Source organism: Colwellia sp. MB3u-41, assembly GCF_014076845.1.
Taxonomy (GTDB): Bacteria; Pseudomonadota; Gammaproteobacteria; order Enterobacterales; family Alteromonadaceae; genus Colwellia_A.
Genome location: NZ_JACGUT010000077.1, coordinates 1 through 57,671, shown reverse-complemented (window position 1 = coordinate 57,671; position 57,671 = coordinate 1). Strand labels below are relative to the sequence as shown.

45 protein-coding genes, 1 tRNA gene and 1 rRNA gene (1 of these 47 running past the window's edge) are annotated in these 57,671 nt (G+C 37.6%); 23 read left to right on the top strand and 24 right to left on the bottom strand.

The window, feature by feature from the left end:
* Positions 1–1,026, top strand: the 3' portion of a protein-coding gene (gene prlC / locus H4J73_RS09495) for an oligopeptidase A (RefSeq protein WP_182180371.1). The gene continues 1,020 nt to the left of window position 1, outside the view; the window shows 1,026 of its 2,046 coding nt (coding positions 1,021–2,046); its start codon lies beyond the left edge, outside the window; it ends in the stop codon at positions 1,024–1,026.
* A gap of 47 nt (positions 1,027–1,073) precedes the next feature.
* On the opposite strand, the gene H4J73_RS09490 is transcribed toward prlC, so the two are convergent.
* Together H4J73_RS09490 and H4J73_RS09485 are read right to left on the bottom strand one after the other, a co-directional pair.
* The gene (locus H4J73_RS09490) at positions 1,074–1,328 is read right to left on the bottom strand and encodes a S24/S26 family peptidase (protein WP_182180369.1); all 255 of its coding nucleotides are present in this window, start codon (positions 1,326–1,328) and stop codon (positions 1,074–1,076) included.
* A gap of 249 nt (positions 1,329–1,577) precedes the next feature.
* The gene (locus H4J73_RS09485) at positions 1,578–2,006 is read right to left on the bottom strand and encodes a hypothetical protein (RefSeq protein WP_182180367.1); all 429 of its coding nucleotides are present in this window, start codon (positions 2,004–2,006) and stop codon (positions 1,578–1,580) included.
* A gap of 257 nt (positions 2,007–2,263) precedes the next feature.
* Between H4J73_RS09485 and H4J73_RS09480 the strand changes: the two genes are divergently transcribed.
* The 6 genes from H4J73_RS09480 (at position 2,264) to ftnA (ending at position 7,396) form a co-directional block, all read left to right on the top strand.
* Positions 2,264–2,977, top strand: coding sequence for a DNA-3-methyladenine glycosylase I (locus H4J73_RS09480; RefSeq protein WP_182180365.1), 714 nt, complete (start codon positions 2,264–2,266; stop codon positions 2,975–2,977).
* Complete coding sequence (locus H4J73_RS09475; RefSeq protein ID WP_182180363.1) at positions 2,977–3,771, top strand: class I SAM-dependent methyltransferase; 795 nt, start codon at positions 2,977–2,979, stop codon at positions 3,769–3,771. Before H4J73_RS09480 ends, H4J73_RS09475 begins: the two co-directional genes overlap by 1 nt.
* A gap of 239 nt (positions 3,772–4,010) precedes the next feature.
* The gene (locus tag H4J73_RS09470) at positions 4,011–5,957 is read left to right on the top strand and encodes a methyl-accepting chemotaxis protein (RefSeq protein WP_182180361.1); all 1,947 of its coding nucleotides are present in this window, start codon (positions 4,011–4,013) and stop codon (positions 5,955–5,957) included.
* A 78-nt stretch (positions 5,958–6,035) separates the two neighbouring features.
* Positions 6,036–6,230, top strand: a complete 195-nt coding sequence (locus H4J73_RS09465; RefSeq protein ID WP_182180514.1) for a hypothetical protein — start codon at positions 6,036–6,038, stop codon at positions 6,228–6,230.
* A 21-nt stretch (positions 6,231–6,251) separates the two neighbouring features.
* Positions 6,252–6,725 (top strand): peroxiredoxin, encoded by a 474-nt coding sequence (locus tag H4J73_RS09460; protein WP_182180360.1) that lies wholly within the window; start codon positions 6,252–6,254, stop codon positions 6,723–6,725.
* A 143-nt stretch (positions 6,726–6,868) separates the two neighbouring features.
* A complete protein-coding gene (gene ftnA / locus H4J73_RS09455; protein ID WP_182180358.1) occupies positions 6,869–7,396 on the top strand; it encodes a non-heme ferritin in 528 nt (175 codons plus the stop codon).
* A gap of 76 nt (positions 7,397–7,472) precedes the next feature.
* On the opposite strand, the gene H4J73_RS20995 is transcribed toward ftnA, so the two are convergent.
* On the bottom strand, positions 7,473–7,613 hold the full coding sequence (locus tag H4J73_RS20995; RefSeq protein WP_404851852.1) for a winged helix-turn-helix domain-containing protein: 141 nt from the start codon (positions 7,611–7,613) through the stop codon (positions 7,473–7,475).
* A 535-nt stretch (positions 7,614–8,148) separates the two neighbouring features.
* On the opposite strand from H4J73_RS20995, the gene H4J73_RS09445 reads away from it, so the two are divergent.
* The 6 genes from H4J73_RS09445 to H4J73_RS09420 all read left to right on the top strand — a co-directional run bounded on the left by H4J73_RS09445 (position 8,149) and on the right by H4J73_RS09420 (position 14,382).
* Positions 8,149–9,333, top strand: a complete 1,185-nt coding sequence (locus H4J73_RS09445) for an NAD(P)/FAD-dependent oxidoreductase (protein WP_259366649.1) — start codon at positions 8,149–8,151, stop codon at positions 9,331–9,333.
* A gap of 91 nt (positions 9,334–9,424) precedes the next feature.
* Positions 9,425–9,640, top strand: a complete 216-nt coding sequence (locus tag H4J73_RS09440; protein WP_182223451.1) for a cysteine-rich CWC family protein — start codon at positions 9,425–9,427, stop codon at positions 9,638–9,640.
* 172 nt (positions 9,641–9,812) lie between these two features.
* Positions 9,813–10,604 carry a CPBP family intramembrane glutamic endopeptidase gene (locus tag H4J73_RS09435; RefSeq protein WP_182180354.1) on the top strand — a complete coding sequence of 264 codons (792 nt, stop codon included), beginning with the start codon at positions 9,813–9,815 and terminating at the stop codon, positions 10,602–10,604.
* Positions 10,605–10,771: 167 nt separating this feature from the next.
* On the top strand, positions 10,772–11,716 hold the full coding sequence (pip, locus tag H4J73_RS09430; protein ID WP_182180352.1) for a prolyl aminopeptidase: 945 nt from the start codon (positions 10,772–10,774) through the stop codon (positions 11,714–11,716).
* Between the two features lie 135 nt (positions 11,717–11,851).
* Positions 11,852–13,687, top strand: coding sequence for a M61 family metallopeptidase (locus H4J73_RS09425; RefSeq protein ID WP_182180350.1), 1,836 nt, complete (start codon positions 11,852–11,854; stop codon positions 13,685–13,687).
* A gap of 263 nt (positions 13,688–13,950) precedes the next feature.
* Positions 13,951–14,382: a hypothetical protein gene (locus tag H4J73_RS09420; protein WP_182180348.1), complete on the top strand. Its 432-nt coding sequence runs from the start codon at positions 13,951–13,953 to the stop codon at positions 14,380–14,382.
* Positions 14,383–14,434: 52 nt separating this feature from the next.
* Here the strand turns inward: H4J73_RS09420 and H4J73_RS09415 are convergent, their stop codons facing one another.
* The 11 genes from H4J73_RS09415 to H4J73_RS09365 form a co-directional block, all read right to left on the bottom strand.
* Positions 14,435–15,475 carry a tetratricopeptide repeat protein gene (locus H4J73_RS09415; RefSeq protein WP_182180346.1) on the bottom strand — a complete coding sequence of 347 codons (1,041 nt, stop codon included), beginning with the start codon at positions 15,473–15,475 and terminating at the stop codon, positions 14,435–14,437.
* Positions 15,476–15,578: 103 nt separating this feature from the next.
* Entirely contained in the window at positions 15,579–18,029 is a 2,451-nt protein-coding gene (locus H4J73_RS09410) for an ABC transporter permease (RefSeq protein WP_182180344.1), read from the bottom strand.
* Entirely contained in the window at positions 18,026–20,473 is a 2,448-nt protein-coding gene (locus H4J73_RS09405) for an ABC transporter permease (protein ID WP_182180342.1), read from the bottom strand. Before H4J73_RS09405 ends, H4J73_RS09410 begins: the two co-directional genes overlap by 4 nt.
* A complete protein-coding gene (locus tag H4J73_RS09400; RefSeq protein WP_182180340.1) occupies positions 20,473–22,911 on the bottom strand; it encodes an ABC transporter permease in 2,439 nt (812 codons plus the stop codon). Before H4J73_RS09400 ends, H4J73_RS09405 begins: the two co-directional genes overlap by 1 nt.
* Positions 22,911–25,334: an ABC transporter permease gene (locus H4J73_RS09395; RefSeq protein ID WP_182180338.1), complete on the bottom strand. Its 2,424-nt coding sequence runs from the start codon at positions 25,332–25,334 to the stop codon at positions 22,911–22,913. The genes H4J73_RS09400 and H4J73_RS09395 overlap by 1 nt, the downstream gene beginning before the upstream one ends.
* A complete protein-coding gene (locus tag H4J73_RS09390; RefSeq protein ID WP_182180336.1) occupies positions 25,334–27,805 on the bottom strand; it encodes an ABC transporter permease in 2,472 nt (823 codons plus the stop codon). The genes H4J73_RS09395 and H4J73_RS09390 overlap by 1 nt, the downstream gene beginning before the upstream one ends.
* Positions 27,805–30,264 carry an ABC transporter permease gene (locus H4J73_RS09385; protein ID WP_182180334.1) on the bottom strand — a complete coding sequence of 820 codons (2,460 nt, stop codon included), beginning with the start codon at positions 30,262–30,264 and terminating at the stop codon, positions 27,805–27,807. Before H4J73_RS09385 ends, H4J73_RS09390 begins: the two co-directional genes overlap by 1 nt.
* On the bottom strand, positions 30,264–32,717 hold the full coding sequence (locus tag H4J73_RS09380) for an ABC transporter permease (protein WP_182223450.1): 2,454 nt from the start codon (positions 32,715–32,717) through the stop codon (positions 30,264–30,266). The genes H4J73_RS09385 and H4J73_RS09380 overlap by 1 nt, the downstream gene beginning before the upstream one ends.
* Positions 32,717–35,131 carry an ABC transporter permease gene (locus H4J73_RS09375; protein ID WP_182223449.1) on the bottom strand — a complete coding sequence of 805 codons (2,415 nt, stop codon included), beginning with the start codon at positions 35,129–35,131 and terminating at the stop codon, positions 32,717–32,719. Before H4J73_RS09375 ends, H4J73_RS09380 begins: the two co-directional genes overlap by 1 nt.
* Positions 35,132–35,323: 192 nt before the next feature.
* Complete coding sequence (locus H4J73_RS09370; RefSeq protein WP_182223448.1) at positions 35,324–36,028, bottom strand: ABC transporter ATP-binding protein; 705 nt, start codon at positions 36,026–36,028, stop codon at positions 35,324–35,326.
* A gap of 31 nt (positions 36,029–36,059) precedes the next feature.
* Positions 36,060–37,307 carry an HlyD family efflux transporter periplasmic adaptor subunit gene (locus H4J73_RS09365; RefSeq protein ID WP_182180326.1) on the bottom strand — a complete coding sequence of 416 codons (1,248 nt, stop codon included), beginning with the start codon at positions 37,305–37,307 and terminating at the stop codon, positions 36,060–36,062.
* Between the two features lie 235 nt (positions 37,308–37,542).
* Between H4J73_RS09365 and H4J73_RS09360 the strand changes: the two genes are divergently transcribed.
* Positions 37,543–38,235 (top strand): cytochrome b/b6 domain-containing protein, encoded by a 693-nt coding sequence (locus H4J73_RS09360; RefSeq protein ID WP_220460666.1) that lies wholly within the window; start codon positions 37,543–37,545, stop codon positions 38,233–38,235.
* Positions 38,236–38,371: 136 nt separating this feature from the next.
* Here H4J73_RS09360 and H4J73_RS09355 read toward each other — a convergent pair whose 3' ends face one another.
* The 4 genes from H4J73_RS09355 to H4J73_RS09340 all read right to left on the bottom strand — a co-directional run bounded on the left by H4J73_RS09355 (position 38,372) and on the right by H4J73_RS09340 (position 42,666).
* Entirely contained in the window at positions 38,372–38,842 is a 471-nt protein-coding gene (locus tag H4J73_RS09355) for a cytochrome c (protein WP_182170509.1), read from the bottom strand.
* Between the two features lie 176 nt (positions 38,843–39,018).
* Complete coding sequence (locus H4J73_RS09350; protein ID WP_182180324.1) at positions 39,019–40,320, bottom strand: PAS domain-containing sensor histidine kinase; 1,302 nt, start codon at positions 40,318–40,320, stop codon at positions 39,019–39,021.
* Entirely contained in the window at positions 40,301–41,701 is a 1,401-nt protein-coding gene (locus H4J73_RS09345; RefSeq protein ID WP_182223447.1) for a sigma-54 dependent transcriptional regulator, read from the bottom strand. Before H4J73_RS09345 ends, H4J73_RS09350 begins: the two co-directional genes overlap by 20 nt.
* Before the next feature lie 38 nt (positions 41,702–41,739).
* Positions 41,740–42,666, bottom strand: a complete 927-nt coding sequence (locus tag H4J73_RS09340) for a LysR substrate-binding domain-containing protein (RefSeq protein WP_182223446.1) — start codon at positions 42,664–42,666, stop codon at positions 41,740–41,742.
* Between the two features lie 110 nt (positions 42,667–42,776).
* On the opposite strand from H4J73_RS09340, the gene H4J73_RS09335 reads away from it, so the two are divergent.
* The 7 genes from H4J73_RS09335 (at position 42,777) to H4J73_RS09305 (ending at position 51,228) form a co-directional block, all read left to right on the top strand.
* Complete coding sequence (locus tag H4J73_RS09335; RefSeq protein ID WP_182223445.1) at positions 42,777–42,941, top strand: hypothetical protein; 165 nt, start codon at positions 42,777–42,779, stop codon at positions 42,939–42,941.
* 117 nt (positions 42,942–43,058) lie between these two features.
* On the top strand, positions 43,059–43,709 hold the full coding sequence (locus tag H4J73_RS09330) for a thiol:disulfide interchange protein DsbA/DsbL (RefSeq protein WP_182180316.1): 651 nt from the start codon (positions 43,059–43,061) through the stop codon (positions 43,707–43,709).
* A gap of 211 nt (positions 43,710–43,920) precedes the next feature.
* On the top strand, positions 43,921–45,159 hold the full coding sequence (locus H4J73_RS09325; RefSeq protein ID WP_182223444.1) for an efflux RND transporter periplasmic adaptor subunit: 1,239 nt from the start codon (positions 43,921–43,923) through the stop codon (positions 45,157–45,159).
* Between the two features lie 66 nt (positions 45,160–45,225).
* Positions 45,226–45,957 (top strand): ABC transporter ATP-binding protein, encoded by a 732-nt coding sequence (locus H4J73_RS09320; RefSeq protein WP_182180312.1) that lies wholly within the window; start codon positions 45,226–45,228, stop codon positions 45,955–45,957.
* Positions 45,954–48,410: an FtsX-like permease family protein gene (locus H4J73_RS09315; protein ID WP_182180310.1), complete on the top strand. Its 2,457-nt coding sequence runs from the start codon at positions 45,954–45,956 to the stop codon at positions 48,408–48,410. The genes H4J73_RS09320 and H4J73_RS09315 overlap by 4 nt, the downstream gene beginning before the upstream one ends.
* 136 nt (positions 48,411–48,546) lie before the next feature.
* A complete protein-coding gene (locus H4J73_RS09310; protein WP_220460056.1) occupies positions 48,547–49,929 on the top strand; it encodes a sigma-54 dependent transcriptional regulator in 1,383 nt (460 codons plus the stop codon).
* Between the two features lie 24 nt (positions 49,930–49,953).
* Entirely contained in the window at positions 49,954–51,228 is a 1,275-nt protein-coding gene (locus H4J73_RS09305) for a PAS domain-containing sensor histidine kinase (protein ID WP_182223443.1), read from the top strand.
* Positions 51,229–51,255: 27 nt separating this feature from the next.
* Here H4J73_RS09305 and H4J73_RS09300 read toward each other — a convergent pair whose 3' ends face one another.
* Genes H4J73_RS09300 through H4J73_RS09290 form a run of 3 tightly spaced genes read right to left on the bottom strand, consistent with a single transcriptional unit; the run spans position 51,256 to position 53,435 of the window.
* Positions 51,256–52,509: a DEAD/DEAH box helicase gene (locus H4J73_RS09300; RefSeq protein WP_182223442.1), complete on the bottom strand. Its 1,254-nt coding sequence runs from the start codon at positions 52,507–52,509 to the stop codon at positions 51,256–51,258.
* A gap of 4 nt (positions 52,510–52,513) precedes the next feature.
* A complete protein-coding gene (locus tag H4J73_RS09295) occupies positions 52,514–52,921 on the bottom strand; it encodes a DUF2750 domain-containing protein (RefSeq protein ID WP_182223481.1) in 408 nt (135 codons plus the stop codon).
* A 37-nt stretch (positions 52,922–52,958) separates the two neighbouring features.
* Entirely contained in the window at positions 52,959–53,435 is a 477-nt protein-coding gene (locus tag H4J73_RS09290; protein ID WP_182180304.1) for an acyl-CoA thioesterase, read from the bottom strand.
* 166 nt (positions 53,436–53,601) lie between these two features.
* Between H4J73_RS09290 and H4J73_RS09285 the strand changes: the two genes are divergently transcribed.
* Positions 53,602–54,048, top strand: coding sequence for a YaiI/YqxD family protein (locus H4J73_RS09285; RefSeq protein ID WP_182223441.1), 447 nt, complete (start codon positions 53,602–53,604; stop codon positions 54,046–54,048).
* A 27-nt stretch (positions 54,049–54,075) separates the two neighbouring features.
* Here the strand turns inward: H4J73_RS09285 and H4J73_RS09280 are convergent, their stop codons facing one another.
* Positions 54,076–55,452, bottom strand: coding sequence for a DEAD/DEAH box helicase (locus H4J73_RS09280; protein WP_182223440.1), 1,377 nt, complete (start codon positions 55,450–55,452; stop codon positions 54,076–54,078).
* A 213-nt stretch (positions 55,453–55,665) separates the two neighbouring features.
* Here H4J73_RS09280 and H4J73_RS09275 point away from each other — a divergent pair, with 213 nt between their 5' ends.
* Positions 55,666–57,309 (top strand): response regulator, encoded by a 1,644-nt coding sequence (locus tag H4J73_RS09275; protein WP_182223439.1) that lies wholly within the window; start codon positions 55,666–55,668, stop codon positions 57,307–57,309.
* 72 nt (positions 57,310–57,381) lie between these two features.
* Here H4J73_RS09275 and H4J73_RS09270 read toward each other — a convergent pair.
* Together H4J73_RS09270 and rrf are read right to left on the bottom strand one after the other, a co-directional pair.
* Positions 57,382–57,466: transfer RNA gene (locus H4J73_RS09270), tRNA-Tyr, on the bottom strand.
* A gap of 90 nt (positions 57,467–57,556) precedes the next feature.
* Positions 57,557–57,671, bottom strand: a 5S ribosomal RNA gene (gene rrf, locus H4J73_RS09265).

The window sequence follows — 57,671 nt, the reverse complement described above, 5'->3', positions numbered from 1 at the left end:
AAGCAAAGCCGTTACGCTATTTCAGACGAAGAATGTCGTCCTTACTTTCCAGAAAAAAAAGTAGTGTCTGGCTTATTTGAAGTTGTTAAACGTTTATTTGGACTACAGATCAATGAAATAGCTAACATTGATACTTGGCACAAAGATGTGAAGTTTTTTGAAGTATTCGACAGTAATAATAATTTACGTGGTCGCTTTTATTTAGATCTATACGCTCGTGCCCATAAGCGTGGTGGCGCATGGATGGACGATTGTAAAAGTCGTCGAGAATTAACCAACGGTAACATTCAATACCCTGTTGCTTACCTTACGTGTAACTTCAATAAGCCTATTGGTAATAAACCTGCCCTCTTTACCCATGACGAAGTGGTGACTTTATTCCACGAATTTGGTCATGGTATTCACCATATGCTGACACAAGTTAATACGAGCGGTGTTTCAGGTATCGATGGTGTTCCTTGGGATGCAGTAGAATTACCGAGCCAATTTTTAGAAAACTGGTGCTGGCAACCAGAGGCATTAGCCTTTATTTCAGGTCACTATGAAACAGGTGAACCACTGCCACAAGAAATGCTTGATAAAATGCTAGCGGCAAAAAATTATCAATCGGCGATGCAAATGTTACGTCAGTTAGAATTCAGTATTTTTGATTTCAAAATGCATAGAGATTATCAACCTGAACAAGAAAATACCGCCTATATTCAGCAGACTTTAAATAAAGTTCGTGAAGAATACTCGGTAGTGAAAGCGGCTGACTTTAATCGCTTTCAACACAGTTTTGGCCATATTTTTGGGGGGGGGTACTCTGCAGGTTACTACAGCTACAAATGGGCAGAAGTATTATCCGCTGACGCCTTTAGCCGTTTTGAAGAAGAAGGGATTTTTAATGCACAAGTAGGTAAAGACTTTCTCACTAATATATTAGAAAAAGGTGGGTCACAAGAACCGAGTGTATTATTTAAAGCTTTCCGTGGTCGTGAGCCTAAGATCGATGCTTTACTTCGCCACTGTGGTATTAAAGGATAAATAACGCAGTCAGTTAACGTAAAACACTGAGTGTATTTAAAGAGAACTCACTTTTTGAATACACTCAGTACCCGTCCTATAATTTGGCTTCGGCTCACCGGACCAAACTGCTCAACAGCAATACTCGATAAGTTTTCACCTTTACACCAAATAAAGCCATTGCCATCAATTAATGCCACCGTTTTTATGATCACCCAGTATTGACGATGATGAACCAATATCGTTTGTTCTGGTTTTATCTGTAGGTACATCCACCAGTGACACACCAACACATAGCTATATTCAGGGGTACGCGGAAACATACTATGTCCAGTGACTTTCCAAATTTTAAAGCCTAAAAACGTCATGTATTTAGTGTAGAGCGCGCTAAATTTGGCGAATAAGCACATTGAGCCACAAAGGTTGGTTCTACTAATAGTGGCTCATAACTTTTAGAAGAAATACCACAATGCGCCACCACAGTGGGGAAATGAACTTTATTATCGAGCTTTTTAATTAAGTGATATAGCATAGTCCCCCCCTCCTTTACTTATTTTATAGCAGACATCCCGTTAATGGACAGTCCCTTGGTTTTCATCAAGTTGCGCTTTAAATTCTTTTAATCCTTTTTGGCACTCTTTACAAATTGAATATTTTCGTGAAAACAACAGTACGGGCATAAAAGTCAATTGTAGTGCTTTTAATGCGATAAGTTGCATGTCATCACATTGTTGACCATTTTGACTCAGTGCTAACATACGATGATGTGGAATTAGCAGATATTCTAACGAAACTTGGGGATTACCTTTTGTTTCATAGAGTACCGCTAGATTATGATAAGTCCCTATCCATGCCATGAGTAATTCAATATTCATGGTATCCACTGACCATAAATCATCAAGATATGAAGCTGCTTCTTTATAGCAACATTCCGCTTGTACCCATTTTTCATTATCAAAAAATTCATTACCGTTACTCAATAAACGTTGCCATTCCCGCATAGTTTTTCCTTCCCCGTATAAATAAGTGTAAACTGCATTAACCGGTATTTCTGGTGGTTAACCACCAATCAAGCTTAATGATAATCATTCTCAATTAGATCTTCAAGGAGTATTTTATGCTGTCCCCCATTATTTTCTCATCTGAAAAATAAAGTAGCCTCCATAAGGTAATTAACGGTAACTTGCTTTCCACCTTTTACTTTCACTGTGTTAATATTTTCCCCCATAAAAGTAATCGCAACTTAAATAGAATATTTATGTCTTTAGAAAAATTCGACTCTCTATACCAACGTGCCGCAGAACGTAAAGGCGGTGCTGCTGTGCTAAACCTATTACTAGGTGATACTCAACAAGATAATTTAGTCGCCAAACTAGGTGATGATAGAATTTTGTCAGCCTTCACTAAAAAAATTTTTCAGAGTGGTTTTGTTTGGCGGGTGGTCGAAAATAAATGGCCAAACTTTGAAGAAATGTTTTTTAATTTTGATCTGACAAAAATACTGATGATGCCCGAAGAAATGCAAGAACGTAAAGCGGCTGATGCTCGAATTATTCGTAATTTCAACAAAGTAAAAACTATTCAAGCGAACGCACACATGATGTTTGATGAAATACATAGCGATGATAGCCCACACCATAGTTTTGCTGAGTTTATTGCGTCATGGCCAAGTAATAACATGATTGGTTTATGGGATTACTTGAAAAAAAATGGTCAACGTTTAGGCGGTAATACAGGACCTTATGCTTTACGGGCGATTGGTAAAGATACCTTTTTACTAACCCGTGACATTGAAGCTTATTTTCGTGCGAAAAAAATAATTGATGGCGGACTGCAAAGTAAAAAAAGCTTAGCCGCTATTCAAACCGCTTTCAATCAATGGCAAAGTGAATGCGACTTATCACTGAGTCAACTCAGCCGCTTAGTTGCCTATGCAACCGGCGATAACAATGTTCAAGTAGAGTTTGATTAATGGATATATCTACAATAGCCGTAGGTTACGTTGATAAAACCGATGTTGATTTAGCTAAAAAAATTGCTAAAAAATGGCAGCTAGCCTATATAGGCCACAGCGCTTCAGCCACTACACACCCTCAATTACTGTTTTTACTACAGGTAAATTTTCAGCAGTTGGAACTGATCAAACTTGATGAACCCAAACTCGGTGGTATTAAAGTTGATTTTGTTGATGGCGCCGTTGCCCATCGACGAAAATTTGGTGGTGGACGCGGCCAAGACATTGCTAAAGCGATTGGACTAAAACATGGTTTTACCCCACATGTACTAGACGCTACCGCAGGCTTAGGACGAGATTCTTTTGTATTGGCTACCTTAGGCTGCACAGTCACCATGAAAGAGCGCATGCCCATTGTTGCTGCATTATTGGAAAATGGTCTTGAACGCGCTAAATTAAATAGTGAGGTTAGTGATATTGCCAATCGGATGTCACTTGTTCATGCGGCCACGATTGAAGAATTAGCATTCACCCAACAGCCCGATGTCATTTATCTTGACCCGATGTACCCTCATCGAGAAAAGTCAGCCGCAGTAAAAAAAGAAATGCGCGTATTTCAATCACTCGTTGGTGAAGACTTAGATGCAGATGATTTGCTTGAACCGGCATTGAAATTAGCGAAATATCGTGTTGTAGTTAAGCGTCCAAGTTATGCGCCACCCTTAAATAACAAAACGCCTTCAACCAGTATAAAAATGAAAAAAAATCGTTTTGATGTTTATGTAAATCAGGCCATACCTAAAAACAATTAACCTTATATCCTGCGTTTAAACAGTCGTTAATATGAACTAACGGACTATGCCATGTTTGCGCAAGCCCACGAAACGACTTTCTCTTGGCTTGCCGTTTATTTAGCCTATTAAGTTAAAATCAATCAGATTTAACCACAACACACTGCATACTTGCTCAATAAACTCTTGTCATAAAACCGCAACAAAGATCAGTAAGAATCGGCATTAATTTATCTGTGAATACCCTTCAAGGATTGACTATGCGAGTTTCAAGTTTTTCACGACTGTCTGTTATTGCCATCAGTATTTTTGCCATTATATTCGTTGCAACGATGTATCATGTTGGCACTTCTCTTACATCAAGTAGAAACCAGTACGCCGAATATCATGCATTGAAAACGTTAACCACTGTGAAGTTTTATCGCACCATTGCAACCTATCTACAAACCGGTGATGCCAGCCTGCTCAATACCGCACAAGAGCAACTTAACAAAATAATTACACGCTCAACAAGCTTAGATATTGGTAACTTAAGCCATAACATTACCGAAGAAGCGGGCAAACTTAATAAAAATATTGAAACAAAGTATCGTGCCATGGGTAAGTTAAGTGGCAACCCACTCGCTTTGCTTCGTAACAGTGAACAGAACATGGTCGCTATTACTCACTCGCTGATAAAATATGCCGCTGAAAGTGAGGCGTTAGACGAACAGCAACGTATAAATTATTTAGTAACGATGAGCAATATTGCTCGCGCATTAAACCATTTAATCAACACACGTGAAAAGTTGTTTCTTAGTCAAAATATTAGCGACACCGGCTTTAAAAATGCGTTACAAGAATTAGCACAACGGCATCAACAATTAACAAATTATCCTTTATTGGCTATTTTTCTTGAAAGCGACAGTAATACCGATGAAGACGACTTTTTTTCCAATGATGATGACAAAGAAGACATCAGTGAAGAAGCGATTGATGAACTCAATTCACTCATTAATCGTTATCAAAGTGAGTTTGAAAACACCCTAAATTCACAGAATCAGCGCACCGCTGGCTTAGCACTGCTCAAACAAAATGTTACCGCATTAGAAGATATTATTCTTATCGCTGAAACAGAAATATTGAAGAAACAACAGGTGTTGAATCAGCAACTTTATCGAATAGTTATTGGTTTGCTGTCCTTTTTAATCTGTTTTTTAGTCGCCAATTACTGGTTGCAACGCAGCGTAATTTTGAATCCATTACGTAAATTAAGAAACGGTTTTGTGCAACTCGTTGAACAAGGAAAGGTTGATAACATTACGGATATTCCAGAAAAAACTGAATTGGGCGAAATATCTTCAAGCTTCAATAAAATGGTGAATAAACTTGCACAAGATGACAAAGCAAAAGCACAACAACTTGATTTAGTGGCTAAAGCATTAACAACGATGGAGAGCCAAGTTAAAAATATTTATCAATCATCAAAGAGTACCAGCACGCATGTGCAAGGTGCTCGCGAAATTATGAATGCATTAGGCCAAGCGACTGAAACGGTAAATGCATTGTCTGAGCAGGTAGTGAACAACGCACAAGCGACGCAACAGGCAATGGAAACAAGTCAAAGCCGAGTTGCACAAGTGCTCGCCGCAAGCGATTCAACCAGTATGGCTGCACAGCAAAGTAAAACCGCGATAACCTCACTTTTTCAATCTGTTGACAGTGTAACCTCGATAGTTGACGTTATTGGCGCAATTGCGGATCAAACGAATTTATTGGCGTTAAACGCCGCTATTGAGGCAGCAAGAGCAGGTGAACACGGCAGAGGCTTCTCGGTTGTTGCTGATGAAGTGAGGCAACTTGCCGGTAAAACTCAAGATTCGCTTAAACAAATATCTCAACGTTTAGATCAGCTACAAAGTGCAAGTAACTCGATTGAAAAAACAATTATCGATATTGAAAAAGCGTCGTACAACCAAAAAACAATTGCCGACCAATTACAAGAAACGGCTTTAGAAGTTACTGGCCAAGCAAAAATATCAGCCACCGTCGCCCAAGACTCTCTCACGCAAATAACATTGCAACGCCAGCACTTTATTGCGTTTGAACAAGCAATGAGTAATGTTGATGAAGAAGTGAGTAACTCTCAACAACTGGCTAATATCATCTCTATTGATGTGAATAACCATGTCAGTGATATTGGTTTAACCCTCGATAAAAGAGCCTAACGTTAAATAGTTATTTTAGTTATATTTACCGATAAATAGATGCATCTCTGCGTTCTATCTTCTAAAATAAGTGTAGTAATGAGATTTTTTGAGACATTTATGGCAAAAGCACTTTGTAAATGGAAAAAAAAAGACATAGAAAAAAGTCTTCATGAGCTTGCGCACATTGTTGATAAGCCGCGTTTTATCTGCAAAGATTGTGCACGTTCTGCACACGATAAAGGTTTTTTATGTAAAGCGATAACGCTTCCTCTAAACCATCCACCGAGTTAACCCTTAAAATAAGAGAATTTTATGATTCAAGAAAATAAATCCATGCCATCAGGTGAGTTATCAGAGCTAAAAAATGGGAATATGATCACCCACAAGACCAATGAACTTTTTGCCAACAAAAAAGTGGTGTTATTTGCGGTACCTGGCGCTTTCACACCAACATGTTCAGCCGCTCACTTACCCGGTTATGTTGTATCAGCTGACGAATTAAAAACCAAAGGTGTTGACGCCATTATTTGTTTATCGGTAAACGATGCCTTTGTGATGAATGCTTGGGGTGAAGCACAAAATGCCGAAAATATTATGATGCTTGCCGATGGTGACGGTAGCTACACGAAAGCACTAGGTTTAAGTATGGAAACAGCTGGCTTTGGTGGCTTACGTTCTCAACGTTATGCCATGGTCATTGAAAATGGCATCGTTATTAATTTACATGTTGAAAAACCTAAAGAATTTGAAGTCAGTAAAGCTGAAGCTATTTTGAAAACGCTATAAGTTAATGATAATGATTTGTGTTAGTTATCATATTGTTTTTTATATGTTTTAAATTTATTTATTATGAAAAATCATACTTTTTAGCTTGTAACACACGCACAGAACAGGCAAAATTCACTCATATTTCTTAATGAGGCACCATCATGTTAAAACCTGAAATGGTCAAACAACTAAATAATCAAATAAACTTAGAGTTTTACTCGTCAAACTTGTACTTACAAATGAGTGCTTGGTGTGAAGAAAAAGGCTTTGAGGGTGCCGCAACATTTATGCGTAAACATGCGGCAGAAGAAATGGACCACATGACACGTTTATTCACTTACGTAAGTGAAACTGGCGCGTTACCTATCATCGGTACGATTGAGTCACCACCACATGAATTTGAGTCATTAGCTGACATATTTGAAAAAACATACAAGCATGAATGCCACATTACTGAACGTATCAATACATTAGCGCATCAGGCATTTACAAACCAAGATTATTCAACGTTTAACTTCTTGCAGTGGTATGTCGCAGAGCAACACGAAGAAGAAACTTTATTTAAAAGTGTTTTAGATAAAATTAACTTGGTTGGCCACGACGGTCATGCGTTATTCTTTGTTGATAAAGATTTAGCAGAAATGGCTAAAACGGGTACAACAAGCATCATGACTGGCGCTCCTGTTTAATAACAATCAATAAAAACATCAAAAAAGGCTTCAGTTTGAAGCCTTTTTTATAAGTTATCTTTATAGTTTTTTAAGTTCAGTGAGGTAAAAACACGTATCCTTCGCTACGAAAAGACTTTATATGTGAATGCTCAGAGTTAATCTGTAGTTTTTTCCTAATCGTTAAAATGTGCATATTGATACTTCGGTTAGATTCATCAAGGCTGCGATTAAAAATGTGCTTGGCAATACTTTAGCGAGACACAATATTAGGAAAATCATTCATTAATAACCAAAGTAAATTAAATTCTAATCCTGTAAGCACTACTGCCTGATTGCTGCAATAAACTTCTCGCCTACCGAACAATATTTCAACGCCATCAATCACTATTCTCTGCGAGGAAGGCATTATAGTGTTTGATCAAAGAAGCTAACTTTATAGCCAGTAGGAGCAGTATTATCAACTTCAGTCATTACTATTAAAAATTTCATACTATTTATACGATGTATATACTTTTGAATATTCATTAACTCACCTAACTCTTTATTGTTATCACTGCTTCATGGGCAGTTCAAATATCACCAGTGAAAATGTTGGCAGTATCGAGAGCAATAGAGTCACTTGTTACAAATTAGTTCTTACCTTTAGACAATCTTTGCACTTCTTTATCTTGGTCATTTTTGTTTAAGTAACATCTCGTGTAATACCTCAGCTATTCAATATATAATGAGCATGACAAATAAAGTTCAACTTAAAATTATAGGAAAATACTTTGCAAATTGACGTATTAGTTATTGGTGCCGGTGCAGCAGGTTTAATGTGCGCGGCAACTGCCGGTTATCGCGGTAAAAAAGTGGTAGTGGTTGATATGGGCAAAAAGCCTGGCCGTAAAATACTCATTAGCGGTGGCGGACGTTGTAATTTCACTAATGAAAATGCCCGTGCTGAAAACTATATTTGTCAAAACCCGCATTTTATAAAATCAGCGTTAAGTCGTTATTCAGCACAAGACTTTATTGAGCTCGTTGAGCGTCACGGCGTAAATTATCACCATAAAACGTTAGGGCAATTATTTTGTGACGACAGTGCAAAAGATATTGTTGATGTTTTGATGACCGAATGCGACTGGGCAGGTGTAGAAGTAAAAATGCGTAATGAGGTGCTTTCAGTTACAAAAACTGAAAGTGGTTACCAAGTAAATACAACCGAAACGAGTTATACCTGTACTTCTTTAGTGGTTGCTTCGGGTGGCTTAACCATGCCAAAACTTGGCGCGAGCCCAATTGGCTATAAAATAGCAGAACAATTTGGCTTAAAGGTTTTACCTACAACCGCAGCATTAGTGCCTTTTACCCTGCATGACCACGATAAAGCGCGTTTTGACGGATTGTCTGGCATAAGCATTCTTACTGAAGTGTCTAGTGATAGTGGCGACAGCTTTAAAGAAAATATTTTATTTACGCATCGAGGTTTATCTGGACCTGCTATTTTACAAATATCGTCTTTTTGGCAAGCAGGCCAAGCAGTCACCATTAACCTATTACCTGATCACAACCTAAGTGAGATAATCGCTGATTGGCGCCAGCATCAAGCACAAAAATCGATAAAAAACTTACTCGCAACCATACTACCCAAGCGATTTATTGAGTGCTTAATTGAGAGTAAAGATATCCCCGACAAAGCAGTTAATCAACTCAGTCATGCAGAAATTCAAGCACTTCATCCCTTTATGCACCAATGGCAAATAAAACCTAACGGTACAGAAGGTTATCGAACGGCAGAAGTTACCCTTGGCGGCGTCGACACTGACGAGCTATCTTCCAAAACCTTTGCAGCAAAGAAGAGTGAAGGGTTATATTTTATCGGTGAAGTAATTGACGTAACCGGTTGGTTGGGTGGCTATAATTTTCAAGCGTGCTGGGCTCAAGGTGTAGCGACAGGTTTGGTGGTCACTTAATCAAACGCAATAAAGCCGCTAATATAAATAATATCTTGCTGAGTCTGCGGCTCAGCGCACAATCACTCGTCCTATAATGAGTAAATGAATAATGCAAGCAAGCAATCAACCCTACTGTCCACTTTGTAATAATCAGAATTTATGTGGTGTAAGTAATACCACAAAGCCTTGTTGGTGTACTCTCGAAAAAGTGCCTAGCGCATTAATTCAAGGAGTACCCGATGCAGAAAAAGGTAAAAGCTGCATTTGCCAAGCGTGCATTAAAAAATTCAACTTAGCTCAAAAAGATAGCTTTATATTACTTTAAATAACACCTTAATCACTGATCATTTTGTATAAGCGCTTGTTACTTTTAACCTGATTAGGTATTTTAAACGCTCATTTAGGCGCCTAAATTTTGGGGTGTTTTTATTGCTAATCATACTGTTTACTATACTTGTATCACTTCCCTAATAACAATCAAAAACAAGGAAAGATTAATGTCTATCGTTACCGATGCAACTCAAATAAAGACAACCTTCATTGCACCAACCCAGCCATGGAGTGCTAAAGCAACGTTAGGGTTAACCGCACTGCTTTTCATCTTATACTTTATTATATCAATGATGTCTCTTGCCGTAGGCACATGGATAGAGGCCACCACATCAGGTGTTAGTTTAGAAAGCGTTCAAGTATTTGGAGCAGGCATAGGCCAAAAGTTAGCGCTTGATGGCGACTTTAATGCCATTAATTATCTTGTCACGGCCTTATGTTTATCGCCTATTATCTTTCATTTTGCCAATCGAAAAAAAGTAACCACGGCGCCGGCTTACTTAGGTTTTGATAAACTGCCCAGTAAAACTCAATTCATTAAGTTTAATCTCGCCATATTGGGCTATTTTATATTTTCATACTTTGCATCAAACGCCCTCGATATAAAAACACCACAAAGTATGATCAATATTTATAACAGCACTGATTATCTGTTTTTATTATTTATTGCCGTAGTGATTGCTGCACCTATTTTTGAAGAACTTGTTTTTCGTGGTTTTCTCTTTAAAGGATTAGCAAACTCACCGTTAGGCGTTATTGCGACCATTATTATTACGAGTATCTTATTTACGCTGATTCATGCGGGTCAGTATGATTTAACAATATTGATGGTGTTATTTCCTTTAGCGATTATTTTTGGGGTATCTCGCTACCTTAGTGGCGGTATTTATTTACCGATTTACTTACACTTTATCAATAATTTATATTCCAGTGTAGATATGTACTTGTTTATGGAATAATTAAGCTATTGATAATAATAAGAAAATAATAATCCAATAGCCTAACTTAAAAAAAGCCAGGTGTGAAAAGATCATACCGTAAGACAATAGTTCACAAGGCTCAATTAGGCATGCCAAATGAAGCCTTGTGAGATGAATTCATCACATAATTAAATAAGAGCGTAGCAATGAACGAACTTTATCCAGAAATCACGCCGTTTGATCACTTTTTATTACCCGTTGGTAACACGCACCAGTTGTATGTAGAGCAATGCGGTAATCCCGATGGCCAACCCGTTGTTTTTATCCATGGTGGGCCAGGAGCTGGATGTTCAGCCAATGATCGACGTTTTTTTGACCCAGAAAAATACCATATTATTTTATTTGACCAACGTGGCTGTGGGCGTTCATTACCTTTTGGCAGTTTAGACAATAATGAAACTGATTTATTAGTCGCCGATATCGAGAAAATACGCCAGCATTTAACCATTAAAAAATGGCATGTTTTTGGTGGTTCTTGGGGCTCAACACTCGCTTTAGTTTATGCGCAAACGCACCCGGATTCGGTAATAAGCCTGGTGTTGCGCGGTATATTTTTAGGTCGTACCGAGGATACCCGATGGGCATTTGAAGGCGGTGGCGCTACACGAATATTTCCTGACTACTGGCAAGAGTACCTTAGTGCACTACCTGATGGTGAAAGCCAAACCAGTGCTAAAACAGCGTACGACATTATGATAGGAAGCGATAAGGTTGCCGCAGAGAAAGTAGCGCAGGCCTGGGCTAAATGGGAAATTCGTTGTTGTACCCTAAAGCCTAACGAAGAATTTGTTGCAGCACTTACTGGCGATGATTCATGTTGGACCTTATCTCGTCATGAAGCCCATTATATGGTGCATGGCTGTTTTCTAACTGAAAACCAAATACTGGAAAACTGTGATAAAATTCAAGATATTCCTATGGCTATTATCCATGGTCGTTACGATATTATTTGTCCTTTTGATAATGCTTGGCTCTTACATCAACAACTCCCTCGTTCAGTCTTATTTAGTACAACGTCGGGCCATGCTTCAATTGAGCCTGAAACCAAACATCAATTAATTAACGCAACCCAAAAAATGTTAAGCCTATAATATGATTTTACGGTAGCTTTTTGAATATTGACCATTACTGACCTTAACGTTATAAAAAGTACTGCTATAAAAAATAGTAATAATTCTCTACACTAAGCCAATAATTATACAATATAAAACGCTTAGGATTAAAAAATGAGAATTGCCCCCACAGTTCTTTTAGCATTAATAGTGGCTTTTTCAAGTCACTCATTACCTGTTAAAGACAACGTTACACATTATAAAGTGACTTTCGAAAACGCGGTTCATCATGAAGCGCGAATTTCGGTAACCTTTCCAGAAATTGAAAGCCAAGTTTTGACCGTTCAAATGAGCCGCACCTCTCCAGGGCGCTATGCTTTACATGAATTTGCTAAAAACGTTTATAACGTGACTGCTGTAAACAGTATGGGCGAGCCCTTAGAGATTACGCGACCTAACCCTTATCAGTGGGCAATCGACAATCACGATGGTGAGGTAACTGTAACGTACACCTTATTTGGTGACCGCGCTGATGGTACTTATGCTCAAATAGACAGAACACATGCTCACTTGAATATTCCTGCTACGTTTATGTGGGCATCAAACCATGAGAAGCGTCCTATAAAAGTCACCTTTGAACCTTTTAGTTCAACATGGAAAGTGGCCACTCAGCTACAAAAAACTCAAGATAAATATACCTTCACGGCCCCCAACTTAGCCTATTTTATGGACAGCCCAACAGAACTTAGTGACCATCAAGTAAAAAGTTGGACTGTTCACTCAAGTGGTAAAGATTACCAAATTAACTTAGCTGTGCATCACAATGGTCTAGAGGAAGATTTAGTTGAATTTACCCGTCAAGCTAAAGCTGTAGTCGCCGAACAAATTAAAGTTTATGGTGAATTACCTGCTTTTGATTACGGAGAATACACTTTTATTGCCTGTTATTTACCCCACGTAAATGGCGATGGAATGGAGCATAGAAACTCAACAATTCTCACTAATAGCAAATCATTAGATGAAGGTGATTTCTCGCAAATAGGTACCTTATCGCACGAGTTTTTTCATGCATGGAATGTTGAGCGCATGAGACCTAAAGCACTCGAACCTTTTAATTTTAGTGCGCCTAATATGACCACTAACTTATGGTTTGCTGAAGGCTTTACCTCTTATTACGACAAGTTAATGATCCGCAGAGCGCAAGAATCAACGATTGATGAATACTTAACCATTGTTTCTGATATTGTTAATCAGGTTGACCAAGTACCAGGACGTAAGTTCTTTACACCTGAAGGTGCAAGCATGCTGGCAACGTTTACTGATGCTGGCACCTCTATTGATAAAACCAATTTTAGTAATATCTTTTTCAGTTATTACCGTTATGGGCGCGCTATGGCCTTGGCACTAGATTTGTCTATTCGCGAACAATTTCCAGAAAAATCTCTCGACGATTTTATGAGAAAAATGTGGGTGGATTTTGGAAAGCCTGAAATTCCTTACACACGTGAAGATTTACAAAGCACATTAGCCGCTTTATTAAATAACCAAGCATTTGCTCAGCAATTCTTTGAACAACATATTCAAGGGCAAGTTAAACCAGATTACGCGGCGCTGTTAAGCAACGCTGGATTAACAATAACCCATGCCAACCCAGATAAAGCTTTTTTAGGTCAGGTTAAATTTAACTTTAACGGTGAAGCTGCGATGATTTCTAAACCGGTAAAAATAGGTTCTCCACTTTATAAAGCTGGCCTTGAACGAAGTGACCAAATTGTTAAGCTGGGCCGCAGAGCTATTCGTAACACAAATGAGTGGACAAGCGCATTAGCGCAATTTAAACCGGGTGAAGACACCACCATTGAATATATTCAACGGGGTGAAAAACTGTCAACCACCATCACTTTTATTGAAGACCCAAAGCTGAATGTAGAAACGTTAACTGATGATGAATTAACTGCGTCACAAAAAGCATTTTTATTCGCATGGATTGGCGCAGACAAGGCTGAATAAAACACCAACAAGAGTAAATAAATTTATACACTATTTGCCGGTCGCTATTAAAGAAGTAACGTTAACCTATTTATTAACGTTACTTCTTTCAATTACTTATTGTGATTTTATTATTTAACATCTTTATATCTTATCTGCTACAAATGATAATCATTAGCAATAAAGACTTTGTTTTTGTAGCGAATCAGTTGTAACATATCAGCCATAATTTGTTGTTATGCTGAAAGCTATTTTATTTTAAAGCATCTTTTATAGGAATTTTTGTGTCATATTCCCAAGAAAAAATCAAAGAGTTTACCCACCCAATCATTCCTCTGTTAGGCGACCAATTAACATGGCGCTGGGAAGATAGATTCTCCGCTATGCTATCTGAATTTTCTCGTGATAAAAAAGACAAAACCCTTGTTGCGGTTCGCCAGCAATTTGAACACGAATGGAGTAAAAAAACGGTAAAAAAAGCGCCACAAGAAATTAAAGAACACTTAGGTCCATTAATTAAACTCAATAAAGATCAACTTGTTTTAGCGCGTCCTGCTACCGATTCAACACCAGCAATTATAGCGTTGTGGTGGCCTTGGGGACATGGCGGCACATATTCACTACGCTTGGCTGTGTTAGATTCACCTTACGAATATAGTGAACCTTCTGCTAATGAAGGAACGCTGCTTAGCCGCTTAAAAAACATATTTACATAGCGCGAAGTTTCTCATAAAAATAACCTCTGTAGGCTAGCTCCTTAACGAGGTGTTACCTGCCTACATGAAAATTCACACCTTGCTCTGACAATAGGTTGATAAAGTCTCTTTTACTGCACTGTGCCACTTGCTGGCAAACAATCAGATATTTATCTATAGCAGGCTGATAGTCTTGCACTGCAGCCTCTTGTAACCAAAATAAAGCTTGGTTTAAATCTTTTTCTCCATGCTTACCGGTGATGTAAAGTTCAGCTAAGTTAACTTGTCCAAGCTTATAGCCTCTTTCAGCTGAGATACTAAATTTCTCGAAGGCTAATTCAATATGGTTATCTATATAACTTGCTTCTAAAAAAGCTAAGCCTGAATTGTTCTGTCTTGCGCCGGGGAAGTAAGTACTGCTTAAAAAACGCTTTGTAGTGGTTACCAAAAGCATGCCGCGTAATCTGTTATTAACGGGTCTTTCAACACGATAAATAGCGCCTTGTGCACGCATTTTTGTTAGTTCAGCGAAGCTGTAGTGATATTTTTTTCTTGAGAAAAAACTGAAATGGGTAACATGACCCACTCTAATACTTTCATCTGCACCATGCTGCATGCGATAAAACAATCGGCTATAGACCACGGTTGCTATATCACCGGTAATATCAGTAATCTTCCCAATACGGTATTTTTCATTGGGTCGTAATTCACTAGAAAGATAACGAAAATCAACATGATAAAAATCATTAACCGCGGGGTTTTCAATAAACTGATTAGACAATTGATGTTTCTCAACTTCTCCCTGTATTAAATAACCTAAGAGCATTATTGTTAAGAGCGAACCTAAGAATTTGCTGATCAGTCGCCAAGCAGGAAATAGATTTTTCGATAACTCTTTTATCCGCTGTTTTGGCAAAACATTCACATCAGCTTTGCTCCAACATTGCTGGCATTGAATAACCGTGGTTTTTTTAACAGGATAAAAAGGAATACTTTCAATAAAAAAGAAGGCATATTTAATCACCCCTTTCACCTGATGATGCTTACAACCACAATCAGGACAAGTTAACTCATTGATTATATGGCCTTCAATTATTGATTCACTGTATTCCATTTTATACTCTTTTTTTATTCCATTATTTCTTATACCATTGGTATAAAAATCATACAAGCATTAATTACGAAGGAATTAGTAGATAATACTTGTAAGATCTTTATCACTCGCTATTCTTCAGTGAATCAATAACGGGCTTGTTAATGTACTGCCGCAAAGGAAAGTAACAGGCAAAAAATGCCGTCAATGAAATCAACGCTAAGGTCAGAATAAGTGGTGGTATTGAAGCCATTGAAAGGTAGTTTATGAGCAACTCACTAAAGTTTAAATATAACGTAACCAGTAACAAACCACTCACCAAAATACCAAAAAACAATGCCTTGATGTTATCGAAGAATATCAATTTAACAATATCATGCTTTTTAGCCCCAATGGCCAGTCGTGTGGCGATTTCAAAACGTCTAATTTGCGTGCTGTAACTTAAAATTCCATATAAGCCAATGGCGGCTAATAAAAAGGTAAATATCGCTAACACGCCACTGGTAATGGCGGTGGTGTACTGGGTAAACAGCATATTGGCTTGAACGTCAGATAATCGTTCAAGGCTCGATAAGGTAAACTTATGGGTTACCAATTTTACGGTATTAACAACTTGCTCGCGACTCAGGTTTTGTTGTGGTTTTACTTTAATTAAAAAGTTATCAGACCCTTTCCATATTGGCCAGTAAGCTTGTGCCGGTGCAACGGCTTTATTAGGCAGATTAACGCCAGCAACTACCCCAACAATCGTTCGCATAACGGCGTTATTTTCTCGGTCAATTTCGTTTTCCATCGATATTTTCATGCCAACTGCATTGCCGTTAGCCGCTAATTGTTTAGCAAAAACATCGTTAACAACAAAAACTTTACGACCCATTATAATATCTTCTTCACTAAACCAATCGCCAGCTAATAAAGGCTGTTCGAGAAGATGAAAAGAATTATAACCCGATTCATCTTGAAGCTCCGCGCTGAAGATTGTCTCCTGACCTAATAAAGTAAAATTGGCGGTATTTGAGTTCATCGGGGAATTAGATTGACTCACTTCGCTGACTTCAGGTAATTGTAATAAGGCGTTTTCGATTTCCTTAAGCAGTGACAAAACTTCATCACTGTTCCATTTTAATAAGCTAGATCGAGAGAGATCTAACGTATAAACCTGCTCCACATTGTATTTCATTGGAGTGTTAATGATTGACGTTGACTGATTGAACAAACTTAAGTTTGCAAAAACTAATAAGGTGGTAACCGCTACTTGGCTAATGATCAGTGCTTGACGTACTTTTTTAGATACTTGCACCCCTGAGCCTTTACCACTACTTTGCAAACTACTATTTAACGCTCGATAATTAATAACATTACTGCTGAGCTTAGAAAAAATTAACACTAAAATAACCAAACAACACAAGGCGGAACTTAAGGTAAAAGCATTAATGGCTAATTCATTAACGCGTGGTAGAAATTCTGCGAGATAATACTGTAATAAAGCAAAACCCAAAGACGTAATCACTAAAGCTAGCGCTAAAGAAGCCAACATCAATACAATAGATTCAGCATAAAAACTTTTGAAAATGTGTTGTTTAGACGCACCAACCGCGGCATTTATTGCCAATGATCTTTTTTGTTCAATGGCACGAGCAATAAATAAATTACTGATATTAGCAAAGGCGATCACTAATAACCCTAATACGGCAGCGAGTAATAGGTACATTCGTTGTTCGTTGTCTCCAATGATAATCGATTTCAGAGATTTTAATTTTAAGCTTACGGTCCAATCTTTATAAAAAGCCATAGAGATAACATTTTCTTGCCACAAGTCATTTAAAAAAGGACTGATTTTTTGCTCTGCTTGAGTCTGAGAATAGCCCTCTTTTAACTTACCGACATACGCCAATTCATAAAGCACATTTCCCCAAGCGCCTTGGTAGTCTTTGGCTTTAAAATTATAATCCCATGGCAGCCAATATTGTGTTTTTCTACCGGGAGTAAAGATTTCAGGCTCAATAAAGTGTTCGGCAACCACACCAATAATATTAAAACTAACGTCATTAATGGTTATTTTTTTGTTTAAAACGTCACGATTTCCGTTGTATGCTAACTGCCACATATCGTAACTGATTAAAGCAACAGGACTGTTACTGTCTTTACCTTCACTTTTATCGAATGCTCGACCCAGCGCAATAGGCGTTGCCGTTAAAGAAAAGAATTCAGGCGTTACAAAAGTGGTATTAACAAGTGGTTGTGCTGGATCAGAGGCTAATAAACTTTCACCAAAACAAAGCAATGCTGATTCACTAAAAACGTTTTGCTTTTCATAAAAGTGAATCATACCAGGGTAACTAAAACTACTGTTACGTAGCTCACCAAAATTGTCAGCTAAACCATGTTCCACCCAATAAAGTTTATCTTGTTCAGGGTACGGTAATGGTTTTAACAACATGACATACGCCAGCGTTAACACACACAACAATGCACCTAACGTAATGCCCATGGTGGAAACAACGCTAAGCACAAAGCCTGGTTTTTTCTTAAGGCTTAAAAATGCTTGTTTTAATTGATAGAGAAATAAATTCATTCTTGACTGCCCTTTAAAGCATGGATCACAGGTTTGTTGATGTATTGTCGCAAAGGTAAATAACAGGCAATAAATGAAATAAGAGAAATAAGCGCTAACGTCAATATAAACAAGGGTAATATTTGCAAGTTGAGATACTGTTGAAAACTTTCGCCAAAGCCTCCCCATACGCTAAGCAATATCATCATACTAAGCCCTACACCAATAAAAATCCCCTTGGAATTATCTTTCAAAATTAGCTGTATAATATCTTGTCCTTTCGCGCCAATCGCCAACCGTGTACCTATTTCAAAGCGGCGAATTCGAGTATTGAAATCAAGCACACCGAACACCCCTAATGCCGCCAGAATAATGACCACTAAAGTAATAATACCCGTGGTAAACAAAGTTATTTTTTTATTCAGCAGTAGTTGTTGATAGTTTTCAGTGAGGCTTTGATATTCATAAATAGAGTACCTTGCGTCAGCCCTTGTAATTATTGTTACTAATTGCTCCCGCGGTAATATTTGATCCGCTTTAAGTTTCACCATAAAGCCTGTCCCTCGGCCTAGTTTACTTGGGCGATAAAGTAGAAAATTATTGTTCATTTCAGGCCGTTCACTATTGGGTAAATGAATATCAGCAACAATACCTTTGACTATCAATAGTTCGTCACGAGATCCTTTTATTTGTTGCCCGATAACTTCACCAAACTGTTTCAACTGCTTTGCTAAGCTCTCATTAATAATAACCACATTGTCATTGTTATTAAGTTCACTGCTAGTGAAGTAATCACCCGAGATCAAAGATTGCTTTATCATCGAAAAATAGTGTTGATCAATCTCTTTCTGCTCAATAGAAAACTCTAGCGCGTCTTTTCCTAAACCGAACTTTCTAACGCTGTAAGAAGACAAAGGCGAATTTCCCAGACTAACTGAACTCACCTGCGGCATTTGCAATAACTGCGCTTTTATTTGTTTATATGTCGCTTGTTGCTCTGCAACATTGGGGCGACCCGAGCCATTAAAAGCTAAAACTAAATGTTCTATTTGCTCAATATCAAAACCTGTTTCATGATTAACACTTTCATATGCTTGTTTAAACAAAACCATATTGGCAAAAATGATCAATACGGTCACCAATATTTGGCTCATGATTACGCCTTGCTGAAAAAAAGTCGATACTTTAACTCCTTGACCTTTATTGCTATTTTGTAGCGTGGTATTTAACGATGTGAACTTGAAATATTTAAGGGTTAACTTCGTTAGAATTAGTGTAATTAACAACATTGTGATCACTAAAATAAAGAGTGGCGTCAGCGAGATTGACAACTCGTCAATTCGATTAAATAACTCTGCTAGATAAGTTTTCAATAGAAAAAAACCAATGTTAGCAGTAGCCAATGCAACAAAGAATGCCAATATCATCAAGCAGGACGTTTCGACAAAAACTTGCATAGCACCTTGTTTACGATTCATACCCAATGACGCTTTTATTGCCATTTGATGTTGTTGTTCTGCACTACGTGCGACAAATAAATGACTAACATTGGTAACCGTGATCACGAGTAATCCCACAACAGCTAAAAATAGCAAAATAAGATTGGTGTGATTGTTTCCTGAAATCACATTGATTAGTGGTTTCATCTCAACTTTTAATGTCATCTCTTTAAAGCGAGCATTACCTACTAACTCTTGTTGCCAGCGCTCCGTTAATTGTGGTGTTAATATCATTTCAGCTTGTTTAGCCGTTAAGGTATTATCGAGCTTGCCTAATAAAAACATATTCGGCGCGAAATTCCCCCATACTTTACGTTTAATTTCAGAGACAGGATTAAAATCCCACGGCAACCATACTTGAGTTTTTTCACCTGTTTGATACAAGCTAGGTTCTATAAATGTCTCAGCACTTACGCCTACAATACGAAAGCTCACTCCATTAACGGTTAAGTTTTTTTCCAACACATCTACTTTCTGGTCATATAATGTTTGCCAAGTAGCAAAGCTAATAACCGCAACTGGGTTGTTCGTGTTCAATGCTTCGCTTGCTTCAAAAGTTCGTCCTAGTGCTATAGGAGGATTAAGTAAGCTAAAATATTCAGGGCTAATAAAAGCGTTATTAATTCTTGGCTGTTCGGCATGAGAGGTAATATTGGTATTTTCGTAAGCGATCATCGCCACTTTATTTAAAGCCGATTGTTTTTTATATAATTCAATAAATGCTGGGTATGGATACATTGAAATTTTGGGCGCACGCTCACTCCCTTTTATTTTACTTTCAACGACAAACAATTGTTCCTGTTCAGGGTATGGCAACGGCTTAAGTAACATCACATACGCAAGTGTAACCACACACAACAAAGCACCTAACGTTATTCCCATGGTTGAAACAACACTAACGACAAAGCCTGGCTTTTTCTTGAGGCTTAGAAATACTTGTTTCAATTGGTAGATAAATAGATTCATTATTCGCTTCCCTTTAGAGAATGGATCACAGGTTTATTGATGTATTGACGCAAAGGGATATAACAGGCGAAGAGTGATAACACACTTACCAAAGCTAATGTAACGATGAAAATAGGTAATAACTGTAGTGTTAAGTAGCGGCTTATTTGTTCGCTAAACCCAATTGTTAATAACAACAAAGCACCGATACTAACTAACACACCTGATAATATTGCACTCACATTGTCTTTAATAATCAGTTTGATCACGTCGCCACGTTTAGCGCCCACAGCTAATCGAGTACCAATTTCAAACTGACGCATTTGCGTGCTATAACTAAGAACACCATAAAGACCGATAGCTGCTAAGAAAAAGGTTAATAACGCTAAAAACCCAGTCGTTGTTAACACCATGTAGTGAATAAAAAGCATTTCATTTTTTTTATTATGGTCTGTTTCAAAAAGCTGTACGCGGTATTTACTGGTCACCGTTTTTAAAAATGATGCAAATTCTTGCCTTGAAAATTTGGCCTGCTCTTTTAAACGTATAACTATGCGACTACGAGCACTCACCCCTGGAAAATATATCCGGTTTTCGTTTTCTACTTCCCCAGGCTTCTTAAAGCCTTTAATCACTCCTGTTATGGTGTAAATGTATTCACCAAAAAACTCTAACTCTTTGCCAATTGCACTACCCGTAGGCGCGACTATTTTGGCAAAGTCTTCGTTAACAATAGCAATTTTATTTTCATCGAGAACATCGCTTTTACTGAAAAAATCGCCTGCTATTAATTTGTGCTGATAAAGAGCAAAATAATCATTATCTATTTTTAAACTGCTGCCCGGGTAGGTAGTCTCACTGCCTTTAACTCTTGCCTGCCTTATGCCTTGACCAACGATAAAAGGTGAACCATTTGCCAAACTAACTCGCTCAACTTGCGGTAAAACTTCTAAAGCCGATTGTATGTTTTTATTTATCTGAATTTTTTCTTCATCTGTTAAAGTGGTCGTTGGGTCTGTCGACATTTCAACATGAATAGTATTTTCGATATTTATGCTAAGCGGGTTATTAATAACTTTCCATGTATCTATAAATAAATTGAGATTAATAAAAACCAACAGCGTCGCTATCGCTATTTGGCTAACAATAAGGAATTGACGCTTACCTTTAGATACTTGCTTACTGCCTCCTTTGATGCCGCTTTTAAGTTGAGTATTTAAATTTTCATGGTCAATACTTTTACTTAATAGCTTGGCAAAAATCCAAGTAAAGGTAAAAAATATCAATCCGGTGAGGCAAAATGAAAAGTAGCTAAATGATAATTCGTTAACGCGAGGGAGTATTTCTAAAAGATGCTTACTAAGTAGCTCAAAACCCACTAGCGCAACAACAAAAGCTAGCAGTAATGAAGAAAACATCAACAAAGCAGCGTCGCTTAGCATAGTTTTAAAGAGTGTGCTTTTACTTGCCCCAAGCGAAGCGTGAACACTGTAAAGCCCTTTTTGTTCAGCCGCACGCGCCATAAATAAATTAGCGATATTGGTAACTGCAACCAATAACACACCTAATACGCCAGCAATTAACATAAAAATAATATTGTTTGAATCACCAATGAGTATTTCTTTCAAAGGGGTTAACTTCATTTGAATATTCTTCGATGAATAATATTCAAATTCACTTACCATTTCTTTCCATGGTAAATTCACTAATGGCGTTATCGTTTGCTCTACTTGTGAAGAAGAAAGACCTTTAATTGTTCGCCCTAAAAACATAGTATCAAGTGACATTGAACCGGTTTCTTTTCTGCGTTCAGCACTGATATAGTTATAATCCCATGGGAACCAAACATCGGTTAACGGGTGCTTTATATAATAAGTTTTGGGTTCGACAAATCGCTCAGCCACCACACCGATAATACTAAAGCTTACATTGTCTACAACGAGTTTTTCATCAAGAATATCAATACTACCAGCAAACTCGTTTTGCCAAGTGTCATAACTTAAAATAGCCACGGGGTTATAACTATCAAGCTGTTCATCAATGCCAAATGAACGGCCAATAACCATGGGAATATTCAATAATTCAAATGTTTCTGGTGTGACATAAGTGGTTATTACTTGCGGTTGTGAAGGTTGTGAAACAAGCACATTCTTTCCATATGCTAATAAAGCAGCACTTTCGAAACTGGTTTGTTTACGATACAAGTTTACTAATGAGCGATAATTAAAAGCGCTAAATATTTTCTTTTGATCTTTATCTACGACCGTCGATTCGACTAAAAACAATCGCTCTTGTTCAGGGTATGGTAGCGGCTTTATTAACATCACATACGCAAGTGTAACCACGCACAACAAAGCACCTAAGGTAATTCCCATGGTTGAAACAACACTAAAGACAAAAGCCGGTTTTTTCTTTAAGCCTAAGAACGCTTGTTTCAATTGGTAGATAAATAAGTTCATTATTCGCTTCCCTTTAAAGCATGGATCACAGGTTTGTTGATGTATTGACGCAAAGGAAAGTAGCAGGCAAATAACGACAACATGCTGATCATCGCTAAGGTCACCATAAACACTGGGAGTAACTGTAAGGTGATGTAGTGATTTACCTGTTCACTAAAACCAATGGTTAATAGAGACAACACGCCAACACTCAGCAATACGCCCAATAATATTGCACTGGCATTGTCTTTAATAATAAGTTTGACTAAGTCAGCACGCTTAGCGCCCACAGCCATGCGGGTTCCTATTTCAAACTGACGCATTTGCGTGCTATAACTTAAAATGCCATACAGGCCGATACCTGCCAAAAATAATGTCAGTAACGCCAGAACTGCCGTTGTATAAACGGTGATTGTTTCACGAAACAGGCGCTTATCTTTGAGTTGTTCTAGTGCACGATAATTAAATACCGAATAATTTAAGTCGATTTCATTTATAAGATCTGCAATTTGGTCCCTGCAGAGGCTTTTACCTACTTGGTATTTTATTAATAACATTTCACCATAAGGGTGATTGGGCATATAGATACGAGGAACAATACTTGATTCCCCCGGCATTAAAATACTTTTAACAACGCCAGACACCGTTAGAGTTTCATTGCCCGAAGTGATTAAATGTAGACCTATTGCTGACCCTGACGGAGCCAATTTTTTAGCAAACACATCATTAATGATAATAAAATCGCTTTGATTTTTAATGTCTGCTTTAGTGAAATTATCACCTTCAATAATGGTTTGATTTATCATATCAAAATAGTTTTCATCAACATCTTGTACTGACGGTGAATAATTCTCATTGGTCAGTGAATTCGATACACTCCGACTATGACTGAAACTTAATGGGCTTAATGATCGACTAACAGCAGAAATTTGGGGGTGTAAACTCAGCTCAGCTTTAATTAACGCCATCGTGGCATTACCTTGTTCTATTGAAGGAATTTCTTTGGTATTAGAAATAACATGCAATGCATTGATATTGTTGAGTTCAAAACCTAGATCTTGATTAATGGCATCTGACGCATTGCTAAATAAAAGAATGCTAACAAAAATGAGTGCTGATGCTATAGCCAATTGACTAACAATTAATATTGTTCTTAACTTGTTAGAAACCTGTACCCCGATATTTTTACTGCCCGACTGTAAGTTTTTATTTAACTGATGATAATTGACCATACTAATACTAGTACGCGCAAAAAATAAGCTCAGGATTACGGCTGAGGTTACCGCTACCAACAAGGTGACATAATTCAGTGATAATTCATTAACTCTTGCGATATGTTGTGCGACATTATGTTGAATGATTTCGAAACCTGCCATGGCAATCATTAACGCCACTATGGTTGAAAACCCCATCAGCAAGCTTGTTTCAGCAAATAACATTTTAAACAAATCTGTTTTTTTAGCGCCTATCGCTGCGTGTACGGCCAATTGTTGCTGCTGCTGAGCTGTGCGGGAAACAAATAAATTCGTCATATTGCCACTAGCAATCACCAATATTCCAAGGATACCGGCCAATAACAACCATAGCGTATTTTGGGTATCGCCAAGTATTACCTGCCTAAACGACTGTAAGTGCATTTCAACGTACCAGCCTTTAACAAAATCAATACCTACGCTATTCTGTTGCCAATGCTCATCGACTAAGGTTGTAATTTGTTGTTGTGCCTGCAAAACAGAAATATTATTTTTTAATTGCCCGACAAAGACGAACCAAGGAAAAGAGTACATTTCATCTTTTAAGTGATTACGAATATTGTAATCCCATGGTAACCAAACCTCTGTTTTCCTACCTGTCTCGTATATATCGGGCTCAATAAACTGCTCAGTTAATACCCCTATTATTTTGAAACTCGTACCACTGAACGTTATTTTTTTCGAAAGAATATCGGCTGTCTGAGAGAAATCGTTTAGCCAAGTGTCGTAACTAATAATCGCTACTGGATGATAAGTCTCTAGCTCTTCACTTTTTTCAAAACCTCTGCCATGGATGAATTGGCTATCTAATAAACTGAACCAAGCAGGGGTAACATAAGTCGTGGTTATTTTCGGCTGATACTCAAGCGATGTACTGATGTCATCGCCATAAAAAGCGATAGCCGCTTGATCAAAAATTGTTTGCTTTAAATACACGTTACGTAAACCCGGAGAGTTAAATTTTCGACTTTGTAATTCGTTTTTAGCATTGAAAGTTTGGTGATTAACCTTATATAACTTATCTTCATTTGAATAAGGTAACGGCTTCAACAATAATAAGTACGCCAGTGTAACCACACACAACAAAGCACCTAACGTAATGCCCATTGTTGAAAGAACACTAAAAACAAAGCCGGGCTTTTTTTTGAGACTAATAAACGCTTGTTTTGAATGGTGAATAAATAAATTCATTATTCACTTCCTTTCAAAGAGTGGATCACAGGTTTGTTGATGTATTGACGCAAAGGAAAGTAGCAGGCTAGAAAAGAAACAATTAAAATCAATGAAAGTGTCAGCATAAACAACGCCAGCATTTCCAAACTAATGTAAGGATTTAAATAGTGATTAAAATTAAGAAATAAGCAGAGTAATAATAAGGCACTTACGCCAAAGCCTATTAATATTCCGCCAGCATTATCTTTGAAAATCAACGTTATAATATTCGCTCGCTTAGCGCCAATAGCTAACCTTGCACCTATTTCAAAGCGGCGTATTTGAATGGAATAACTTAAAATGCCATAAATACCAATACCAGCAAGCATCAAACTCAATAACGCCACTACAGCAGTAACTATTGCGGTAACTATTTTATTAAACAAGCGCTGATAGCGAACGTCTTCCAACGTTTCAAGTTTGTCGACACTATATGCAGAGCTAACGTTTTTAATAATTTCAACCACTTGCTGTCTAGTTATTTCTTGTTCAACCTTCAATTTTATAAGTATTGATTTTTTTTCTCTTGCTAACAGGTCATAAACAGATGATCGAGGTATATATGCACGTTCTGCAATGTCATTTTCAGCTGGGACTTTCATACCTTTGACCACGCCAACGATGGTAAACACTCGATCTTCCCTGAAGAAAACTTTCTTGCCTATAACGTCACCTTTTTCAGCTAATTTAGCCGCTAATGTATCATTTACGATCATGATATTATTCTGAGATCGAATATCTTCGATAGTAAAATTTTTACCCACTAATAATGTTTGTTCTAATAATCGGAAATATTGCTCATCAATGATACGGTAAACCATGTTATGCTTTTCATTGCTTTCTTGTACCGTTAAGCCAGGCCACCATCGACTATAAGAAGAAAATGGTGATGCACTGTGAGTTATCATTTTAACTTGAGGTAACAAGGCTAATTCTTGATAAATTGACGCCAACTCAGCTACCCCTTCTTCCTCACTAAGCGCGACTGTTTTTGTAGGTGCTAAGGTTAAAGATGTGATATTTTCAATATTCAAATGGCTTGGTGTATTAATCGAATTTGTCGCCATTTTAAATAAATTCAGGCTAATAAAAATCAGTACGCTGGCAACCGTTACTTGGCAAATAATTAACAGTTGACGAAGTAGTTTAGGCAGTTGGCTGCCAATACCTTTACCACTACTATTTATAGTAACGGCAAGCGTTTTATTGTTCACGCTTTTCAGCGAAATTTTTGCGAAAACCCAAGCAAAAACAAATAATATAATTACTGAAGTAGTGAGCGTAAAATCATTAACAGACATCTCACTTGCCCGTGACAATGAAGCCCCTAAATTAGATTCGATTAACGAAAATCCTAGAGAAGTAATCGCTATAGCGATGAAAAGTGATAGAAAAACAAGTATTATCGCTTCACTAAAAAAGACATTGAATAACGCAGACGACTTGGCACCAATTGCTGCTTGTATAGCCATATTTCGCTGTTGCATAAAGGCTCTTGACGTCATTAAATTAGCAATATTGGTAAAAGCAATAATCACTAACCCGATAATACCTGCCAAAAGAAAATAAACTGACTCTCTGTTATCTCCTATGATCACTTTCTTGAAGTCATGCAAGACTATTCTTTTCGTTTTATCTTTAAAGCGCTTGTCACCCACTGTTGCTGCCAACCATTTTTCATTAATCAAGGGGGTCAGGCTACTATCTGCCTGAGGAGCAGTGAATTCATCAGAAAGCTTACCAATAATAAATCCATTACTAACTTGCCACCAAATTTTACGTTCGGCGACATCGGTGATATTAAAGTCCCAAGGTAGCCATAATTGTGTTTTTCTATATTTACTAACACCACGTTGATATGAATAGACTTGTGGCTCAATATAATCTTCTCCTGCAACGCCTATGATTTGATAAGAAACGTTATCGAAATCAATTTTTTTACCGAGAATACTCATATCCGAAGAAAAATTATTTACCCATGTTTCATGACTAATAATTGCCACAGGATTATATTGTTCAACTTTTTCTGTTTCCTGAAATGCCCTCCCCAACGTCAATGGCATATCTGTTAGGCTAAACCACTGCGGTGAAACAAAAGTAGCTTCCATCATAGGTAAATCATTTTGACTCAGTAAAACACCTTTTGTATAAGCCACTAAAGCCATTTGCGAAAAAACACTTTGTTCTTTATAAAGCGCCATTAAAGCTGGATAAGGAAAAGCCTCAAACATTAACGCCCCTTTTTCGTCGAGATGCTCATGTGATGCGACATAGAGTTTTTCTTGCTCTGGATACGGCAACGGCTTTATTAGCATCACGTACGCCAGCGTTAACACACACAACAATGCACCTAACGTAATGCCCATGGTGGAAACAACGCTAAGCACAAAGCCTGGTTTTTTCTTAAGGCTTAAAAATGCTTGTTTTAATTGATAGCTAAATAGATTCATTATTCACTTCCTTGTAAGTTGCTTATCGCAGGTGAATTAATAAATCGTCTTAAAGGTAAATAACAAGCCAATAACGAAAGAGTAGAAATTAATAAGAGTGTCGCGACAAACAGTGGCGCTAATTGCAGGGTGATATAAGTCGAAAGCTCAACACTAAAAAAGAAATACACACTCAATAAAATAACCAAACTAAACAATACACCTGCAATAATAGGCTTCACGTTGTCTTTTATGATCAGTAATATTAAGTCAAGGCGCTTTGCACCAACGGCCATACGAGTACCTAATTCAAGGCGGCGCATTTGGGTGCTGTAACTTAAAATTCCATATAAACCTATCCCCGCGAGAAAAAAGGTGATGAACGCTAAAGCTGCGGTTGTTACTGCAGTCGTTATTTCAGTAAACAAGCTTTTAGTAAGAAGATCATTGGCTGAATTGAAACTAAAGACAGAATACCTTGTGTCGACTTCAGCTAATAATTTACCCAGTTGTTGACGACTAACTGACTGACCGGATTTAAGCTTAAGCATAAAAGAACGACCACCCAGTCCATTGGGTAAATAGACTCTTGGTACACCTGAGCTTAAAAAAGTATTGTCAAAACCCGTGTAACTATCACTAGCAATAGTAATATCTTTAACTATACCTATTATTTTTAAGGGGTCAGGCGATCCCGTTGAGAGCTGCATGCCCAGCACATCGCCGTTAGCTTTTAATTGCTTAGCAAATGTTTGATTAACAATGATGACATTGGCTCCATCTCGGCGCCCCACATTTGTAAAATTATCTCCTTGCAATACTTGCTGCTCTATCAAACTAAAGTATCGATGATCAACACCCTTGGAATACGGTGTAGACCTTTCATTATTATCAATATTGATTAACGCTCTAACATAAAAACCACTAAGTGGTGAACTTCCTTGAGCAATAGATTCCACCTGAGGCAATGCGGACAGCTTTTCCATTATTTCGGCCATAATCTGCACCGATTCTGCATGGCTAGGAAAATCTGTTGATGAAAAATTCAGGGTTAAGGTCGATATATTCTCAGTGACAAAACCTATTGGTGCATTAATGCTCTTTACTGCACCTTTAAGCAAACCAAAGTTGGCAAAGACCAATACCGTCGCTAAGGCTACTTGGCTGGCTATTAATACCTGACGAGTCTTTTTAGATACTTGTAAACCACTGCCTTTACCACTGCTTTGTAACGTAGAATTTAGCGCATGATAATTGATCATACGCGTACTTAATTTAGCGAAAAACAACGCGAAAATAAGCGTGATCAATGCCGCACAACCAAAGGTTATTGGATTAAGTGTTAGCTCATTAACTCTAGGTAAAATCGTCTCCAGATATTGCTGCATAAGATAAAACCCACTCTTGGCAATCACTAATGCGAGGATAATAGACATAAACATCAGCAAACTGGTTTCAGCCAGCATCGCTTTAAATAAATGTTTTTGAGTGGCGCCAATTGCGGCATTAATGGCCATTTGACGTTGTTTTTCTACGGTACGCGACATAAACAAGTTAGATATATTGGCACAAGCAATTAAGACTAAAAAAATGACACCCGCTAACAAGATTACCGCAATAGATTCGCTCTGTCCGAGCATAACGTCTTTAACCGGACGTACCCGTATGTCGACTGACCAACCCTTAAAAAAGTCATCATCAGCAACACCTTCCTGCCAACGTTCGTTCACTAAAGGTGTTAAAAGTTGTTGTGCCTGAAGAGAATTAACGCCTATTTTCAATAAACCAATGAACATCAGGTTATCACTTACTTCACCAAAATTTTGTCTGCGCCATTCCCCTTCTTGGTTATAGTCCCATGGCAACCAAACTTGCGTTTCTCGTCCAATTTCAGACAATGCTGGTTCAACAAAATGCTTAGCCAACACTCCTACAATGCGATAACTCACACCACTCAGGTTAATTTTTTGCTCAAGGATATCAGCGCTACCATTAAAATTATGCTGCCAAGTGTGATAACTCAGCATAGCGACAGGGTTATTGGTATTGATCGCTTCGCTGGACTCAAACATACGACCCAACGCCATTGGTGAAGCTAAAACCTGATGTAATTCAGATGTAACATAGGCGGTATTAACAAGCGGTTGACTATTATGAGAAATAATCACACCTTGACCGTAAGTCATCATTGCTGCTTGCTCAAATGCTGCTTTACTTTTGTATAAATCCACTAACCCTGGATAACTAAAAGATTTACCTTGATCTTCCTTTTCTTCGCCAACAATTTGATGCTCTGCAACAAATAAACGGTCTTGTTCTGGGTAAGGCAATGGCTCAATCAACAATAAATAGGCTAGCGTTAAAACACACAGCAATGCGCCTAAGGTAATGCCCATGGTAGAAACAACACTAAAAACAAAACCCGGTTTTTTCTTAAGGCTTAAAAAAGCTTGTTTTAGTTGATAGGTAAATAAGTTCATTATTCACTTCCTTGTAAGTTGCTTATCGCAGGAGAATTAATAAATCGTCTTAAGGGTAAATAACAAGCCAATAACGAAAGAGTAGAAATTAATAGGAGTGTCGCGACAAACAGTGGCGCTAATTGCAGGGTGATATAGGTTGAAAGATCAACACTAAAAAAGAAATACACACTCAATAAAATAACCAAGCTAAGCAATAAACCGCTAATAATCGGTTTCGCATTGTCTTTTATAATCAGTAATATTAAGTCACCACGTTTAGCGCCTATTGCCATACGTGTTCCAATCTCAAAACGGCGCATTTGGGTGCTGTAACTTAAAATGCCATAGAGGCCAATGCCCGCGAGGAAAAAAGTGATTAACGTTAAAACTGTCGTTGTCACCGCGGTTGTAATTTGAGTAAACAGGCTTTGAGTAAGCATGTCATTTGCTGATTTGAAGCTAAATACAGAATATCTAGCGTCAACTTCGGCTAACAATTTACCCAGTTGTTGGCGACTAATAGACTGGCCAGCCTTTATTTTAAGTATAAAATTGTTGTCGTCTAGATTATCGGGCACATAGGCCCTTGGTATAGGCGCAGCTACATCATCGCTGCCAAACGGAGTATCGCCAGGAATAGCAATATCTTTAACAATACCTATTATTTTAAATTCAGGCTCATTTATCGATACTAGTCGCATACCTACGACATCACCGTCAGGTGTTAACTGCTTAGCAAACGCTTGGTTAACAATCATCGAATAGTTGTTATCTCGGCTATCTAGCTTGGTAAAATTTTCACCTTGTAATAGCGGTTGTTCAATTAGTTTAAAATATCTATGATCAATTCTTTTTAAATACGGTGAATGCCCTTCATTATCATCAAGTTTGGTTAGCAATTTAATACCAAAGCCATCTAAAGGTGAACTCCCATGCGCAATGGCTTCCACCTGTGGTAAGGTTTTAAGCTTTTCTATGATCTCAGCCATAATGGCTATGACCTCTTCCTCACTAGATAATGGGGTTGAAGAGAAGTTTAACGTTAACGTTGAGATATTATTAGTGGTAAAACCTATCGGGGTATTAATGGTTTTAACGGCATCTTTAAGTAAGCTAAAGTTGGCAAATACTAATAGCGTCGCTAATGCCACCTGACTGGCGATTAATACTTGGCGTGTCTTTGTTGATACCCGTAAACCACTGCCCTTACCACTACTTTGTAAGCTAGCATTGAGCTCACGATAATTGATAATACGCGTACTTAATTTAGCAAAAAATAATGCAAGAATAATGGTTGTTAGCGCCGCACAGCTAAGAGTTATCCGATTAAGCGATAACTCGTTTACTCGCGGTAATACCGCACCCAAATATTGCTGCATAAGATAAAACCCGCCCTTGGCAAGTATCAAGGCGAGTATGATCGACATCAACATCAGTAAACTGGTTTCAGCCAACATCGCTTTAAATAACTGTTTCTTAGTGGCACCAATCGCTGCTTGAATCGCCATTTGACGTTGCTTTTCTGCAGTACGTGCGAGAAACAAATTAGAGATATTTGCGCAGGCAATCAATACTAAACCAATCACACCCGCTAACAGCATTACCGCAATAGACTCACTCTCCCCGAGCATAACGTCCTTCACTGAGCGGACTCGCATTTCGATTGACCAAGCTTTGAAGAATTCCATATCAGCAACACCTTCTTGCCAGCGTTTACTCACTAAAGGGGTTAAAAGTTGTTGTGCTTGGCTTTTGCTAAGCCCTTTTTTCAATTGACCAAGAAATTTAAAGTTACCTTTTATGCTCAAAAAACTTTTTCTGCTTACTTGGTCAGTCTGATTATAATCCCATGGCAGCCAAACTTGCGTTTCACGCCCAATTTCAGCCAATTCAGGTTCAACAAAACCTTCTGCCAATACACCAACAATGCGATAACTAACACCCCTGATATTGATTTTTTGTTCAAGAATATCCGCACTGCCATCATATTTTTGCTGCCAAGTATTATAACTGAGCATAGCTACTGGATTATTGGTATCCAGAGCTTCGCTAGCCGTAAACATTTGACCTGTTGCCATAGTCGACGCTAACAGTTGATGTAACTCCGGCGTGGTATAAGTGGTATTAACCAGTGGTTGGTTAAGGTGAGAAAGGATCACATCTTGGTCATAATACATGATGGCCGCTTGTTCAAATGCGGCTTTACTCTGGTATAAATGCACCAAGCCAGCATAACTATAAGCAACTGTTTTGGTCTCTTTTTTATCGCCAAGAACCTTATGCTCAGCAACAAAAAGTCGATCTTGCTCAGGGTATGGCAATGGCTCAATCAACAATAAATAGGCTAGTGTTAACACACATAACAAAGCACCTAACGTTATACCCATTGTTGAAACAATACTAAAAACAAAGCCCGGCTTTTGTTTAAGACTAAGAAACGCTTGTTTTAATTGATAGGCAAACAGGTGCATTATTCACTCACCTTTAAGGCATGAATAACAGGATTTTTAATAAACGGGCGTAATGGCACATAACAAGCAAGAGCTGAAAGCAGCGATATTGCTCCCAGTGTGAGAATAAATAAAGGAAGAAGCTCTACGTTGACATAAGCACTTAAACTGTCACTAAAACCAAGATACAAAACAAGTAATACTATAAAGCTTACCGCTAAACCAATGCCTAATGCGCCAGCATTATCTTTAAAGACTAAGCTAACAATGTCTTTACCTTTTGCACCAATAGCCATGCGAGTGCCAATTTCAAAACGACGCATTTGGCTAGAATAATTAAGAATACCGTACAGACCTAAACCCGAGAGTAATAACGTTAAAATAGCCAATACCAGTGTCGTAACGGCTGTTGTTACTGAAGAAAATAATCGACGGTCTTTATATTCATTGAGTGATGTGAAAGTGAATAAACTTAATTTTTTATCAACGCTCTTCATGACCTCAATCATTTCATCACGATTAAATATTTGCCCTTGATGCTGATCTATTAGCAACATGTTTCTTGCCAAACTTGCGGGGTAATAGAAACGAGCATCTATTCTTTGGATGCCAGGCATATTAATACTTTTTACAACACCAATGACTTCAACACCATTTTTAAATTTAAAGCCAATTGCACTGCCATTTGGTGCTAATTTTCTGGCAAAAATATCATTAACAATCATCACGCTTCTGTTGTCTTTAATATCTGCCGCACTAAAGTTGTCACCTTCAATAATCGCTTGTTTGAGCATGCTAAAGTATTGATCATCAATATCTTTCCCTAGCACAGTATAACGATTGTCTGTTTCCGAAGCCGTTAATGCCAAAGTACCAAAGCCTGTAGGTCGCATCGCTTGGCTTACCTTTTTTATTTTCGGATGAGCTAATAACTCAGCTTTAAGGGCGGTGAGTTTTTGTGCTTTTATCTCGCTTTCAACATTGGGTAATGCCAATACGACCGAGGTAATGTTATTTGTTTGATAACCCAAAGGTTGGTTTACTAATTCACTGGCGTCTTTATACAAAACGACATTAATAAAGACTAAGGCGGTTGCTGTCGCTATTTGACTGCTAATTAAGATGTTTCGCACACGCTTTGACACTTGAATACCAATGCCTTTGCCACCTGATTGCAAAGTAGCGTTAAGCGCATGATAGTTAATCATTTTCAAACATAAATGTGAGAAGGTAAGTGTTAACAATATTAAGAGTAAAATAGAAACTGAAAATGAAAATGCACTCAGTTCAAGTTCATCAATGCGTGGTAGAAAATCACCAAGGTAATATTGTAATACGCTAAAGCCAACAAAAATAACGACCTGTGCGAGTAAAATAGCAGCAAACATTAACAGCCCTGTTTCAGCTAAAATATTGCGAAACAATTGTGCTTTAGAAGCACCTACGGCAGCAGAAATAGCAAGTTGTTGTTGACGTTCTACTGTTCGTGAAACAAATAAATTGGCGATGTTAGCACAAGCGATAAACAGTAAACCTAATGATCCAATCAATAATAAGTAAACACTGCGTTCACCATCGCTCACAATAAAAGATTTTAATGTTTGTGTTTCGAGTACGATCGACCAATTTTTAAAAAAATCATGACCCGATACCTTACTTTGCCAATTCTCATTGACGACCTTTGTTAGTATTTGATCAATTTGTGGCTTGGAATATTCCGCATATTGCTTATTCAGCTTACCAACATATATCAAACCGCTATCATCATTTCCCCAACGTTTTCGTTCTCGTTCGCTTACCGAATTATAATCCCATGGAAGGTATAACTCTGTTTTAAAACCAGCGCCGGCGAGTGGCGCTTCAATGTTATTTTCTGCGAGTACACCAATAATTCGGTAGTTATTTCCGCTTAACGTCAGGCTTTTTTCAAGCACATTAATGTCACCATTAAACTTATTTTGCCATGTTTCATAAGTTAAAACGGCAACGGGGTTATAACTGTTCACTTTTTCACTTTCTTCAAACCCTCTGCCTATCGCCATTTTTGCAGAGAACAATGAAAACCATTGCGGCGTTATAAATGATATTGCCACCATGGGCTCGCTTGGCAATGACGTAATTACCCCACCATCAACATACATTAAAACACTTTGCTCAAATAACGATTGCTGGTTATATAAATGCATTAAATTAGGGTAGGTAAAAGCACGGCCATCAATAGCATTTTCATTACTGATTAATTGATGTTCAACATTATATAAACGTTCTTGGTCAGGGTACGGTAAGGGTTTTATTAACATGACATACGCTAATGTCAGCACACATAATAAAGCACCTAGTGTTACGCCCATGGTAGAAACTACACTGAGTACAAAAATAGGTTTTTGCTTTAAGCTTAAATACGCTTGTTTAAGTTGATAGCAGAATAAGTTCATTTGTTAAGTTTTCCGTTGATCATAATGTAATATCTGCCGTCACCCTGAACTTGCCTACACGTATGTAGTTACTTAGGTTTAGTCTGGAACATAAACCTGTGTTTCAGGATCTGGTTTTTAAACTTTTCAACAACTTTAGATACTGAAATAAATTCAGTATGACGGTACAAAGTACTTATTGAGTTAGCCGATTTACCCGACCATTTTTGCTACCGGTGCTTGTAGAATAGCACCATCAAGAAGTTGCACTTTAGTACGCGCCATATCTGCATAGCGCGGATCATGCGTTACCATACAAATAGTTGTACCCGCTTTATTTAATTGGTCGAGTACATCCATAACTTGGTCAGCACTTTTTGAATCAAGGTTACCCGTAGGTTCATCGACTAATAAGACGGCAGGGTTTGCGACTAGGGCACGAGCAATAGCAACACGTTGTTGTTGACCGCCAGAAAGTTGGTTTGGTTTGTGACTAATACGGTGTGACAGGCCTACTTTTTCTAAACATTCTATAACACGTTTTTTGATTGTCGCGTTATTAGGCTTGTCGGCATGGTAGCGCAGTGGCAAAGCCACGTTGTCGAAAACTGAAAGCTCGTCTATTAAATTAAACGATTGAAATATAAAACCAATCTTTGCATTTCTAACTTCTGCAGCTTGATCCAGCGATAGGTCAGTAACATTGACACCTTCAATGAAATACTCACCACTGCTACTTACATCAAGTAAGCCCATAATTGATAAAAGTGTTGATTTACCACAGCCAGAAGGACCAGATATTGAAACGTAGTCTCCTTTATTAACGGTTAAGTTAATTGATTTCAAAGCATGTGTTTCAAGTTCTTCGGTTTCAAAAATTTTACCGATATTTTTTAATAATAAAATGGCTGTGCTCATGTACCTATCCTTTTGTAATTTTATGACTCAATTATAGAATCGAGATTTTTGCTGTTTTATAGTTACTTAAATCTGAAATAATAAATTGGTCGCCCAAGTTGGCTCCCGCACTTATTTCAATAAATCGTCCCGTTTTTTCTCCAAAACTTATGTCGACTCTTTTAGCTTCGGACATTCCTTCATTAAGCCGGTACAGCGCAGTTTCACTCTGCGCTTGCACATTGGCAGGTCGGTCGATGTAGTAAATGTTTTTCAGCACTTTAGCCGTGATCACCGCATCAATACTTTGTTCTGGCCTTGCACTTTTAGGGAGTTCCCCAGGGAATGATATCTCCACCTCGACGGTGTTTTGGTCAACAATAGGGTCAATGCGCTTAACTTTCCCCTTAATGAGTTCTTGTCGGGTATCAACGATAACGTTCTGACCAATGTTAACTAATTGCACTTGGTTTTGTGGCACGCGGATCAACGCAATTAATTCAGTAACACTACCAATTAGGGCGACTTCTTGCCCTGGAGACAAGCTTTGCCCTAAATTTACAGATAAACGTTGTAGCACACCGTCAAAACCGGCCTTTACCACTAATTTATTTTTCCGGTCTTTAGCGATGGTTAGTCTTTGTTCGACTTGCTTAATACGTTCTAGTTGTATATTTATCGCCTCTTTATGCACTTCTTTAAGCTGTTCATTACGTTCTTTAAAAATTTCAATTCGTTCTTTTAACTGATCTTCACGCAATATGCTTTCTTGATAGTCTATTTGTTTGACAATACCGCTTTTTACCAATTTATTTTGTGCGGTTAACGTCAAACGAGCCCCTTTATGCTGTGATACAAGTTCTAAATAATTTGACTTTTCGGTGAGTGTTTCGCGTCTTTGGTTTAATTTTAGTTGGCGTAAGTTAGCTCTTAACTCAGCTACTGAATATTCAGCACTTTGCACTTGTTGCTGCAGTTCTGGGTTCGCTAATTTTACGATTACGCTTTCTTTGGTAACGGTCGCGCCAGGTTTTAATACGATTTCTTCAACCGTTGCTTTGGTGAGTGTGGTAATTAATTGCAACTTATCTGAGGTTAACTTGCCGTATCCTTCCACGGTAACGTCTATATCTCCTTGTTTGACTGTTGCGAGTAACAGATCTTTTCTCGCTAGGCTGACATTATTAAGTGACGCTTTCGCATAACTTACCAATATAATAACAATAACAACGGCGATCGTTGCTATTACTCCTTTGTTATTGAGCAATGTCTTTTTAGGCTTTTGTTTTAAAATATCCACATTATTCTCTTGGTTGCTGCTTAACCGTCTTTCTATATATATAGCTAATTTCGTGCCAATAATATTTTTCTTATAAATCAATACGAAACATTAAATCGGCACCCCTACTTTCGTACTAGTTCAATAATGAACTAAAAAAATTTCGTTATTGGTACAAGATAATTCGGTGATTCCTTTTTACTTCATAATTTGTAGCCATTACAATTAATACTTTATATCTATTTGGGATAGACTCTTGCTGAAACATGTTCTTATTTGGGATTTACCTTTACGACTTTTTCATTGGCTATTTGCCTGTACCGTTATTGCCTCTTGGTACACTTCTGATCAAGACAATAATTTGATTGATATTCATATGAAACTTGGCTATTTCGCTTTAGGTTTACTTGTTTTCAGAGTTTTGTGGGGATTCGTTGGCACTAAACACTCGCAGTTTAGATCTTTTTTTCCAACACCTAAGGGCCTTATTAACTACATTAAGGATCTAAAAAACAATCAAGTTAAAGATAGTAGTGGTCATAATCCGTTAGGTAGTTTGATGGTTTTTTTGATGATTTTTCTCATCAGTTTACAGGCAATAAGTGGCTTGTTTATCAATGACGATGTATTTTCTTCTGGACCTTACTACGATAGTGTTAATAAAGAAGTAGAACAAGTTATGATGTTTTTACATCACAATGTCTTTGATTTTATGATTGCAGCCATTGCTATGCACCTATTGGCAATAGCCTATTATGAGCGAGTAAAAAAACAGTCGATAATACTCCCGATGATCACAGGAAAAAAGCTTGCCGCTAAAGTTGATAAGAAAAATGTAATCAAACACTCTAAGTTATCGATTGCGCTTTTAATGGTAATAGTGGCTGTGGGTTTTGTTTATTGGCTGGTTGTGCTGAATGCACCTGTTATAGAAGAATATTACTACTAATACCTTTTTTATTTTAACAATAGGTGATTACAGGCTGTTTTACACCGCTGAAATCACTTATGAATTTATGTTAATTAAACCCGAAACCATCAGACTTCAAAGTACCAAAGTCGTTTAAATGGTGGCGGGTTAAGCACTATTCTGCTTTAAAGTCATCATGACAACCGCCGCAGGTTTTACCTACACCACCAATCGCTTTTTTAATAAGACTTTCATCTCCGCTTAAAGCTGCTTTTTGCAAATTAGCCGATGCTTGTGTTAAATCGTCAATACGTTTTGAAAATGCGTCAGGTTGTTCCCAAATTTTGTCGAGTGCTTCAGTCTTCACTTTATGTGCCGAAGTGTTCGTGCGGGTATAATCTGCGATCATCAGTGATAATTGATTAATGCGTAAAGCATGCGTTGATACTTTTTCCGCGTCAAATTCAATTTTTCCTTTAGCCATACCGCCTAAAGGACCCATGTTGCTGCCCAATAAACTAAATATTGATTGGCGTAAGTCAGTCGCTTTTTCTGCATGTTTTAAAGAGCTTGCTGAGTTAGCGATTGCACCTGTCGCTAATACAGTAAAAATACTCGCGGCTACTACTTTTGTAAATAATTTCATTTTATTTATTGTCCTTATGGTAATTTTTATCACTATAGCAAAACTTCTCTATTAAATGACAATAAATATTATTTACAAATCAACATATTGTTACAAACAGTTTCATCGGTTCAATTTACTCAAATAAACAAAAGTTCATTTTCGAACTAGCGCCTAGTTCATAATTGAACCCACTGCTAGCTCCTATTGATGTTGGGTTTAGGTAGTATCATCATTACGGTAACGCCTTGTTGCGGTTGATCACTCTCGTTATTATTATGCAGTTCCATTACCCCATGATGCTGTTCAATGATATTACGACAAAAGCTTAACCCTATTCCTTGGCCTTGTGGTTTAGTTGAATAGAGCGGAACAAATAAGTTGTTCATGTTAGAGAATCCATGGCCATCGTCGGTAATTTCAATAATGTAATATTGATCTTCTAAAGTAAGGCTAACCGCTATTTCAGTGGCGCCTGCCTCTTTAGCATTTTTAAATAAGTTAATAAAAATTTGTTCTATAAATTCGCCATCTGCCCAAAATTCATTAACACGTGCGTTGAGGGTAATGTTTATATCAGTGAACAAACCTGAAACAGACCTAATAACATGCTCTACAGACAACCACTGGCAGTTTATTTGTAGTTTTTGTGATAACGACGAATAACGGTTCACAAAAGATTGTAAATGCAAACAACGCTCGGTAATCACACCAAGTACCATTTTGTCTCTTTCGTTGCTTGCTTTATCTGCTAGCGTCTCTGCCATTGAAGATACCGGTGTTAATGAATTACGGATCTCATGGCCGAGTACGCGAATGATTTGTTGCCAGGCATTTAATTGGCTTTCTCGTAATGCGGGTTCAATATCAATAAAAAGCAGCAGTTGATGGTTTTCACCGTCATCTATAAATTCACTGTGACGTATTTGCCAGCGATTTTGTTTCGCTTGTTCTATGAACTTCCAGTGTCCATCATTGTAATGTAAACCCAATAAATCGGCAGTGGCGTGACGAAACATTTGCCATGGTTGCTTAAATAGATAATAAAACGCTTCGTTACCAAGCGTAAGCTGCTGTTTTTCATTAAATATTAAAACTGGTGTGTCTAATTGCGAGATCAATTGATAAACCAGAAAAGCCTGCTGATCATAATGAGACTTTTGTGTTTGTAACTTTTCACTCAGTTGTTTCAATTGCTGATGGAATTCACTAACTTTACCCTTTGGGAAAGTTGATTTTCCAAATTGGTTATAATCTTCCTGAGTAATGGCATCTAAATGTAAAGAAGCACGGGTAAAAGATCGCATCACGCGCTGCTTTATTGACAACGTAAAGCCAAAACAAATCGTAAAAAGCACTAATTCAATAATAACGATCCACTGCCACTTTATCGTTAAAAGCCATGAAATACAACCACTTAACAACAAAATAACGGTACATAGTATGGCAAGTTTTTTTTGTATAAAGCTTTCTAGAGAATTAGTTTTTAGTAAGGCCATATTTCTCCACACGTCGATACATCGACGCTTTTGTTAAACCCAGCAATAACGCCGCTTGAGGTACATTTCCTGCGCTTTTATTGAGCGCTAATTTAACCATAGCAACTTCCGCTTCAGCCAATGTCATTAATGGTAATTGATTACTCTGCTCATTATTTTGAAGCGCATTGTTGGCTGATTTTTCGACTGCCCCCATGGGACTGATATTTCTAATGTGCAAATCTTCTGCCAATAACTGTTCATGTTCAGCTAACAATACTGCTCGTTCAACTAAATGGCTCATTTCCCTCACATTCCCTGGCCAATGGTAATCAAGCATAGCTTGCTGTGCACCGTGCGATATAGAGCGAGCAGACCGTTGATATTTTTTAGTGAATTTATCAACAAAGAATTGCGCTAACAATAAAATATCTTCCGTGCGTTCTTTTAACGACGGTACTCTAAATTCAATCGTATTAAGACGGTAATATAAATCTTCTCTAAATAACTCAGTACTTAGTAACTGAGTGAAGTTACCATTAGTAGCTGATATTATACGAGTATTTGTCTTTTTTGTCAGGCTTGACCCAAGGGTTTCGTATTCTCCATTTTCTAATACACGGAGTAGTTTAGCTTGTTGGGAAAGTGGAATATTGGCGATTTCATCCAAAAATAAAGTGCCATTTTCAGCAAGTTCAAAACGCCCAATACGGTTTTGTTTGGCATCAGTAAAAGCGCCTTTTTTATGGCCAAACATCTCGCTTTCAAACAGTGACTCGCTGATAGCGCCCATATTGACAGCAATAAAAGCTTCATTATTACGCGGTGATTCTTGATGAATAAAACGAGCAAGTTCGCTTTTACCTGTGCCATTGTCACCGGTTAATAAAATACTGACATCAGTATTTGCCACCGCTTTTACTTTTTTCAATAATTGCGTCATAACCGGTGATTGCCAGACATAATCGTCACAATTTTCATTGATAAGTTGTTGTTTTAATTTTTTATTTTGACTTGAAAGATTTAAGAGGTCGAGCTGCTGTGCCACAGTATGTAATAAATGTTTATTACGCCAAGGCTTTTCAATAAAATCGTTAGCACCTAAGTTCATTGCTTTTACGACTAGGTCGGTGTTTGACCAAGCGGTCATTGCTATTGTTGGTGTATGTGCAAGTGAAGAGTTTTGTAACCAGGTAAGAAAAGCTAAACCTTCTTCACCAGATGTCGTGTCTAGTTGATAGTTCATATCAAGCAATATCAAGGATATAGCATGATTTTTTAATTTCACTTGTGCAATTTGAGGGTTGTCGGCTTCAATAACGGTGTAGTGGTGATCTTCTAACAATACCGCTAAACTTAGACGGATATCAGGACGGTCATCAATAACTAAAATACAGGGCATCTACTAATATTCCTTAGATAAATGTAACGAAAGCAAAATTATCTTAATAATACTTTCGGTGATGAGCTTGCCATCTCGGCGCGCACCCAGTCAATAAAAACCTGAATACGTTTGCGCTTCGCTGAATTAGGATCATAGGCTATATAGCGCTTCCAAATCACTGGATGCTTAATTTTAAAAGGCACAACCAATTGTTTTGTAGGGATATATTGCGAAAACATTGCACTAGCAGCCAACGTTACGCCATGACCGCTTAATACCGCATTTAAGGCCATGTCGCTCGAGGTAACTTCAGTTTTCTTAGTCATGTTTTCAAAGCCTTTGACGCCTGCATGTTCAAACCATTTATCCCAAGTAACTACCTGTTCATTAGCTAAGCTAACTAAGGTGCAGTCTAGGAGGTCTTTGGGGCTTTGAAGCCACATGTGTTGTAATAATTTTGGGGAGCAAACAGGATAAACAACGTCTTCACCAAAATCTTCCATGACGAGGTTGTCAGCGTTGAACACTTGTTTGTTAACACCAAAGCGTATCGCCACATCGATATGTTTTTGTTGTAAATCTTCTTTTTGATTTGAGCCTAATATACGTACATTAATATCCGGATGTACTTGAGAAAATTTATATAAACGAGGCATTAACCATAAAGAACAAAATGCTTGTGTTGACGTAATCGTTAAATCGCCAGCAATATCTTCATGTTGAATACTGTTAAGCCCTTTTATCAAGATATTAAGCGCTTGATGTGTCGACTCATACAAGGTCTCGCCACTTGGCGTTAACAACATTTTACGACCCGTACGAACAAATAACTTTATGGATAGAACATTTTCCAATTGCCGCATTTGTTGGCTAACCGCCGCTTGAGAAACAAACAACTCTTCTGCCGCTTGACTATAACTTTTATGCCGAGCAGCACTTTCAAAGGTACGCATTGCATTTAAATACTTGAGTCGTTGATCCATTTTTACTTATTGCCCATAAGTTTTACTTATATTAAGTGTAAGTTTATATCGTTGGTTTGTCATTTTTTGTTTTGACAAAATAGTCTTACACCCACAAATAAGGATAGATAATGGAAAAGCCACAAAAAACATTAACCACTGATAATAATGAAATAAACAAACCATTTACTGATGAAAAGAGTAATATATTAAAAAATAAAACAATTAAACTTCAACAACGTTTAGCTATCATTTCAAATAATTTAAACTTATGTTTGTTAATTCATTTTAAATAATGGCTTTCGATAAAAAGTTTCGTAATAAACTTTTACATTTTACGATGAACCAACGTTTTTTACTTTGGTCTATACTCGCAACAATAAAAATTAATAAATGATTCTCTGAGGATAACCATGAAAGCTCTTAAAACACTATTTGGCGGATTCATCGCCTTGACCTTATTCGCTGCGACAGCGGTTGCAGCACAAGACAGTAAATTTGAAGAAGGTAAGCACTATACCGTTATTTCCGCACAAGGCACTAACAAACCCGAGCTGCGTGAATACTTCTCTTATTACTGTCCTGCGTGTCGCGCTTACGAACCTTACTTAACTGAATTCGAAAAAGTATTGCCTGAAGGGGTAAAGCTAGAAAAAACCCATGTGGATTTTATGCGACAAACAACGCCTGATATTCAATTTATGTTGAGTAAGTCACTTATCATTGCTGAAAAAACAGCGATAGCTAAAAAGTTTTCACCTGCTGTTTTTAAATATTTACAAACGGATCGATCAACAATAGAGACAGAACAAGATATTCGTGAGATTTTTATATTAAGTGGTGGTAATGGCGCTAAGTTTGATAAAGGCATGAAAAGCTTTAGTATTGTTAGCGAAGCTAAGCGTAATAAACAAACGCAAGATAAGTTATCAAAAGCTCGCTATTTAACGGGGGTACCTACGATGGTTGTTAATGGCAAGTATGTGATAAATTCAAAAGCATTAGATGATAAAAACTTTTTCGCTGATTACACCGCATTAGTTGCTCACCTCTTTACGCTTTAATGGTCAATTATTTACCTTCTCCATTATAAAAATCTATTAAGGTGAACTTAATAGATTTTACATTTCCGAACATACGCCTATCAAAAACGAACAGTTACTCACCTCTGTATTAAATTAAAATACATATTCAATTGATATATATACAATTTAATTATTGGCACAACTCTTCCATTACACTATTCAACTTTATACTTATAGCAATAGACGTTCAATGGAAATAAAATTATTAAAACAAAAACCTTGGAAAAAATGGTTAGCCTTTAGTTTATTTATTGCACTTATTGGTTATGCTGCTTTCGCTGTGAGTAGTAAAGCGATCAAAGAAGTAGCTTATGGCACGTTAACTTTTCAAGCAGTTGAGCAAGGTGCTATTGATGTTTACACAAATGCTTATGGTGAGTTTTATTCTGCCAAAGAGCGTTTACTCACGGCGCCAGCAATGGGTAAAGTCGCTGAGATTTTAGTTCGCCCAGGGACAAAAATAACAACTGAAACTATCATACTATTATTAACAAACCCTAAACTTGAGCAAGAAGTTAACCAAGCTAAAGGCTTGTTAGCACAACAACAAGCGCAACGTGAAGCCTTTAAATATGAGCAACAAAGTCTGCGCTTAAATTATCAAGGTCGTATCGCTGATATTGAGGCCGAAATTGAAAAAGCTCAGCTTGAACTCTCTGTTAATGAAAACTTAATGGATTTAGGCGTTTCCTCACAAATAGATTTGCAACGCGCTAAATTATCAGTGAAACAACAAACCAAGCGATTAAAGTTTGAAAATGAAAAATTAATACAATTTGTTGAAATGCAAGGATACCAATTAACCCAACGCGATATCACGATTACTCAGCAAGAATCTCAAGTGGTTTTATTAGAAAAACAACTTGAAGACATGCATGTAAAAGGTGGGATTTCCGGTTCATTACAAAGTTTAGAAGTTGAATTAGGCCAAAGTGTTCAGTTGGGCCAATCACTTGCGAAAGTAGGTAGTGATTTAGCGTTAATCGCGCGTTTACGCTTGCCTCAACAGTTAGCAGATCAAATTGATATTGGTGCCCTCGTCACGATTAACACTCAAAAAGGCTCAGTCAAAGCACATATAAGCCGTATTGAAAGTATTGTAACGAATGGCTCTGTATTAGCTGAGGCGGTAATTGACAGCGAACTGACTTCGAACGCACGCCCCTCTTTGTCAGTGTCTGCACAAGTATTTGTAAAACACGAAACCAATGCCACTTTTATCAAGCAAACATCGGGTCTTCGCCCACGTTCAAAACAAAGTGTATTCGTAAAAACTAACAAAAATACTGTTGTGCAACGAGAAGTTGTTTTCGGAGAACTTTCTCAAAACAAATTGATGATAATTGGAGGGTTAATTATTGGCGATGAAATTATTAGCAGTGATACTCGCCATTATGAAAGATTCAAAGAATTAACCCTTACTTATTAACGTAATTCTAAGTATTTATTATAAAAATGTAGTCATTAAAACAATCATAAAAATAAGGAAATAATAATGAAAACTATAGTTAACATGAATAACGTTCATAAACGTTTCGATAGCAAACAAATTGAAACGCATGCACTACAAGGTGTGTCTTTAGATATTCATCAAGGTGAGTTTGTTGCTATTACCGGACCTTCTGGTTGCGGAAAATCAACATTGTTATCAATTATGGGGTTAATGGATAACGCCAGCGAAGGTGAATATATAATAGCAGATATTAATACCCAAGGTTTGAAAGTTGACCAGAGAACACAAATAAGAAACCAGCATATTGGCTATGTATTTCAATCATTTAATTTAATCGACAGTTTGACCGTTTTTGAAAATGTCGCTTTGCCACTTGAACACAGGAAAGTAAAAAAGGCAGAAATTAAGCAACGTGTTGAAGAAGTATTAGCGCAAGTTGATATGGCACACCGTCAAAGTTATCGACCTAATCAGTTATCAGGTGGTCAACAACAACGTATTGCCATCGCTCGTGCGTTAGTTGGGAAACCTGATTTAATTTTAGTGGATGAGCCCACCGGTAACCTAGATAGTAAAAATGGTGACCAAGTTATGGCTTTATTAGAAACACTGAATAAAGCAGGTTCTACTATTGTAATGGTAACCCATGATTCTCGCTATGCACGTTGTGCAAGTCGCCAAATTCAGCTACTTGATGGACAAATTGTTTCGCAAGCAAATACAAACAACCCAAACCATGCCGAAAAAAATAGAGAATTACAGGGGGTTGCATGAGCTTAGTCAGTAAAGCTTTCTATAGCGGCATCGGACGGGTATTTTCTTTACCTCGTTTAAGTGTACCGCTTATTCTAACCTTAGGGCTAACACTTGGTGCGGTGTTAACGGTAATCGCGATTTCATCTACCTTATTACTTAAACCCTTGCAGGGTGTTGCTAATGAAAAGAAACTTCAAGCTTATTCCGTAAGTGTTCCTTTCAGTGAGCAGTTTATTTTGCCCTTTTTTGAAATGAAACGTCTTGCACATTTTAATGATGATTTTTCTGATCTGGGTGAATGGGCAAGTCTGTCCACTCAGCAAGTAAAAGTTTCCGTCGATAATATCCAATTCGATGTAAATAAAAATTTAGCATCAAGTAATATTCTCAAGGTACTAGGAACAAAACTCATAAAAGGCCAAGACGTTACGATTAATTCACCTGATCGCTTCGTCTGGATCTCAAATAGTTTTTGGCAAAGTGCATTTTCAGGTAGTGAATCAGCTTTAGGTCAAACAATTCAACTGCAAGAAAACAACTATACGATTGCCGGAATTATTGAAGACGTATCAGCAATAAAAAGTACCAGCGTAGTTAACTTAAATCAAATATGGCAGATAGAAAATTTAGCGCATGCAATATCAACTCCTGAATCAGGCAATCTTAATGGCAGTTTAGGAAATATTTTTGTTTTACAAAAGAACACCGAAAGAAAGTTAACTGAAGCAGATATTAGAGAATGGAGTAAACAATATGTGGAAGCTAATTTTACTGCAGAAAAAGCAACCACATTTAAAATGTTCAGTAACGATTTTAAATTAGACGTTAAAAACAATAGCTATCGAAAGCATATACTTGGCTCAGCAGCATCACTTGTTATGACTTTAACCATTGCCGTTATTGGTTTATTGTTGATGGCTACTCTTAATTTATTAAACTTATTTATTGCTCATTATCAAGCACGTAGTAAAGAATTTGCCATTCAATTAAGTTTGGGCGCCAGCATAGATAAGCTAAGATTATTAATTTTTTTAGAGAACCTTCCTTGTTTCATTCTAGCAGCCATTGTGGGACTATTATCTGCAGGCTGGATAATCAAGTTACTACCGATATTAGCAGGCAATAACTTACCTTTATTAACAACCATAAGCCTTGATTTTCCAACGGTGATCGCCGCTTTATTAATTGTAATGTTATTGACACTAATTTTTAGTTTACTCGCAACTATAGATGTTAATAAGCATTCCCATGTAGAAAATCTAAATAGCAGTGGTAAAGGTATTCAAGCACAGAGTAATGAAACATTAAGTAAAACCTTAATGGTATTACAATTATCTTTAGCTTCAATTTTATTAACCTCTAGCGTGATGTTAGCACTACAAAGCTACCAAGAAATTTATGGTGATTTAGGTTATTCACTAGGAAATAGTTATGAAATTACCATGCTTCCTATTGATGGCGGCTTTACAAAAAATGACAACACAGATAATTCATTAAGTAATGACACCATTGCTATGATTAATTTTATTGAGAGTACAGTAAGTGGCAGTAAAGTTATTGTTCCTACATCGGGACCACTTAGTGGTTCAACCACGATTCATACTTTTAAGGATGATGATGAAAACATTAGTTTTTCCTATGAATATAAATACGCCAATGAGAATTATTTTTCAGCATTTAATATAGATTTTATTGCTGGAAAGGACATTTCAAAGAAACAAATGGACAATGCAGAATCTGTAGCGATTATAGATACTGCCATGGCAAAATTAATGTATCCAACGCTATCATACGATGAAGTGATAGGTAAAAAACTTAAGGTATCACAGACACTAACTATTCAAGGAGTTGTGCCTACATTAAGAAGCCAGCCCGGAAATTTAAAGCAACACCAACTTCCTGCTATCTATAAAAATAGAGCTAGTACCATTAGCTTTTTAGCTTACACGGTTATGATGCCAAAAGGCAAAGAACTAACAACGGCCATGTTAGAAGATAAATTCAAAAAACAGTTTCCTTTATTTAAAAATATAGAAGTTACCTCGTTAAATGATACTTGGGCAAAAATGACCCAAACCCACCGAATCAGCTTATGGATAATTATCACAGTAACTTTACTTACTTTGCTTCTTGCCGCTATTGGTGTTGCAGGTTTGACTCAAATGACAACAAACCATCGTAAGTATGAATTAGCCGTTCGCATGGCAACGGGCGCGAAACAATCACTATTAGTGCGCTTTATTTTAAAAGATGCTTTGTGGATGTTGGTATTGGGTTTAGGGCTAGGCTTTGCATTTTCAGTTTTTGGTTATGAGCAACTTCAAAAGCACCTAACAATGTTACCTGAATTTAATGGCGTCGCTATGTCGATATTAGATGTAGGTTTAATTTTTATTGTGCTTTTGTCTGTCATTATTCCTGCTTGGCGCGTAATAAGTGCTGACCCGATGCAAGCATTACGTGAAGAGTAATATTTTTTCATACTTAAAATTACGTTATCATGAGGTAAATTGATAAAGTTAAGTGAGGGTTGACCAAGAGTTCCTCACTTTGTTTATATCTATTACTGCCTCAACATTAACAATATAAATAGTTAAGGATTTTTTGTTGGATTATAAAAATAATGCCACGATTCTCATCGCCGATGATGATGAAGATATTAGGTTAGCCCTAACGTTACTATTACAAGCGAATGGCTTTCGTATCATTGAAGCCGAAAATCCTAAAGAAGTGATTATTCAAGCAGAACGACAAAAGCCTGATTTAATTTTATTAGACATGAACTTTAACCGTGATACCACCAGCGGAAAAGAAGGTTTAGAAATTCTCACTCAACTCCATAAAAATAAAATTCCCGTTATTTTAATGACCGCGTGGGGTAGTATTGAACTTGCCGTTAAGGGTTTAAAACAAGGTGCGTGCGATTTTATTGAAAAACCATGGCAAAAAGAGAAGCTCCTCAATAACATTCACCAGCAGCTTAATGTGGCTAAACTTCAGCAAGAAAATCAAGGCTATCGTGCTTTATTAAATTCAGCAGTAGAAAATAAAACGCCATCGACATGGATTTGCCAATCACCTGCTATGATTGCCATCGAGCAACTAGTTAAGCAAATAGCTCCGACCGATGCCAATGTACTTATTTTAGGTGAGAACGGTACAGGAAAGTCGCTTCTGGCAGAACGTATTCATCAACTTTCAACACGTCATAATGCCCCCTTAATTTCAGTTAACATGGCAGCGATACCTGAAAATTTATTTGAAAGTGAATTATTCGGTCATCAAAAAGGTGCATTTACTGATGCGAAACAAAATAGAATTGGCCGTTTTCAATTAGCAGATCAAGGCAGTTTGTTTTTTGATGAAATCGGCTCTTTACCCCTTATTTTACAGCCTAAGTTATTACGCGTTTTAGAAACGGGTCAATATGAAATAGTAGGTTCAAGCCAAACACAAAGTGCTAATGTTCGTTTGATCAGCGCAACCAATGCAAATTTACACTATTTGGTTACCGAAGGTGGCTTTCGACAAGACTTACTTTACCGATTAAATACGTTCGTAATCACCTTACCACCTTTGCGAGAACGCCTTGCTGACATGGCGCTATTAACAGTAAACTTTATTAATACGTTTTGTAAAAAATATCAGAAGGATCCCATAACCTTATCTGACTCTGCTTTAACTAAACTTAATCGACATAACTGGCCGGGTAATATACGCGAATTGAGTCACGTTATTGAACGAGCCGTATTAATGGCAACCAGTAATGAAATAACCGATTTACAGTTATTACTTGAAGTTCCACAAAATGAACAAAATCATATCGTTCTACAACCGTTAGAAGTAGCCGAGCAGCAGCTTATCGACAAGGCGATGACGGTTACACAAGGTAACGTTATTGAAGCTGCTAAAATTTTGGATATTTCGCGTAATGCGCTTTATCGACGCTTAGAAAAATTTGCTAATAATGAAAACATCTCTAAAGAGTAAGCATATGAAAGCAGGTACGGTTAAGTGAGCAATGAAAAAAACTTAGTCATCGCGCTAAGTTTTGTAGTTTTATTAATAATAAGTTTGGTTGCCGCACTCACCTTAACTTTAGGTTGGAGCTTGCTCGGTATAGCCACATTATTATTTGCACTTGCCTACCCATTAATCTGGGTAGCATGGCGTTGTTATTCATTTTGGTGCCAAACCATTAGGCAACTGACTACTTTCACCCAAATACTTAAGGAGGGTGAACAGAACCTTCGCTTTAAACAACAACATCCCGATAATTTACTGCTTGCTTTACAAAAAGAAATTACCGGATTAGCTCAAGTAAATTTGACCAAATCACGTAATCATCAAAGCTTAGACAATTTATTAAATCACATTCTCGATGCTTGGTCTGTACCTGTATGCTTGTTCGACGAAAACCTACAACTCACCTATCGTAATACAGCAATGAATGAACAGATCCAACAACCTATGCTAGTAGGAAGTTTTGCAAGCGACTTAGGTTTTAAACATCAAAATGGACAGTTAACTCACCCCAAATTTGATCAACAATGGCAGTGTCAAAGTATTCAATACAAGCAAGAGAACCAAGATCATTGGCTTTTTTCTGCTATCAACATTTCTCAATTATTAAATAAAAATAGCAGCGTAACTCAGCAAAACTTAATTCGTGTTTTAGGGCATGAATTACGTAACTCGTTAACCCCCATGGCTTCTATGACAGATACTTTATTATCTGCTGATGAATTAGATGAGCAACAAACCCGTTTAGTACTTTCTCGTATCCATAAACGTAGTAATCGATTATTGTCTTTTATTAGTGAATACAGCAAATTAACTCAACTTCCATTACCTAGGCTTGAGTGGTTTGATTTAAGTGAAATTATTGATGAAACGAAATTATTAGTTAATGAGCAGCTTTGTCTTATTGAATTCCAAGGTAATCAACAATGCTTCGGCGATGAAGAACAAATAGCTCAGGTGATTATAAATTTAGTGAAGAATGCTCAAGAAGCAAGTGAAAATATCCAAACTAAAATAGTCATAAAAGCATTTTATAAACAAGAGCAACAAATAATTGAAGTTGAAGATAACGGGCCAGGTTTTGCTAATCTCAACAATGTATTAACCCCTTTTTATACCACTAAACCTGGAGGATCTGGCATAGGTCTATCGTTATGTGCTGAAATTATAAAAAATCACTTTGGCCAGCTTAGTGTCGAGAACAGACAAAATAAAAGCGCCATTGTTGGCGCTAGCATATTAATGAGTTGGCCCATTGTCAGTTAGTATTTAGCTTAGCTGACAAAGATAAGTTTAACGGCGCCCATATTTACTTTCTGTGCTTGTTCGTTTTTTCGAGCGTGCACTTTGACCTAACGCTTTTTTTCTATCTCGCTGTTTCTGCCCACCTTTTCTTGCCGGCTTTTCTGTTTTAGTTAAGTCAGGTTCATAACCAGGATACCATTGCTGTAATAAGCGCGTATCAAGTACTTTTTCAACCGCTTCTAGTAACCATTCTTCACTAGGGCTCATTAATGACACAGCTAAACCTTCATTACCTGCTCGACCCGTTCGACCGATGCGATGAATATAGTCTTCTGCGATATAAGGCAATTCGTAGTTAATGACATAATTTAAGTCAGCAATATCTAAGCCACGTGAGGCTACATCAGTAGCCACTAGAGCACGGGTTTTTCCTTCTTTAAATTCTGCTAAGGCTTTTTCTCTTGCGCCTTGAGATTTATCACCATGAATCGATTGCGTTTTAATACCGTCTTTACACATTTCTTTCGCTAATGCATCAGCCGTTACCTTAGTACGGGTGAAAATAAGGACTTGTTTCCAATTCTTTGAACCGATTAAAAATGAGGTTAATTCACGCTTTCGATCACTATCAACGGTATAAAGAATTTGCTCTACTCTTGCCGCCGCAGCATTTCGCTCGCTAACTTCAATTAACTCAGGATCGGTTAATAAATTTTTACTGAGTTTAAAAATAGCATCGTCGAAAGTTGCTGAAAACAAGAGGGTTTGGCGCTTAAGTGGTACCCGATTTAAGATACGGTCAATCTCGTCTTTAAAGCCCATATCTAACATACGGTCAGCTTCATCAAAGACTAAACATTCCAGTTCCGTTAACGCTAAAGAGCCATTAATAATATGGTCAAGCAATCGTCCAGGGGTTGCGACTAAGACATCTGCGCCTTTATTCAACGCGGTAATTTGTGGATTAATACTAACCCCACCATAAACGACGGCAATATTGAGCGCAGTATTCTCTGCGTAACTGACAAAGCTTTTATAGACCTGTTGTGCAAGTTCACGTGTTGGCGTTAAGACTAAAGCGCGAACTGGACGTTTTTCAGGGAGTTCAGTCATTAACTTTTGTAAAATAGGTAAAGCAAACGCGGCTGTTTTACCTGTCCCCGTTTGTGCTCCAGCCATAATGTCTTTTCCTGCTAAGATAACAGGAATAGCCTTTTGCTGAATGGGGGTGGCTTCGGTATAACCGAGAGCGTTAACAGCATCGGTTAAGCTTTTGTCTAATGCTAAAGAAGTAAAACTCATGTAATTAACGCTCACCTTTGGCTGATTGATTTTTCTGTTTTTTTTTTAGTTCTTGTTCAAGTTCTTCAGGATAGAAAACTAACCCTTGTTCATTTTGGCTTGGAAAAACGATTAAAGCTAACTCATCTTCTACTAGCCCATGTGACCAACGACTAAACCATTTACTTAATGAAATAGCTTCTGCCTGACATTCTTGCCATTCATCTGTGGCCCAAGCTTGCGCAAATTCTTTATTTGGCCAGACAGGTACGCAATCTTCATCTTCGGTATTAAGCATCACACAGCCGTGCTCGTCTTTTAATATCCAAATTTCATCATTTGCGACAACTTCTTTCAGAAAGTAATTTGCTCGTTGAGCATCATCGTAATTTAAAACGAGTTTGATTTGTTGTTCGTCTAGAGCTTGCACTATAAAATATTCCTATCAGATTTTGTATTAGGTAGCATGACTATTCCACAAAAATTTGCATTTCTTCGCCAATGAGTTTGCGCATTTCCATCAACTTTATCGCTGACTCATGTTGTTTAATATCTTCTGGTGACTCTGGGATCCACGTTGGTATTTTTTCAGACTTACCGTTCTCGTCCACTGCTACCATTATAACAATGCAATGGGTGGTTAATGTACGATTAAGGAACTTTGGATCACAGGCATTAACTTCTAATGCAATATGCATTGATGAATTACCGGTGTAGATCACCTTAGCCTCAACTTCAACTAAGCTACCAACATGAATCGGAGCAATAAAACGTATACCACCCGCATAAGCAGTTACACAATAGCGACCACTCCAACCAGCTGAACAAGCATAAGCAGCTAAATCGATCCATTTCATTACCGCCCCACCGTGAACTTTACCACCAAAATTTACATCTTGTGGTTCGGCTAAAAATCTAAGGGTGATGTCTCTTTGTGGTTTGTTCATGCTTTAACTCTCTTAAAAGATATTAATGGGTTATCCTTGTGGATGGATACCCTTTCAATTTAAAATTTTACCGTTGTATATTCTACTAGGTATACCAACAATCATGATATTAAAATAGAAATATATCCGCCAAACAATCGCAATCAATAAATCTAAGAGGAATATAATGAAAATTTGGGTCGATGCCGACGCTTGTCCTGCGGTAATTAAAGATATCTTATTTCGTGCGGCTGACCGTGCAAAAATTGAAACTATTTTAGTTGCCAATCATTTTCTAAAAATGCCACCGTCCAAGTTTATTTCCTTTGTACAAGTAAGTTCAGGTTTTGATGTGGCTGATAATGAAATTGTTAAACGCTGTACTGCACATGACTTAGTGATCACTGCAGATATCCCGTTAGCGGCAGAAGTCGTAGAAAAAGGTTGTTTGGCTCTAAACCCTAGAGGTGAACTTTATACCGAAAGTAATATTAGGCAAAGACTCAACATGCGCGACTTTATGGATACGTTGCGCTCTAGCGGCATTCAAACGGGTGGCGTACCACCAATTAGTCAAGGTGACAGACAAGCCTTTGCAAATAACCTTGATAAATTATTAGCTAAAAGAATCTAAGGCTCATTAAGAGCCTTCGTTTATTAATTAGCGTGAAGCTGAGTACGGGTCGCTACTATTTTTAGGGCCGTTACTTGCTGGATTTTTACGACGGCCACCTGCATTTGAATCTTTATTCGCGTTACTATCATTTCTATGACGAGGATTTTTACTTTGTGGCTTATGGCCTCGGGCATTGTCTGCAGAACGCTGTCCGTCATGATGTTCGAATTTAGCCTTTTTAGGTTTATTTGCTTTCAAAGGTCTTAGCGGACGTGACTCCAATAAAACATTAAAAGGTTCAAATCCTTCGATAACTTCACGAGGAATATGAGTTTGTATAAGGTGTTCTACATCATTTAATAAATCAATTTCATCTGAGCATACTAAAGAAACAGCTTTACCGCTGGCACCTGCTCGACCTGTTCTACCGATTCGGTGAACATAGTCTTCTGCTACATTAGGTAATTCAAAGTTAACAACTTGTGGTAATTGGTCAATATCAATACCACGTGCCGCAATATCTGTGGCAACTAGAACATTCACTGTGCCGTCTTTAAAATTGGCTAAGGCTTTTGTTCTAGCCCCTTGGCTTTTATTGCCATGAATTGCTGCAGCTTTTATACCTTCAGCTTCTAGTTGCTTCGTTAATTTATTCGCTCCATGTTTAGTTTTCATAAACACTAAAACTTGTTGCCAACCATTATCTTTTATTAATGCGGTTAATAGTCCAGCTTTTTGTTTTTTATCAACCGGATATATTACCTGTGCAACTTTCTCTGCCGTGGTGTTTCTTGGGCTAACTGAGATCTCTACAGGGTTATTTACTAATCCACGTGCTAAATCACGGATATCTTCTGAAAAGGTTGCTGAAAATAAAAGGTTCTGGCGTTGTTTTGGTAATACCGATAAAACTTTTTTAATATCACGTAAAAAGCCCATATCTAGCATTCTATCCGCTTCATCGAGTACGAGTATTTCAAGTTGTTTAAAACTAACCGCTTTCTGATTATAAAGATCAAGAAGACGACCTGGCGTTGCTACCAATATATCGACACCTTGGCGTAAACGCATCATTTGCGGATTAATTTTAACACCACCAAAAACAACAGTGGCCGTTAAAGGTAAATACTTACCGTACATTTCCACATTCTCGTATATTTGCGCAGCGAGCTCTCGTGTAGGCGTTAAAATAAGGGTACGAACTTGATTAGCTTGTGGTTTGTTTCCACCGGATAAGCGTTCCAAAATTGGTAGAGTGAATCCTGCTGTTTTTCCTGTTCCCGTTTGTGCAGCAGCCATAACATCTTGCCCACTTAATACGGCAGGAATAGCTTGTGCTTGAATTGGAGATGGTTCGGTATAACCCTTCTCAGCAATCGCTTTTTGAATCGGGGCAGATAAGCCCAACGAGGTAAAACCCATAGATAAATCTCTTTATAAAAAGTGGAAGTTAGCCAATGTACAGCGGCGTTGCAGAATACAGTATAGCTATGTTAAGTGCAATTACGAGTCGTCGTATTGACCGTTGAATTTTATTAAAATACAAATATTTAATATTAGTTACTGACAAAACTAGACAAGCCCTCTGTTTTCCGTTAAAAGTCACTGTGGTAATGAGACTTTGAAAGGGAATTTATGACTAATATTGATTACGGCAACAAGCACTTTCTCGTTGTCGACAATATTGAACAATCGCGCAATACATTAAAGATATTCGCATATAGTTTAGGTGCAATGAAGGTTGATAGCAGTCATCATGCGCCTGAAATTATGTCTCTATGCGATGAGATAAAGTTCGATGTGATTTTGTTAGGCTATGATCTGGGTGAAGATAAAAAAAATGGCCAGCAAATTCTTGAAGAATTACGTGCTAGGCAAATGATATCACGCCATTGTACGATAGTAATGATCACTGCAGAGGTATCTCAAGCGATGGTGCTAGCAGCACTGGAGCATAAACCTGATGAGTATTTAGCAAAGCCTTATACCCTCAATGACCTAAGTACCCGATTGTCAAGGTGTTTTCAAAAAAAAGACGCAATGCTCAACATTTATAAAGCGATGGATGCAGATAATTTTCAAAAGGTCTTATTGCTTTGTGAACGATTAATTACACAAAATTCTACATATAAAACAGAATGTTTAGGAATAAAGTCACGACAACATTTTGAATTAGCACAATTTGATCAAGCAAGAGAGATTTACGATGCTTACCTCGGTGCTCCTAATTGTCAATGGGCAGCAATTGGCTTAGGTAAAATAGCCTTAGTTGAAAACGACTTCGACTTAGCGATACATTATTTCAGTGCTGTTGTTGATAGTAATCCGCTTTATTTATCAGCTTACGACTGGTTGGCTAAAGCTTATAAATTAACACAGCAACCTAATTTAGCTGAAGATGTTCTAGAAAAAGCCTTATTGATATCACCACGTTCTGTATTACGATTAAAAAATTATGCTGATTTATGTGTTAGTAACGAGAACTTTGATAAAGCAACATATGCTCTCTCTAAAACCAATGAGTTGGCCTACCACTCTGTTCATAAAAAGCCTGAAAATGCATTACTTTTTGTCGAAGCCTTGCTTGAATACGCAGAAAACCTAAGTACATTTCAAGTACGTAAATTAAATAATAAAGGCTTTAAAGCGCTTACAGATATGGTGAAAGATTTTAGCTCTGCTGAGTTAAAAATCCATAGCCAATTATTAACGGCAAGGTTACATCATAAGGCAAATGAAACTCAACTCGCTAAAGAAAACCTTAAGGATGCAGAACGTCTATTAAGTAGATTTAAATACCAATTATCGACATCAGGGACTATTGCTATTGCGAAATCACTAATCGCATTGCAAAGAGCAGCTTATGCACAGAACTTACTTAATGAACTAGCTCAAGCTAACCCAGACAATACCGAGCTACTCTCACAAATAGCCGCTCTGTTAGGTAAGCCTTTACGTGAAAGTGACAAAATTGCCGCTCAAAATGCTTTGGAAGTTGGTAATAACCTATATAGAGCTAATCATTATAGCTTGGCAATTGATAAGTTGAACAAAGCCTTAGTACATTTCCCTAATCACATTGGGATCAAGCTCAACCTTTTGCAGGTATTACTGGTTTCATTTGATGCAAATAATGAACGTAATAGTGACTTAGTACTCGCAGAAGAGTTAATTAAAGAGTTTAGTAAGTTAAGATCAGACAGTGAGTCGTATAAACGATTTATGAAACTAAATGATAAATATATAAGTATAAAGAAAGATTTAGCAGAGGATAAATAATATTAATGAAGTGGTATTAATGTATGAATAACTATTTATGAATTTTTTGGGTGCTATTAATAAGGAAAGAAGTGGTGGAGGGAGGTGGATTCGAACCACCGAAGGCTGAGCCATCAGATTTACAATCTGGTCCCTTTGGCCACTCGGGAACCCCTCCACGGGGCCGACATATCAACATAGAGTTGGTATGTCTTAAACAGCCGCTTAACAATGCCACTATAAGTGATCACTATCAAACTTAATAGGCGCCTAGCAATGTCCTACTCTCACATGGGAACTCCCACACTACCATCGGCGCTACTGCGTTTCACTTCTGAGTTCGGAATGGGATCAGGTGGTGCCACAGTGCTATTGTCGCTAGA

What these genes read in the sequence shown, in the direction of transcription:
- H4J73_RS09390 (WP_182180336.1), bottom strand. Translation starts at nt 27,805, where the DNA reads ATGAATCTATTTAGCTATCAATTAAAACAAGCATTTTTAAGCCTTAAG.
- H4J73_RS09440 (WP_182223451.1), top strand. Translation starts at nt 9,425, where the DNA reads ATGCAAGCAAGCAATCAACCCTACTGTCCACTTTGTAATAATCAGAAT.
- H4J73_RS09395 (WP_182180338.1), bottom strand. Translation starts at nt 25,334, where the DNA reads ATGAATTTATTTATTCACCATTCAAAACAAGCGTTTATTAGTCTCAAA.
- H4J73_RS09470 (WP_182180361.1), top strand. Translation starts at nt 4,011, where the DNA reads ATGCGAGTTTCAAGTTTTTCACGACTGTCTGTTATTGCCATCAGTATT.
- pip (WP_182180352.1), top strand. Translation starts at nt 10,772, where the DNA reads ATGAACGAACTTTATCCAGAAATCACGCCGTTTGATCACTTTTTATTA.
- H4J73_RS09275 (WP_182223439.1), top strand. Translation starts at nt 55,666, where the DNA reads ATGACTAATATTGATTACGGCAACAAGCACTTTCTCGTTGTCGACAAT.
- H4J73_RS09340 (WP_182223446.1), bottom strand. Translation starts at nt 42,666, where the DNA reads ATGGATCAACGACTCAAGTATTTAAATGCAATGCGTACCTTTGAAAGT.
- H4J73_RS09370 (WP_182223448.1), bottom strand. Translation starts at nt 36,028, where the DNA reads ATGAGCACAGCCATTTTATTATTAAAAAATATCGGTAAAATTTTTGAA.
- H4J73_RS09410 (WP_182180344.1), bottom strand. Translation starts at nt 18,029, where the DNA reads ATGAATTTATTTCTCTATCAATTAAAACAAGCATTTTTAAGCCTTAAG.
- H4J73_RS09335 (WP_182223445.1), top strand. Translation starts at nt 42,777, where the DNA reads ATGGAAAAGCCACAAAAAACATTAACCACTGATAATAATGAAATAAAC.
- H4J73_RS09415 (WP_182180346.1), bottom strand. Translation starts at nt 15,475, where the DNA reads ATGGAATACAGTGAATCAATAATTGAAGGCCATATAATCAATGAGTTA.
- H4J73_RS09375 (WP_182223449.1), bottom strand. Translation starts at nt 35,131, where the DNA reads ATGAACTTATTCTGCTATCAACTTAAACAAGCGTATTTAAGCTTAAAG.
- H4J73_RS09345 (WP_182223447.1), bottom strand. Translation starts at nt 41,701, where the DNA reads ATGCCCTGTATTTTAGTTATTGATGACCGTCCTGATATCCGTCTAAGT.
- H4J73_RS09330 (WP_182180316.1), top strand. Translation starts at nt 43,059, where the DNA reads ATGAAAGCTCTTAAAACACTATTTGGCGGATTCATCGCCTTGACCTTA.
- H4J73_RS09475 (WP_182180363.1), top strand. Translation starts at nt 2,977, where the DNA reads ATGGATATATCTACAATAGCCGTAGGTTACGTTGATAAAACCGATGTT.
- H4J73_RS09320 (WP_182180312.1), top strand. Translation starts at nt 45,226, where the DNA reads ATGAAAACTATAGTTAACATGAATAACGTTCATAAACGTTTCGATAGC.
- H4J73_RS09405 (WP_182180342.1), bottom strand. Translation starts at nt 20,473, where the DNA reads ATGAATCTATTTATCTACCAATTGAAACAAGTATTTCTAAGCCTCAAG.
- H4J73_RS09315 (WP_182180310.1), top strand. Translation starts at nt 45,954, where the DNA reads ATGAGCTTAGTCAGTAAAGCTTTCTATAGCGGCATCGGACGGGTATTT.
- H4J73_RS09490 (WP_182180369.1), bottom strand. Translation starts at nt 1,328, where the DNA reads ATGTTTCCGCGTACCCCTGAATATAGCTATGTGTTGGTGTGTCACTGG.
- H4J73_RS09435 (WP_182180354.1), top strand. Translation starts at nt 9,813, where the DNA reads ATGTCTATCGTTACCGATGCAACTCAAATAAAGACAACCTTCATTGCA.
- H4J73_RS09460 (WP_182180360.1), top strand. Translation starts at nt 6,252, where the DNA reads ATGATTCAAGAAAATAAATCCATGCCATCAGGTGAGTTATCAGAGCTA.
- H4J73_RS09290 (WP_182180304.1), bottom strand. Translation starts at nt 53,435, where the DNA reads ATGAACAAACCACAAAGAGACATCACCCTTAGATTTTTAGCCGAACCA.
- H4J73_RS09300 (WP_182223442.1), bottom strand. Translation starts at nt 52,509, where the DNA reads ATGAGTTTTACTTCTTTAGCATTAGACAAAAGCTTAACCGATGCTGTT.
- ftnA (WP_182180358.1), top strand. Translation starts at nt 6,869, where the DNA reads ATGTTAAAACCTGAAATGGTCAAACAACTAAATAATCAAATAAACTTA.
- H4J73_RS09400 (WP_182180340.1), bottom strand. Translation starts at nt 22,911, where the DNA reads ATGAACTTATTTATCTACCAATTGAAACAAGCGTTCTTAGGCTTAAAG.
- H4J73_RS09385 (WP_182180334.1), bottom strand. Translation starts at nt 30,264, where the DNA reads ATGAACTTATTTACCTATCAACTAAAACAAGCTTTTTTAAGCCTTAAG.
- H4J73_RS09285 (WP_182223441.1), top strand. Translation starts at nt 53,602, where the DNA reads ATGAAAATTTGGGTCGATGCCGACGCTTGTCCTGCGGTAATTAAAGAT.
- H4J73_RS09480 (WP_182180365.1), top strand. Translation starts at nt 2,264, where the DNA reads ATGTCTTTAGAAAAATTCGACTCTCTATACCAACGTGCCGCAGAACGT.
- H4J73_RS09350 (WP_182180324.1), bottom strand. Translation starts at nt 40,320, where the DNA reads ATGGCCTTACTAAAAACTAATTCTCTAGAAAGCTTTATACAAAAAAAA.
- H4J73_RS09465 (WP_182180514.1), top strand. Translation starts at nt 6,036, where the DNA reads ATGAGATTTTTTGAGACATTTATGGCAAAAGCACTTTGTAAATGGAAA.
- H4J73_RS09380 (WP_182223450.1), bottom strand. Translation starts at nt 32,717, where the DNA reads ATGCACCTGTTTGCCTATCAATTAAAACAAGCGTTTCTTAGTCTTAAA.
- H4J73_RS09280 (WP_182223440.1), bottom strand. Translation starts at nt 55,452, where the DNA reads ATGGGTTTTACCTCGTTGGGCTTATCTGCCCCGATTCAAAAAGCGATT.
- H4J73_RS09325 (WP_182223444.1), top strand. Translation starts at nt 43,921, where the DNA reads ATGGAAATAAAATTATTAAAACAAAAACCTTGGAAAAAATGGTTAGCC.
- H4J73_RS09485 (WP_182180367.1), bottom strand. Translation starts at nt 2,006, where the DNA reads ATGCGGGAATGGCAACGTTTATTGAGTAACGGTAATGAATTTTTTGAT.
- H4J73_RS09355 (WP_182170509.1), bottom strand. Translation starts at nt 38,842, where the DNA reads ATGAAATTATTTACAAAAGTAGTAGCCGCGAGTATTTTTACTGTATTA.
- H4J73_RS09425 (WP_182180350.1), top strand. Translation starts at nt 11,852, where the DNA reads ATGAGAATTGCCCCCACAGTTCTTTTAGCATTAATAGTGGCTTTTTCA.